Consider the following 57,325-nt stretch of genomic DNA (forward strand, 5'->3'; position numbering starts at 1 on the left):
CGATAACCTGAAAGCAGACGTTCATGAAACTCTGCACGAGGAAGACGGCGCATGAAACTGCTCAGAAACATTTGGTACGCGGCCGCATGGAGTCACGAAATCGACGAGTCGTTTGCGACACGCGAACTGCTCGGCGAACCGATGCTGCTTTACCGCAAACACGATGGAACGCCGGTCGCGATGATCGACCGTTGCCCCCACCGTTTCGCGCCGCTGTCGATGGGCAAGCGGGTCGGCGACAGCGTCGAGTGCGGCTATCACGGCCTGCGCTTCGACTGCAGCGGGGCATGCACACTCAACCCGCATGGTGACGGACGCATTCCGCAGGCCGCGCGGGTCCGGACCTTTCCGGTTGTCGATCTTCACGGGCTCGTGTGGCTATGGCCAGGCGATCCCGCGCGCGCCGATATCGGCCTTATTCCCGACTGCGCGCATCTGGTGTCGCCGCGCCTGAAAACGATCGGCGGCCAGATGATTCATCAGGCGCACTATGAGCTCGTCGTCGATAACCTGATGGACCTGTCGCATGTCAATTATGTGCATGCGCCGTATCAGCAGGTCGACGATTTCCTGCGCGCGAAGCACGACGTCGTGCAGACCGGCGCGACGCTCGAAAGCCGCCGCACGGTGCCCAGCACGCGCGCGCCGCAATCGTTCCGGCCATTCCTCGCAGACCCCGACACGCCCGTCGAATACTGGCTGAACATCCGCTGGCACGCGCCGGGCTGCTGCGTGCTTGAAACGGGCGTCGTGCCCATCGGCGAGCCGCGTGAAAATGGACTCGTGCGTATCGGCACGCATCTCGTCACGCCGATCACCGCGAGCAGCACGCGCTATGTGTACGCGAGCTCGCGCAACTATCGCCTGGACGATCCGCTCGCCGACGACGAAACCGCGCGCTGGCAGCAAATGGGCTTTCACGAGCAGGACAAGCCGATGATCAAAGCGGTTCAGTCGCGCATGGGCGATCGCGAGCTGTTCTCGATGCGCCCGATCCTCCTCGCTACCGATGGCCCCGCGGTCCGCGCGCGCCGTCTGCTCGCGGCGATGATCGAAGAGGAGGCGCGCCAGAGCGAACACGCTTGCGCGGCGCTCGTCTAGCCGACGCAAGAAAAAACCCACGACAGAAAGCGGCGCACGAATCGCCGCTTCACCGGAGACAGGAATGCCAGCCACCCCCGCACCGGGCGCCGCAGCGGCGTTGATCGACAGCCGCCCGCTCTCGCCTTATCAACGCCTGGTCCTCGTGCTGTGCGCATCGGTGATCTTTCTCGACGGACTCGACACGCAGTCGATCAGCGTTGCGACCAAGCTGATGGCCGTGTCGCTGAACGTGCCGCTCGCCAGCTTCGGCGCGGTGTTCTCGGTCCTGCAACTGGGCGGTCTGATCGGCACTTTCCTGTTCGGCTATCTCGCCGACCGCATCGGCCGACGGCCGCTCGTCATCGTGGCGGCGCTGCTCATCGGCCTCTTGACGCTGGGCACCGCGAGCGTCGAAACCTACACGCAGTTGATGATCGTGCGCTTTCTCGGCGGCGTCGGCCTCGGCGGCATCTTTCCGTGTGTGCTGGCGCTCGGCGCGGAGTACGTGCACAGCAAGTCGAAGGGTCTCGCGGTCGCGTTGCTCTTCGCGAACTACTCGCTCGGCGCGGCGCTCGGCGCGGTGCTCAACGGCTATGTGCTCGCGCATGCGGGCTGGCGTGCGGTGTACGTCGTCGGCGGCACGCTGTCGATCATCGTCGCGCTGGCGATCATCGTGTGGCTGCCGGAGTCGCCGCACTTCCTGGTTTCGCGCGGCCGCACGGAGAAACTGCGGCGCGTGTTCGCCAGGCTCTATCCCCGCGAGCATGTCGATATCGATTCGCTGCGCGTGCAGACGCCTTCCGACGCAGACGCGGCAACGCGCGGCGTGCCGGTGCGCGAAATCTTCAGCGGCGGGCGTCTTGGCATCACCTTGCTTCTGCTCGGCATCCTGGCGCTGAGCTACGCCACCATCAAGGTGATGACGGTCTGGCTCATGCCGCTGCTGCAAACGGCGGGCATCCCGGTCGTGAAGGCTTCGTGGGTGCTCGCAAGTCTGGATATCGGCTCGATGATCGGACTCGGGCTCGCCGGATACGTGGTGAGCCGCTTCGGGCCGACGCGTTCCCTGCTGCCCGCTCTGCTGCTGCTGGCGTTGACGACGATGCTCGTCAGCATGGAGATTTCGAAGCTTGCCGTGCTGCTGCCGAGCGGATTCGTGATCGGACTGACCGGCGGTATCGGGCAATCGGCGCCGCTCGCGCTCTTCGCGATCATCTATCCGACGCGCGTGCGTTCGACGGCGCTGGGACTCGGCGGCGCGGCCGGTCAGGTCGGCAAGATCGCTTCGCCGATGCTGGTCGCAACCGTGCTCTCGATGGGCTGGAAGCCCGACACGATCCTGCTCGCGGTCGCGGTGCTGCCGGCTATCGGCGTGCTGCTGATACTCGGTATGCGGCTGTCGAGGCACGCGAAGGTTTCCGGCGTCAGTCAGCGCGTGTCGACCTGATCCACTGATCCAACTGATCCACTGCTACCGGACGTCTTTTCCCATGAATGTTGTCGTCGCCCGTATCGCGGATATCGCTGCCGGCATCCGCGCCTTTGAACTCGCGTCTCTCGACGGTACGCCGTTGCCGGCATACGAACCCGGCGCGCACATCGACGTTCACTTGCCGACGGGCGCGATCCGTCAGTATTCGCTGTGCGGCGATCGCGACAGCGCCGGCGCGTACGTGATCGCGGTTCAGCAAGAAGCGGCGTCGCGCGGCGGATCGATCGCGATGCATGCGCTCAAGGCCGGCGATCTGCTGCGGGTCGAAGGTCCGCGCAACCACTTTCCGCTCGATGCGGCCGCCGCGCACTCGATCCTGTTCGCGGGCGGCATCGGGATCACGCCGCTGCTCGCGATGGCCGAGCATCTCGCGGCCGCGGGCGCGTCGTTCGAGTTGCACTATTGCGTCCGCGACCGCTCGCGTGCCGCGTTCATCGAGCGACTGGACGCGCCCGCCTTGCAAGGCCGCGCGTTTTTCCATGTCGATGCGAAAGAGGGCGGCCCGGCGCTTGACGTGAGTTGTGCGCTCGGCGCGCCGGAGCCAGGCAAGCATCTGTACGTGTGCGGTCCGGGCGGGTTCATGACCCACGTGCTCACGACCGCGCAGCGAGCCGGATGGGACGATGCGCATCTGCACCGGGAATATTTCAGCGCACCTCCCGCCGGTGCGTCCGATTCGGCTTCTCCGCGCGAGGCGTTCAGCGTGCGGCTCGCGAACAGCGGCCGCGTGATTCCGGTCGGTGCGTCGCAGACGGTCGTGGAGGCGCTCGCCGCGCACGGCGTTCACATCGAAACGTCGTGCGAGCAGGGGGTATGCGGCACATGTCTGACGCGTGTGATTGCGGGCGAGCCCGATCATCGCGACCTGTATCTGACGGATGCCGAGCGCGCGGAAAACGACCAGTTCCTGCCGTGTTGCTCGCGCTCGTGCACGCCGGAACTCGTGCTCGATCTGTAAGCGTGTTCGCGGCAAATCCGAATTGCGTGCCGTAAGCCATGTGAGTACGATGCCTGACCGATTTTCGCCGGAGCTATCCATCCACGATGCAATCGCTACCGTCGTTCAACCATCTGCGCAGCTTTCAGGTCATCGGCCATCACTTGAGTCTCGTGCATGCGGCGCGCGAGCTGCATCTGAGTCCTTCCACGCTCTCGTATCAACTCGGCATCCTCGAAGACCGGCTCGGCCTGCGGCTGTTTACGCGCACCGGCCGCGGCCTCGCGTTCACGGATGCCGGGCGCGAGCTGCACGGCGAAGTGGACCGATGTCTCCAGCAGTTGTGGAGCGCATGGCAACGCGTGGCCCTGCGCGGCGAATCCGCGCCGTTGATCGTGAATTCGCTGCCGACGTTCGCGATGCACTGGCTGCTGCCTCGCCTCGCCGCGGTGCAGGAGCAATTCGCCAATGTCGAGATTCGCGTGTCGATCTCGCCGGTCGATCTCGAACGCGATGCACTCGATTGCGCCATCGCCTACGGAGACGGCAACTGGCCCGGCGTGCGCTGCGATTTCCTGCGCGCCGAGTCGTTGATCACCGTGTGCTCGCCTTCGACGCTCGTCGCGAAAGGGCCGCTCGCGACGGTCTCCGATCTCGCGCGCCATACGCTGCTGTCGGCGAAAACGCGCCCCGACGACTGGGCGATCTGGGCGGAAGCCGCGCAAAGCGCCGCGCCTTCGGGCGAACGTCAATTGATTCTCGCGTCGCGCATCATGGTCATTCAGGCGGCGTGCGAAAGCCTCGGCGTGGCCGTAGTCGATCCGGCGATGGTTCGCGCGGAGTTGTCGTCGGGCCGGCTCGTGAAAGCGCTGCCGGAGGTCGCGCGCGGCGGAGGGGCGTACTACCTGGTCTATCCCGAGGACGAGGCATCGCTGGCAAGAGTCGAAGCCTTTCGTGCGTGGCTGCTCGCCGAATTCGCGAAGGAAGACACATCGGAGTAGGTAGCGTGGCGACATACCGCGTGACGGCCTCGACATCGCTGTCGCTGACTCCTCAAAACAGATGATGAATGCCAGCCAGCACCACGGTTTGCCGGTTCGATGACGACGGCCCGATGCCCAGCGTGCTCGCGACCGCGCCCGACGAAGCCTGCTCGACCATCACGTCGGCGTAGAGCTGCGTGAGCTTGGACAGCGAATAGACGTTGGCGATGGTCACCTGCGTCCAGCGCTGCCCGGCGAGCGTCGTGGTCCACGCGCCCGCGCCGATCATGTACGCGGGCGTAATCTGAACGTTCGCGCCGCCATCGATGGCGAGATAGTTCTCCGAGCGTCCGCGCGCCTCGATGCGCACCTGCGTCAGCAGCGCATGCAATTGCACACGACCGAGCTGATAACTTCCACCGATGCCCGCGTTTCTCACGTTCTCCGCGACGAATGTTCCGTTCACCGGCAGCGTGACGCCCTCGAAGCGCGTAAGTCCCAGGCCGTTCGCCAGATTGAACGTGCGATCGCGATACTCCGAATACGCCGCCGCGAGATTGAGCGGCCCGTACGCATATGTCGCGCCGAAGCTGAAGCTGCGTCCCGTGGTGCTGCTCGATTGGTTCGTGAAACCGTACATCGCGCCGATGGTCACGCCCGCGAATGTCCGGCTGCGAAACTTCACCGTGTTCGACAGTTCGACCGGCACCGTGTTGCCCAGTCCATCAATATTGCCGGGATGAAACGCGGAGAAATCGCCGAGCGTCTGCGCGGTCGAAAGCGGCCCGAGCATTTCGAAGTGGAAGTCCGTCTGACGCCCGAGCGTGATCGCGCCGATGCGACTCTCGCTCAAGCCCACATACGCCTGGCGGTTGAACAGCGTGCCCGCGCTCGACATCGCGCCCGTGATCGTCGAAAAACCGGATTCCAGCTTGAACACGGTCTTCAACCCGCCGCCGAGATCCTCGGTGCCGGTGAGACCCCATCGATCCGCCTGCAACGTGCCTTGCTGCGCGATGAACGCCCGACCGCCGCGCAGATTGCTCACATATCCGACGCCCGCATCCAGACTGCCGTACAACGTCACGCTGCTTTGCGCGTGGACATTCGCCGCGACGCTCAGCATCGCAAGGGCGAGCGCGGCCGGACTCTTGTTCATAAGGGTCTCGCTATCGGTTGAAAGGGGAAGCGCCGGCCGTTAGCCGGCGATGACATCAGGACTTCAGGACATCAGGGTTTGATACAGAATCGCCGCGCCCGATACGATGGCGAACGCCATCACCGAGACGCGCAGCACACGCGCGTTCAAACGCTGATGCACATGCTGGCTGATCCACGCGCCTGCGATCACCGGCGGCACGAGCAACAACGCCGACACGAACTTCGCGCCGGTGATCTGCCCGGTCGCGGAGAGCATGACGAGCGAGAGCGCCTCGCCGATCGCAAAGCACATCGCGATGGTCGAGCGCAACGCCGGCGCGCGATAGTGCTGAAAGACCATCGCGAGCGCGGGACCGCCGATGCCCGTCGCCGTTTCGGTGATGCCGGTCACCGCGCCCGCCGCCATCAACGCATTGCGGCCCGGCAGGAAGCTCGGCGCGCACAGCGTCGCGGCGGCGGCGGCGATCGTCGAGGCGCCGATGAACAGGTTCAGGTCGTGCGCCGAGATGCGCGAGATGATCCACACGCCCGCGACCGCGCCCGCCGTCCTGCCGACGGTGATCCACAGCGTGCCTTTCGAATCGAGCGAGGGACGCTCGCGCCACGCGAGATAGACGTTCAACGGCAGCATCAGAATGAGCAAAGACACGGGCAACAGGCCCGGCTCGATCAGCCCGATCACGGGCGCGCAGATCAGCGCGAAGCCGACGCCGACCGCGCCCTGAATGAACGCGGCAATCGCGACGGTGGCGGCGAGCACGGCAAATATGGTGAGACTCACGGCGAATTCACTCCACGGTAGGCAAGGGCATGCGGGTCAGCGGTTGCAGCGACGGCGCTACATGCACGCGTTGGATCGGCGCCTGCGCGACCACTTCGCGCGCGATGTCATCGACTTCTCTCAGGAACGCGCGCGCGTCCCAGTCGGTCGGCCAGCCTTGCCACAGACGCAGCTTGCCCGCGACGAACACCGCGTCGATCTGACTGCGATCCGCGAGCCGCACGAGCTCCCACGTGAGATCCCACGATGGCCGCATCTCGGGCACGTCGAGATCGACGAGCAGAAAGTCCGCCGCCTTGCCCGCCGCGATCTCGCCGATGCGCGCATTCAGCCGCAACGCATCCGCGCCGCCTTGCAACGCGCGATCGAGCCACAACTCGCCCGCGCCGCACGACGAATCGCCGGTCGCGAGACCGAAGGCGAAGCGCTGCGCGGTTTCGGCGGCATCGAGGAGACGGAACGCGTCGCTGCGCGTGCCGTCCGTGCCGAGACCGAAGCGGATGCCGAGCGCGGCCATCTGCAAGGCGGGCGCGACCGCGTTGCCTTTCCACGAACTCGCGACCGGGTTGTAGCTGACGGCCGCGCCGGTTCGCGCGAGCAGATTCAGTTCCGATGGCGTGACGAGCGTGGCATGCGCGATCAGCGTCTGCGGCCCGAGCGCGCCCGCGTAATGCAGATGCTCGATCGGCCGCATCTTGCGGCGCACGATCGAGCGCTCGACCGACGCGAGATGCTCGTTCGCATGCGTCTGGAACACGGCGTTGGCATCGGCGCACATCGCGGCGGCGGTTTGCAGCATGCCGTCGGAACCGGCTTCCGGCACCGAGATCGCGAGCGACGGATGCACGAGCGCATGCCCGTCCCAGCGCGCCAGATGCTGCTGCGCCCGCTCGACGATAGCGGCGCGTGCGCGGGCGTCGATATCGTCGGCGAGATCGTTGCAGATGAGGCCGAGCACGCAGCGCACGCCGGCTTCCTGCGTGGCCGTCGCGATGGCGGACGCATCGCCGCTCGCGCGCGTGCCCGCGTCGCAGACGGTCGTGAAGCCGCCGCGCAGCGCTTCGAGCGCGGCGAGCTTCGCCGACAGATACACGAGGTTTTCGTCGAGACAGTTTTCGAGCGGCACCCAGATCCGCCGGTAAATCTCCGACGGCTCGCCGAACGCGAGCGCCTTGCCGAACGATTGCGTCAGATGATGATGCGCGTCGATGAAGCCCGGCATCACGAGCTTGCCCGGCAACGCGAGCGGCGTGAGATGCGGATAGCGCGCGACGATGTCATCGGCGGGACCGACCGCGTCGAACTCGCCGTTCGCGATGACGACTGCATGATCGCGCTGCGGGCCGTCCGCGAGCAGAACGTATTCGGGCAGGAGCAGCAATTGATCGGCCTGAAGCGAGGCGGGCATAAGAGAAGTTTTCATCATTTTTTAGTGGCAGGAACGGTTGTCTTGGATGGCGGCTTCGAGCGGCGCGGCGGGGTCGGCTACGGGGCGTTCGCGCCAGTGCAGCTTCAGATGCTCGAACAGCACGTTGACGATGACGGCGGTCAGCGCGCCCATCGCGAGCCCGTTGCCGAGCACGATCTGAAGCGCCGCCGGAAAGCGGCTGTAGACGCCGGGCACGACGATCGGCAGAACGCCCATCGTGAGCGCGGCGGCGAGCGTGTACATGTTGGCGCGCGAGCGCAGATCGACCTGACGCAGCAGGTTGATGCCCATCACGCCGATGATCGAGAACACGATGAGCGCGGTGCCGCCGACGACCGGCGCGGGAATCGCGTTGGCGAGCCGGCCGAGCGGCGCGATGACGGCGATGACGACGAGCAGCGCGCCCGCCGCCGCGGTGACGAAGCGCGAGCGCACGCCCGTCGCCTGCACGATGCCGATGTTCTCGCTGCTCGTGATGATGAGCGAGGTGCCGAAGAGGCCGCCGAGCACGGACATCGCCGCATCGCCTCGAATGGTCTTCGGCACCTCGACTTGCGGGTCGATCGGCTTGCCGACCACTTCCGCGATCGCGACTGTCTGGCCGGTCGCTTCGGCCATCGAAATCACGCTGAAAATCAGCAGCGGCAGCGCGGCGACGATATCGAAATGCGGCATGCCGAACGGCAGCGGCGTCGGCAGCGTGAGGACCGCGCCGGACCATACATCGGCGAAGGTCATCGCACCGAGCGCCCACGCAAGCGCTGCGCCCGCGACGAGGCCGAGCAGCACGGCCAGTTGCCCGAGCATGCCCTTGAAAAGCTTCGCGAAGAGCACCGTGAACGCGACTGTTGCGAGCGCGAGCCCGATCCCGAGCGGGCTCGCGAACTCCGCCGTGCCCGGCTGGCCGACGATCACGACGCCGTAGATCCGGATCAGATTGATGGCGACAAGAATCAGCATCGTGCCGATCACGATGCGCGGAAAGAAGCGCAGGCAGCGCGCGAACACCGGCAGCAGCAGGAAGTAGCAGAGGCCGGTCAGGATCGTCGCGCCGGCGGCGGTGGCGAGATCGGTCTGCTGCGCGATCAGCACGAACAGCACGACCGGCGCGCCGCCCGGCACCATGATGAAGGGCAGGCGCGCGCCGAACTTGAGCGGCCCGAACGACTGCAACAACGTGCCCAGCCCGCACACGAGAAAGGTCGCGCTGATCAGATCGACGGTCAGCGCCGACGACAGCCCCAGCGCCTTCGCGACCAGAAACACGGCCGTGATCGGCGATGCCGCCACGACGAGCACATGCTGCAAGCCGAACAGGACGAGCTTCGCGAACGGCAGGCGCTCATCGACGGCGTGAATCGGTGGATGGTGGTTCATGACGGTTTGTCTCCTGTATGCCGCGCCGGGCGGCCGGTCATCCGGCGCGGATTTTTGGTTTCCCAAATCGATTTGGGATCGGGGCGATAAAAATGGGGCGGCGCCCCAAATCGATTTGCTATCGTAGAATGGTGCGTCATCGGGTTCCTGTCAAGCCGGAAAATCTATTGGTTCTTCCGGCGCAATAGACGCTGATTCATCCAATAAAACGCATGAGCGAGGAACGCAGGACCATGCAACGCATCCCGACGGGCAAGCCGCGGCCGACCATCTCCGACGTGGCGCGCGCCGCCGGCGTCTCGCCCACGACCGTCTCGCATGCGCTGAACGGCAAGGGCTACGTCGATCCGCAGACGCGCGAGCGCGTGAAGGAAGCGGCGCGCGCGCTCGGCTATCGACCGAGCGTGCGTGCGCAACGTCTGCGCACGGGCGAGGCGCACACCATCGCGCTGATTTCGTCGATGCCGTTCGAGATCGCGGGCGGCGCGTCGCGGCTCGGCTTTCTGATGGAAGTCGCGGCGGTCGCCGCGGCCGCGGCGCTCACGCGCGGGCTTGCCCTCGTGCTCGTGCCGCCGGTGATGGCGGGGCGGCTGCCGCTGGAGCAGCTCGATATCGACGGCGCGATCGTCATCGAGCCCACCGCCGACGACGCCAACGTCGCGTATCTGCAGGAGCGTGGCCTCGCTGTGGTGTGCCTCGGGCGTCAGCCGGGCAACGATGTCGCACCGTATGTCGACATTCATTCGTCGGCGACTACGGAACTGCTGCTGAATCATTTGCGCGAGCAGGGCAGCGCGAACATCGCGTTGCTGATCGGCGCGCAGCAGCGCAATTCGTATATCGAGGCGCGCGAGACTTACGCGCGCTTCTGCGCCGCGCACGGGATGACGCCGGTGATCGCGGTCGCGGACGAATCCGGCGGCGAGGAAGCCGGGCGCGACGCGTGCGCCGCGCTGCTCGCGCAGCATCCCGAGGTGGACGGCCTGTGCGCGCTCGTCGATGCCTTCGCGGTCGGCGCGGTGCAGGCCATCGCGCAATCGGACAAGCGCGTGCCGGACGACATCAAGGTCGTCACGCGTTACGACGGCACGCGCGCGCGCGCCTGCCGACCGCCGCTCACCGCCGTCGATCTGCATCTGGACGACATGGCCTCGCAGGCCGTCGATCTGCTGTTCGCGCATCTCGCGGGCAAGGGCGGCGCGCGCACGGTCGCGCCCGCGCTGCCCGAACTGGTGATACGTGAGTCGTCCCGAGCGTCATGAAGCCTTTTTGACCGTGATGCGTGCGAGGCGGTCATCGTACCGCTGAGAATAAACGGTCACTCATGCGACAATCGGAGCCTTCAGGAAATACAAGCAATAGGCTTTGGAGATACACATGACCACGCGAGCGGACGAGATTCTGACGGCGCTTGAGAGCGAAATTCTATCGGGCCGTCTCCCGCCCGGTTCGCGCCTGGAGGAAACCGAGCTCTCCGAGCGCTTCGAATGCTCGCGCACCCCGATTCGCGAAGCGCTGCGCCAACTCGCGTCTGAAGCGCTCATCACGATGCGCCCGCGCCAACCCGCGATGGTCGCCGCCTTGTCCGCGCGCAAGCTGCTCGAAATGTTTCAGGTCATGGCCGAGCTCGAAGGGTTGTGCGCGCGTCTGGCCGCCCGCCGCGCCACGCCGCAACAAATCGCGCGTTTGCGCGAAACGCAGGTCGAACTGCGCGGCACGCTCGACGCGGATCACGTCGATAGTTTCTACGAGATCAATCGCCGCTTTCACGAAATCGTCTACGAGGCGAGCCAGAACGACTTTCTTGCGGATCAGACTCGCGGTCTGCGCAATCGCGTGTCCATCTATCGAAAGATGGTCACGCAGAAGGTGCGTCGCCGTCTCGATACCGTCGACGAACACGAGCAGGTGATCGCCGCCATCGAGCGCGGCGACGGCGACGCGGCAGCCAAAGCGATGGCTGCGCATGTCAACCTGCTGGGCGAGCAAATGCTCGACTTCATCGCGCTGTTTCCCGAGCCTGCGGAAGTCGCCGAATAAGCAGCACAGCTCCCGAATCTTCTCAAAATCGCCGGGACGCCCGCCGGGACAAGCCGGCAGGCGTCGGCACGTCTGCGCACGCCCCGAATTTTTGAAAAAACCCTTGCAATGTATTTTGGAGCGGTAGTATCAGGATACAAGAACGCTGACAAGAAATACAGGATCGCAGCGTTTTCGTCTATTGATAACCGCGTCAAGAACAAGGAGCAGGTGATGAGCGAAACGCTGCACGCCGCGAACGATGTAGGGCAAGCGCAGAGAATCGAAGACCGCACGTACCGAAAAGTGACGCTGCGCCTCATTCCGTTTCTGATTCTTTGCTATGTCGCCGCGTATCTGGACCGGGTGAACATCGGCTTCGCGAAGCTGCAGATGCTGAGCGACCTGCAGTTCAGCGAGACCATTTACGGGCTCGGCGCGGGCGTGTTCTTCATCGGCTACTTCCTGTTTGAGGTGCCCAGCAATCTGATGATGCAGCGCGTCGGCGCGAAGGCATGGATCGCGCGGATCATGGTGACGTGGGCGCTGATTTCCGGTGCGTTTTTCTTTGTGCAGACGCCGACGCAGTTCTATGTGCTGCGCTTTCTGCTCGGCTCGGCCGAAGCGGGCTTCTACCCCGGCATCGTGCTGTATCTGATGCAGTGGTATCCCGCACACCGTCGTTCGCACGTGCTCGCGATCTTCATGATCGGCATTCCGCTCGCGGGCATCATCGGCGGACCGCTCTCGGGCTGGATTCTCGAGGCGTTTCACGGCTCGCACGGCCATCCGGGCTGGCGCTGGCTTTTTCTGATCGAGGCCGTTCCGTCGCTCGCGCTCGGCATCGCGGCGTTCTTCTACCTGCAAAACAAGCCGTCGGACGCGAAATGGCTGACGCGTGACGAAGCCGCGATCATCACAAACGCGCTCGATACGCCGACGAATCGCCACGCGCGCATCTCCGAAACGGTCGGTCAGGTGTTCCGCGACCCGCGCATGCTCCTGATGGCACTGATCTACTTCTGCGTGATCATGGGCCAATACGGCCTGACGTTCTGGATGCCGACGCTCATCAAGGCGTCCGGCGTGTCGGGCGCGCTGATGATCGGCGTGCTGTCCGCCATTCCGTTTATTTTTGGCGCGATCGCGATGGTTTCCTTTGGACGCAACTCGGACCGCACCGGCGAACGGCGCTGGCATCTGATCGTGCCGATGCTGATCGGCGCGCTCGGTTACGCCATCACAGCGGGCGCGGGCGCGAACGTGCCGCTTGCGCTCGTCGGCCTGTCTCTGGCGGCGGCGGGCGTGCTGACGCCGGGCCCGCTGTTCTGGGCGTTGCCGTCCGCGATTCTGGCGGGAACCGGCGCGGCGGCAGGCATCGCGGCGATCAATGCGTTCGCGGGTCTCGCAGGCTTCGTGAGCCCGTATCTGATCGGCTGGCTGCGCGATCTCACGCATACATCGGTGATCGCGATGTACGTGTCGGCGGGCGTCCTCGTTGTCGGCGCGGCCATGATTCTGCTCATTCCCGCAAAACTCGTGAACCGCTGATTCCGGTTTTCTCATCAAAAGAAAACGAGACGGCATGCCTGCGCGCATGCCGTTAGCGAGATGGTCAGCCTGACCAGATGCCCGATCGGCCCTGCGCTGATTGGGCTTTTCCCTTCCTGGAAACCGTCATTTCAAACGCTACGCTCATCGGCCTGATGAGACGCTGCACCGGCCGTCCGTACAAGCGGCTCGGTCTGGTTTGGCGCGCCATACATTTTTTTTGACCGGTTCGTTTGTTTGTATTTCATTGTGCTAGTCTATGTATTCACAAAACGATTTAACGGATACATTGGAGGCTGACAGATGGAACTGAACTTCAAAGGCAAATCGGCGCTGGTGACGGGCGCGTCCAAGGGAATCGGTTTGGCGACGGCGTGGGCGTTCGCCGCCGAGGGCATCGAGGAATTGCATCTGGCGGCGCGCTCCGCGGACGCGCTGCATCGCGCGCAAGACGAAATCGCGACCAAGCACGGCACGCGCGTGCATGTTCACGCGACGGATTTGTCCGTGACGCAAAACGCAATCGATCTGGCGCGCGCCTGCTCGAACGCCGACATCCTCGTGAACAATGCGGCTGATTCCAGCCCAGGCCCGCTCGACAAGATGACCGACGATCAATGGCGCGCGAGCCTGGACATGAAGATTTTTTCGTATGTCACGTTGACGCGCGAACTGTACGCGTCGATGAAGCGGCGCGGCAGCGGAGTCATCGTCAACGATATCGGCAATTCGGGCGAAAACTGGGACGCGAACTACATCATCGGATCGACGGGCAACGCCGCGATGATGGCCTTCACGCGCGCGATCGGCGGTTGGGCGCTCGATGACGGCATCCGCGTGGTCGGCGTCAATCCCGGACCGGTTGCGACAGATCGCATGGTCAAGCTGATGAAGCGCCGCGCGCTCGACTGGTACAACGACGAAAGCCGCTGGGAAGAGCTCTTCGACAAGTATCCCGGCAAGCGCGCGGCTCAAGCCGAAGAAGTCGCGGACCTGATCGTGTGGCTCGCGTCCGACCGCGCGAAATACATCACGGGCACGGTCGTCACCATCGACGGCGGCATTGCGTCGCGCCGCTCGATCATCTGAGGGGGACCACGACCATGCGCCGATTCGAAGAACGCAACGCCTATTTCGACCGCCTCTGCCACAGCGAAGGACTGATGTGGCTCGGTCAGAACACCAACCATTTCGAGCCGCATCCGGCCGTACGTCAGGCCGTGATCGACGCGCTCGACGGTGGCGAATATCACGCTTACGCGCCGCCGCTCGGCTTCGAGGAACTGCGGCAACTGATTCGCGATGACATCGGCTTGCCCGACGCGTCGGTGATGATCACCGACGGCGCCGTCGAAGCGCTGTACAACGTGTGCCGCAACGTCTGCGAAGCGGGCAAGGACTTCGTCACGACGAACCCGAGCTGGGCATGGCCGATGCAATTCGCCGAGCGCGCCGGTTCGCGCGTCATCGAGTTGCCGATCTATTCGGCCGGGCAGAACTACAAGCTCACGCCCGCGCAATTGCGCGCGGCGGTCAACGAGAACACGGGCGTCATCTATCTCGTCGACCCGAACAATCCGCTCGGCACCTGCCACACGGAAGACGAGATTCGCGAGTTCGCGGAGATCGCGCGATCGGTGGGCGCGTACTTCATTCACGATGCGACTTACTTCCAGTTCGCCGACAACTTCACGCCCGCGTTCCGTTTTTATCCGGAACGAACCATCGTCACATACAGCTTTTCGAAATGGCTCGGGCTGGCCGGCATGCGTCTGGGCGCCGTGATCGCGCATCCCGATCTGATCGAGCGATTCGCGTCCGCGCCGCCGAACAATCTTGGCAGCAACGTGTTGTCGCAGCGTGCGGCCATCGCCGGATTGCGCACAAAAGCGGAATGGTTTCCGGAAATTAATCGACGTCAGCGCCGCAATCAGGCGGCTGTCGTCGAAGCCGCGAAGCATGTCGAAGGCCTGAGTGTGCCGGTGTTTCCTTCGCAGGCGAACTTGCTGGTCGTCGAAACGATCAATGCGGGCATCACGCCCGAAGCGCTCGTCGAGGCGTTCCAGACCGAACGCGTGATGATCCGGCAGGGCGCGTATCACACGAAGCAATTCGGGCATCGCTTCGTCAAAGTGAGCCTGACGGTTCCCGAAGCCTGGGCGGATCGCTTCTGCGAACTGCTGCCGTCGATGGTCGAGCGCGCGCGTTCGATCAAGGAACCCGCCAACCAATTCTGATTTTCGACGAGACGAGACATGCCGTATTTGACGACATCGGATGATGTGCAGCTCTATTACGAAGAAGCGGGCGAAGGTACGCCCATTGTTTTCGTGCATGAATTCGGCGGCGATCTGCGCAGTTGGGAAGCGCAGATGCGCTACTTCAGCCGGCGCTATCGCTGCATTGCGTTTGCGGCGCGCGGTTACGCGCCGTCGGATGTACCCGACGACATCGAGCGCTATTCGCAAGCCATTGCCGCGCGCGATATTCGCGATGTGCTCGACGCATTGAAGATCGACCGCGCGCATATCGTCGGGTTGTCGATGGGCGGTTTCGCGACACTGCATTTCGGGCTCGATTTTCCGGAACGCGCGCGTTCGCTCGTCGTCGCGGGCGCGGGTTATGGCGCGGAAAAGGAGTTTGAAGACCATTTTCGGGAAGTGTCGCTCGAAGTCGCCAAACAATTCGAGACGCAAGGTTCGGAAAAATTCGCGAAGACCTATTCGCTCGCGGCATCGCGTATCGCGTTCCAGGTCAAAGATCCGCGCGGCTGGCTTGAATTCGCGACGATGCTCGGCGAACATTCCGCGCGCGGCTCCGCGATGACAATGCGCGGCGTGCAGGCGCGCCGTCCGTCGATCTACGACCTCGAAGCGCGTCTCGAGGCGATGACGGTGCCGATGCTCATCGTCGTTGGCGACGAAGACGATCACTGTCTGCAGCCGGGCATTTTCCTGAAGCGCACGGTGCCCGCGAGCGGACTTGTCGTGATGCCGAAGACGGGCCACACGCTCAATCTCGAAGAGCCCGCGATGTTCAATCAGCACGTCGCCGAGTTTCTCGCGATGGTCGAGCAAAACCGCTGGCTGCCGCGTGATCCGCGCGCGGTGCCTGCACAAATCATGAAGACGTCATGAGCGCGAGTACTTTCGTCGACGAAAAACGCCTTGCGCAACGGCTCGCCGCGATGGCGCGCATCGGTGCAACGGAGAAGGGCGGTGTGAATCGCCAGGCGCTCTCGAAGGAGGACGCAGCGGCGCAACGTCAACTCGTGCAGTGGGGCGAGGCGCTGGGACTGAAGCCTTCCGTCGATGCCATCGGAAATCTGTTCTTGCGGCTCGAAGGCACGGATGCAAGCGCGCCGCCCGTGCTGTCCGGCTCGCATCTCGACAGCCAGCCGACCGGCGGCAAGTTCGACGGCGTCTTCGGCGTGCTGGCCGCGTTCGAAGCGGTCGAGGCGATCGTCGCATCAGGCGTGAAGCCGCGCGCATCGATCGATGTCGTCGCGTGGATGAACGAAGAAGGATCGCGTTTCGCGCCGGGCATGATGGGTTCGGCGGTCTTCGCGGGCGCGCGCGAACTCGATGCGGTGCTCGCCGTCGTCGACAAACACGGCGTCAGCGTGAAGGACGCACTTCGCGACGTGCGCGAGACGTTGCGCGACGTGCCCGAGCGCGCGTTGGGCGAACGTGTGTCGGCGTATGTCGAGGCGCACATCGAGCAAGGTCCGCATCTCGAGAACGAAGGGCTCACGATCGGCGTCGTCACCGGCATTCAGGGCAAGCGCACGTTCGCGGTGCGCGTGGAGGGCGAAGCGGCGCACGCGGGCACATCGACGCGCGCGGAGCGCAAGGACGCGTTGCTTGCGGCCATCGCAATGGTGCAGGCGCTCGCCGATGCCTTGCACGACGCCGAAGATATCGTCAAGTTCACGATCGGCCGCTTCGATGTGAAGCCGAGCGCGCCGTCCGTCGTCGCGAGTTCGGTCGACTTTTCGATCGACTTGCGTCATCCGGATTCGAACGTGTTGCAGGCGCTCGGCGACAAGATCCAGCCGATCTGCGAGGCGCATGCGGGCGTGTGCGCGGTGCGTGTGACGGAGTTGTCGAAGGCGATGTCGCTGGATTTTCCGGAACCGATGCGCGCGCTCATCCGCGATGCCGCGTCGGGCCTGGATTTGCGGCATCGGGACATTCTGTCCACCGCGGGCCACGACGCACGTTACCTGCATTACGTGTGTCCGTCGGCGATGATCTTCGTGCCGTCGCATCTCGGTCTTACGCATTGCGAAACGGAGTACTCGTCGTCGTCCGATCTGACGGCGGGCGCGAGGTTGCTTGCGGATGTATTGAGCAAGCTCGCGGCCTAGGGTCGAGAGGTTCGTATTGCTTAAGTCGCGCGGGGCTTGCGTGGCATGCGAGGCCGTCGATGGGTCGCACACCCCGCCGTAATACGGCGGGCGGCTGCATAGGCTGCGAACTCGGAGAGTACCCAGACGACAACGATATGCGTGAGTCGGGCCTGCTCAGGCGAAGACGAAGTACTTCCGCACCGTCTCCACCACTTCCCAGGTTCCTTTCATGCCGGGTTCAATCACGAACACGTCACCTGCCTTCAGGTGCACCGACTTCTCGCCTTCCGGCGTGATGATGCAGTAGCCGTCGAGGAAGTGGCAGAACTCCCATTTCTCGTAGTTCACCTCGAACTTGCCCGGTGTGCAGATCCAGGTGCCCATGATCTTGCTGCCGTCCTTGGAGAGGTAAGCATTGAGGTTCACGGTGTGCGGATCGCCGCCGATGCGCTTCCACTTGGTGGCATCGAGGACCGGAGTCGGGCAGGTTTCGCGCAAAACGGTTATGAAATCGGACATGTCAGTTCCAAACGATTGAATATGGGTCCATCACCTTAGTTCAAGGGCGTTACTGGGGCTAGTACGCTTCCGACATCGACCCATCTATTTTCGACACTTCAGTTCCCATCGAGCGTCGCCATCGTCGATGGCCACGTAAGCGGCCACGCATCGCGGCGAGTCGCTGCCCGCGCCATCCCGGTAGCTAGTGGGAAATCCTAATCCGTCCGGGGATTTTGACTTATTGACATATGACGTCTCACCTAATATTTTGATGGTTATGCGCAACCCGACGGATCGATTGCGCAGCCCCTGAAATAGACGCATGCCAGCCAGGGACCATCCGCCGGCCTCCGCGCTCGAGGTCGGCGAAATTCTTATTCCGCCAGAGGTTTCAGATGAAATCCCCGCTCATGTTCAAACCCTTCGTCGTCGCGTGCGCTTTCGCGGCGGGTGCCTTGCTCGCTGCGCCGAGCGCCTTTGCTGACGACGTCAACATCGGTCTTGCTGCCGGCCTCACCGGATCCTCTTCGCACTACGGCGAAGACATCAAGCGCGGCGCCCAGCTTGCTATCGACGATGCGAACGCTAAAAAGCTGGTCATTGGCGGGAAGCCAGCGAACTTCGTGCTGTCGGTGGAAGACGACCAGGGCGATCCTCGGATCGGCGCTCAGGTGGCCCAAAAGTTGGTCGATGAGCACGTGGTGGGCGTCGTCGGACACTTCAATTCCGGCACCAGCATCCCGGCGTCGCGCATCTATCACGGTGCCGGAATTCCGATGGTGTCGCCCGCAGCAACCAACCCGACGCTGACCTCCCAAGGCTACGCGGACGTCTTCAGACTGATCAATTCCGATGCGCAGATGGGGCAACTCGCAGGGCGGTATGCGGTTGATTCCATGAAAGCCAAAAGCATCGCGGTCATGGACGACCGGACCGCGTTCGGACAGGGAATCGCCGACGAGTTCGTCAAAGGCGTGGACAAGTCGGGCGGCAAGATTGCGATGCGCGAATTCACGACTGACAAGGCGGTGGATTTTCGTGCGCAGCTGACTCACATCAAGTCGATCAACCCTGACGTCGTGTTCTGGGCAGGCCTCGATCAACAAGCCGCGACCATTGCGAAGCAGATGCGCGCCTTGGGTATCAAGGCTGTCCTTCTGGGCGGCGGCAGCTTCCAGAACGACACCTTCCTGCAAGTGGCAGGACCGCAGGCTTCGGATGGCGCGCTGTCGTGGGGATATGGTGCGCCGTTGACGGCGAGCGCGACCGGCAAGCAGTTCGAGGACAGAATGAAATCGAAGTATGGCCAAGGTGTCGTGGCGTTTGCGCCGAACGCCTACGATGCGACGTGGGTGCTGATCCGCGCGATGCAAAAAGCGAATTCGACGGATCCGAAGGTCTACGGCCCGCAAATCAAATCGGTATCGTTTCCGGGCATCACGGGCGACGTCTCGTTCCAGGCCAACGGCGACCTGAAAGCGCCGGGTGCGACGCTCTATAAGGTCGAACAGGGCAAATGGGTACCGGTCGCCCAGACCAATGGTGACAAGATCGAGCCGCTGAAGGCGAACTGAGCACGATCTGACCTTCCTTTCAGACAAGCGAACCGGATCTGTCGCCCGCCGCATCTCGCAGCGTTCGTGTTTCGCTTGCAAACAACATCAGCCTATGAAAGACGTAGTCGTCATCGGGGCAGGTCTTATCGGATGCTCCGCAGCGTTGAACCTCGCGAAGCGGGGGTTCCGAGCGCAGATCCTGGACAGTGCCGCGCCTGGATCGGGTTGTTCGTTCGGCAATGCAGGGATCATCGCCGTGGACCACGTGGCGCCACTGGCCAGTCCTCAAACCGTCGCGGGTATCCCGCGAATGCTTTTGCAGCAAAACAGTCCGCTGCGACTGAACACTCAAGGCATTCCCCGGATGACGCCGTGGATGTGGAAGTTCGTACGACAGGCTTCACCGGCCAACTATGCGCGCAACACGGTCTCGCTTGCGAGTCTCGTCACGGTCGCCAAAGCGGGGTGGCGACGTCTGCTGGAGTCCGGCGAGATTCCCAAAGAACTGTTTCGGGACATCGGCGCGCTGTACGTGTACGAGCAGCCCGAAGACAACAAGGCTCGTGAACAACTCATCGACGTGCTCGACCGCTTCGGCGTCGAGCATAGGGAGTTGAACGCCGACCAGGTACGAGCGAATTATCTTCCCTCGCTCAAGGCAAAGATCAGCCACGCCCGTTACATGCCTGGGATGGCATCCGTGACGAACCCGCAGCGCGTCGTTCAAAGCCTGTTTGGAGCGGCGCGATCGGCGGGTGTCGCGTTCAGACAGGCTCGGGTTGAAGGATTCTCGCTGGGACCGGACGGCCGAGTGACGGTGCATGCCGGCGCCGGAACGACGACCGTCGACAAAGTGCTGGTTGCTGCGGGCGCGCTGTCGGCGAAACTGATCGAACCGCTCGGAACCAGCATTCCCTTGACCAACGAGCGGGGTTATCACGTCGAGTTGAAGGAGCCCTCCGCCGATCAACTGAAGGTTCCCGTCAGCTTTGTGGAGGCCGGGTTCACCTGCAACCCGATGAGCACGGGAATCCGGCTGGCGGGCACGGTCGAATTTGGCGGCGGGGAAAAGCCCGATTGGCGAAGAGCCGACATGCTCGTGAGAGAGTTCACGCGGATGTTCTCTGGCGCAAGTCCGAAAGAGTCGAGTCGCTGGTTTGGTGATCGTCCGACGCTTCCTGATTACCTTCCGATGATCGATGAAATACCCGCCGCCAGAAACGTATTCGTAGCAACGGGGCATCAGCACCTGGGGCTGACATTGGCGCCCGTTACAGGCGAGCTTGTCGCACAAATGATAGCGGGTGCTCCCACGGCAGTGGACCTGAGTCCTTTCCGGGCCAACCGCTTTGCGTGAGAAACCATCCGATTGTCTGAAGGAGTAGAAAGAAGTGGAAAACGTCAAAGTATTGGATAGCGCCACGACGGCGCGCATTCTTGATTACCGCGCGCTCGTCGACGCGTTGGAGAGCGTAAGCCGTGAACTGGATCAGGGCCGCATCCACGTGCCGGTGCGTGTGAGCGTACCGCTGGGGAGGGACGGGCAGTTCTTGACGATGCCTGCGAGCGCAACCGACATCGCGATCCATAAACTCGTCAGCGTCAACTTCGATAACCTGCAGAAAGGGCTGCCGACGATTTTCAGTCTCGTGACGGTATGTGACGGTGAAACAGGCGAACCGCAGTTTATCCTTGACGGACAGGCGCTTACCGGGCGCCGTACCGCCGCGCTATCGATGCTGGGTGTCCGTCTTCTGCACCCGGCCACGCCACGATCATTCGTGATCGTCGGCACAGGTGTCCAGGCGCGTTATCACGCTGAAGCGATCGTTGCTCTGTACCCTGAGGCACGTCTGCACGTAAAGGGCACCGACTCCGCTTCGGAAGTCGCTTTCCGCGATGCACTCAAGCGCAACGGTATCGACGTATTTCCGACCGAGGGACACGTGCCCGCTGACACGGACACGGTTATCACGGTGACGACGAGTAAGAAGCCGGTCTACGATGAGGAACCGAGAGCCGATCGGCTTGTGATTGGCGCGGGATCGTCAACGCCTGACGCAGCCGAACTCGCGCCCCGAACAGTGCGTGGCAGTCTTGTCTTTGTCGATAATCTTCCTGGCACGCGTGCCGAAGCGGGCGACCTGCTTCAGGCCGACGTCGACTGGACGAAAGTGACCAGTCTCGGGTCGGTGGATACAACGCGCATTCCGAAGGGCACCCCGATTCTGATGAAGGCGGTAGGATGCGGCGCCTGGGACCTGGCTGCTTGCCGCGTTGCGCGTGACGCACTATCAAACGCTTAAGCACTGAACGGCTAGCCACAAACAAAAAGACCGTAGGGCTGTCCTCTCGGATGCGCTACGGTCTTTCGTTCTACTCGGTGCTGGGAGCCGCGAGTTATTCGGCGCGACTGCTCGTGAGATTGTGATACCGCTCCAGGCTTTCGTTCAAGTGTCGTCGCATGGCACGTCTCGCTGCAGTGACATCCCGTTGTTCGATCGCAGTGAGGATGTCGCCATGCTCGCGCTGGATGCGACGAATATACGTTCTCCGCTCTTTCGGATTGGCTTTGCCATGTTTCAGGCGCAGATCGATGATGATCTCCTGACCCATGGATCGAAGGATCGATGCGAAGTGCGGGTTTTCGGAGCAGGTTGCTACAGCGAGATGGAATTCGAAATCAGCCCGCGCGCATTCGGCATCATCGTCGGCGGAGACAATTTCCATCCGGGCATACACTTCCTTCAACGCGCGAAGGTGCGCGTCCGATCGACGCTGAGCCGCGTATGCGGCGCATTCGGTCTCGACACCCGTACGCAATTCGAGCACGTGCATCGAATTGTTAAGCGTGGTCGAGTCGATGAAGGCCGTTTCCCCACTATGACCGGGTGCCTCGGCGACAAACACCCCGACGCCGTGACGCGCAATCAAACGGCGTCCAAGCTTGAGAGAAGCGACGGCCTCGCGTATCACGGTCCGGCTGACGCCGAACTCGGTACAGAGTTCAGGCTCCGTCGGCAACTTCGAACCTGGAGGATAGTCGCCTCGATCGATCTTGTCGTTGAGTGCCTGAATCACCAGCTCAGTCAGACTGCGCCGTTTCCCACTACTTGCAGCGTTTTTCAGTAAGGTTTCAGCGTCCATCCCGAGTGCCTCACACCGGATAAGTGGATCTCCGCAATATCGGTTGCAGACAGCCGCGTCAGCCGGAAGTCAGACCTTATGTGTGTCTGACTTCCGCCGTATGACATATTACGACTTTATCACAGTGATGACTGGCGCGTGCTTCTCGATGGAAAAACCTCAATCAAGTCAGTGACATCCGTCAAGCGTAGATATAGCCGCCGCTGACGATGACGTTCTCACCCGTTGCATAGGTATTGCGCGCGCTTGCCATCATGACGACCCACTGACCAATCTCTTCCGGTTCGGCCGCGCGACCCAACGGGTTGGCTGCCGCGAGTTCGCCGAGGAAGCCTGCCTTCCTGGCCTTTTCGGTGGCAAAGCCCGCAGGGGCCACGGAATTCACCAGAATGCCGTCCTTCGCAACTTCATGAGCGAACGACTTGGTGAGACTCACGACCGCTGCCTTCGTGGCCGCATAGTGGGCGTTCTGCGGATGCGCCTTGAACGCATCGACCGACGTGATATTCACGATTCGCCCAGCGACATGGGCTTCGACCTTCGGACGGCTGCGCATGTGTTCAACGGCGGCAACCATCATGTGGTACGTGCCCTTGATGTTCACCGCGTTTTCCAGATCCCAATCGTCGTCGGAGATCTCCAGCAAGGGCTTGCGCGGATAGATCGCGGCGCTGTTGACCAGACAGTCGACGCGTCCCAGTTCCTTCACGGCGCTTTGAAACGCAGCCTTCGCGAGATCCGAGCGCGTGATGTCGCCTTCAACGCCGATCACGCGATGTCCTTCACGCTTGAGCGACTCAACCGTTTCCGACAGCAGCGGACCATTCTTGTCGATGAGCGCAATGCTCTCAGCGCCATCTGCAAGCATTAGCTTTGCGATGCTCAGTCCGAGGCCGGTTGCGCCTCCCACAATCACCACTCTCTGATTCTTCATCTGAGTCTCGAGAAAAAAGGGGGTTCGTCAAGATTTGACCGACACGATCTGTGAGCCACCGGGAGCCTGATCGGTCGGGAAAACTTCGAGCCGGGAGACGTCCACGGCTTCGGGAAGCCCGAGCGCCATCGAGATAAGCTCGGCAATATCCTCGGGCTGGATCGAGCGATACGCCTCGTAGAGCTTCTCGTTGGCGCCTTGCTCGCCTAGCGCGCTTCGGTAGAGGTTGGTCTGGACACGACCGGGCGCCAGTTCCGTCACGCGAACCTTGGTCCCCAGCAGGTCACAGCGCAACGAGTCGCAGAACATGCTGATCGCCGCCTTGGTTGCCCCATAAACCGCCGTGTTCGGGTGCGGGAATCGCCCGGCGCTCGATCCGATGAAGAACAGATGGCCGCGACCACGAGCGATCATGCCCGCCAGCGCCATCTGCGCCAGCCGAAGCGGGGCACGCAGGTTGATGTCGATCATGTTGTCGACATCGATCGGGCTGCTTTCATTGAATTTCGCGATGGCGGGCAACAGACCCGCGTTATTCACGACAACGTCGATCTCGGCGCGTTCGAAGACGTCGCGAAGCGGCGAAGGGTCACGCAAATCCAGTGCGATCGGCGTGATGTTGCCAACAGCCGCGAGCGAATCGAGGGCACTCGCGTCACGACCCACGGCATACACATGCAGACCGTCTTTCACGAGACGCGTCGCAATGGCTCGTCCGATTCCGCTGGACGCGCCCGTGACTACTGCGTTTCGATACCTGAGAGTGTTCATTTTTCGCAAAGAGGTTGCTTGCTACGGCAGACTAGATGACACCTTCTTCGAGGAAGGGCTTGTTCTCGACCACGCGCTGGTAGCCTAGAGGCGAAAGATCAAGCGCCCGGTACTGTCCATAGATGATCAGTTCGCTCAAGCCTCTGCCGACCGCGGGCGATTGCTGCAGACCGTGGCCGCTGAATCCGTTGGCGAACAGGAAGTTGTTCACTTCCGGGTGCGGGCCGACGATTGCGTTGTGGTCAAGCATGCAGAAGTCGTAGTGGCCTGCCCACGAGCTGACCACCTTGATCGCTTCGAACGCGGGGACGCGTTCGGCGAGCGCGGGCCAGATCACGTCCTCGAATTCGGAATGGACGACGTCGAAATCGTCCACGTCCGCCAGCGGATCCGGCTCCGGATAACAACCGGTCAGATAGTATTTCCCTTCGGGGCGGAAGAAGATGCCCGTCGTGTCGATGGTGAGCGGCACGATCCCTTCCAGCGGCGTGCGGCAATCGAATACGAAGAGACAGCGCTTTCTCGGTTCGACCGGAATGTCCAGACCGGCCTTGCGCGCCATCGCGGGGCCGCGCGTACCGGCCGCGTTGACCAGCACGCCGCAACCGATCTCCTCACCGCTCTTCAATACGATGCCGGTGATCTTCGAGCCTTCGCGACGGATGTCGACGACTTCATTCTCGATGTACTCGGCGCCGAGCGCGCGGGCTTTCTTGCGCATGCCTTGAAGGAGGCCGTAGCTGTCAAACCAGCCCTCGCCGGTCTGACCGTACACACCGTTGACGAGGCCGTCCGTATTCAGCCAAGGAAAGCGCGCAGCAAGCTTCTCAGGGTCGAGCAGAACGACGTCCGCGCCGTTCTCGCGCTGCGTTTCATAGTTGCGCTCGAACATCGGCGCGCCCTTGGCGTCACCCAGGTACAGATACCCGTTCTCCTTGAAACCGAGCTCGGGCGCATCGCCGTCAACCGCGACGAGCTCGTGGAAGTTTCGAATGAACTCGGTCCCGAACTGCGAGATCTTGATGTTCAGCGGATTCGAAAACTGATGCCGGATCGACGCGCTCGACAGGGCGGTCGCGGACTGCGCATAAGACCAGTCACGCTCCACGACGAGGATCGAACCCGTGAAGTCAGGGTTTTGCTTCAGGAAGTACGCGGTCGCACTTCCCACCACGGCGCCACCCACGATGACCACGTCATAGTGGGATTTCTGTGCTTGCTGTGCCATCTTGTTGCTTTCCAGGAAAGACGTTGGAGACGAGCCGATCAGTTCGTTTTCGGGTCTTCGAAGTGACCGTCTGCCGCGAACTTGCCGCCCTGGTACTTGACCGCCGGGTCGCGAGGATCGGGCAACGGCGTATTCGCATAGACTTCCGCCGCATAACCGTCGGCAGAGTCTTGCGGGTGATACCCGAGGTAACCGGCCGCCGTGTTGTCCCAGAAGTTGGCACTGTTCTTCGAATTTCCGTAGACGATCATGTGACCCACGCTCGGCGTTAGCAGGGAGCGCACGCACATGCGCGTGAAGTCGTCGTAGGAGAGCCACGTCGCCAGCATGCGGCGGTCGGTGGGCTTCGGAAAGCACGAGCCGATACGCAGGCAGACGGACTCGATGCCGAACTTGTCGAAGTAGTAGCGCGAGAGATTCTCGACGAACGTCTTGCTCACGCCGTAGAGGCTGTCCGGGCGTTGCGGCACGTTCGAATCGATGGTCTGCGTGCATTCGTAGAAGCCGATCGCATGCACCGAGCTTGCGTAGATCACGCGCTTCACGCCGGCCTGACGCGCGCCTTCGTAGATGTTGTAGCTTCCGACAATGTTCGAATCGAGGATCACCTGGAAGGTGTTCTCACGCGGCGCGCCACCCATATGGATGACCATATCCACGCCTTTGAGCATCTCGAACACGGCATCGCGGTCCGCGAGATCGCAGATGAAGTGCTTTTCGTTTTCACGTACTTCGCCGAGCGACTGTCGCCCGTTCAGACTGAGCGTCTCCGCGTAAGGACGGAGCGACTCCCGGAGCACGGAACCCAGGGCGCCACCGGCGCCGGTGATCAGGATGTTCTTGAATTGGGGCTTGATAACGTCGGTCATGCCTGCACTCCTTATTGTTGGGTCGATGCGGTCAGGGCGTCCAGACTGACACCGTAGTCCGCGCGCAGTTGCGCTTCGGAGATATATTCGTTGCGCACATCGCGAAGCAACGCCTCTTTCGAACGCTGTTCCGGTGCACCGACACCGCCTCCACCGGGCAGAGAAAGCGTGACGCGTTGATGTTCGCCAACCGCTTGCGTGCCTTTGCCGCGCATCTTCGTGCCGTCCGAGAGCGTCACTGCGCCTGCTTCGCCCGACTTGCCGCCAGACTGACCGCGGGCCGGGTGGTCGATACGGTCGAACATCGCGTTGAAGCGGAAGTGGTAGCCCGCGCGCGGTCCGATTTCGACGATCTGGCCCAGGCCGCCACGATGCTCTCCAGCGCCACCCGAACCCGAACGCATTTCCTTGCGCCAGACGACGATCGGCCCGACCTGTTCCGTGGCTTCGACCGACATCGCGTGGACGCCGCTCGGAAATGCCGTTGCCGACAGACCATCGAGTTCCGGACGCGCGCCCGTGCCACCGCTGTTGAACATGAGGATTTCGCTGCCCTTGAGACCAGAGCCTTCTTTAACGGGGCGCGCGCTGACGTGCAGATTCCAGAGCGCGCCCGAGCCTTCGGCGGGCGCGCGGTTCGGCACGACCTTGTGAAGCGCGCCCAGCACGAGATCAGGGACGAAGTGCCCGAGCACGTGACGCACCGCCACCGGACTCGGATGCTGCGCATTCAGGATGCAGCCTTCCGGCGCCTGAACTCGGAAGGGTTCCAGCGACGCCGCGTTGTTCGGCACCTCCGGCGCGATGATGCACTTCAGGCCATAGCACGCATACGCTTTTGCATACAGAAGCGGCACGTTGATGCCGAATGGGCTGGCAGGCGACGAGCCGGCGAAGTCCGCGAGCAGATGATCTTCCGCTACCGTCAGCGTGACGTTGAGTCTGACCGGCGTGTCATAGCCGTCCAGCGTCATTTCGTTCGTCTGCGTCTGCTTCGGCAGGGCGGCGATCCGTTCGAGCGTGGCCTCGCGGCTGCGTGCGAGGATGAACTCGCCGATGCCTTCGACGTCCTTCAGCTCGAATTCCTTGAGCATCTCGATGAGCCGCTTGTGTCCGGTCTCGTTACACGAGGCGAGTGCGTACAGATCGCCCACGACCTTGTCGGCTTCGCGCACGTTGTGGCGCAGGATGTTGACCAGATCACGATTCACTTCGCCGCGCTCGATGAACTTCATGATCGGCACGAACAAGCCTTCTTCGTACACTTCACGCGAGTCCGGACCGAAGCCGCGGCCGCCGATATCGACCACGTGCGCGGTGCTGGCGAAGTAGCCGATCAGTTCGCCGTTGTGAAACGACGGAGAGACGACGGTGAAGTCATGCAGGTGACCGGTGCCTTTCCACGGATCGTTGGTCAGATAGACATCGCCCTCGTACATGCGTTCGATGCCGATATCGTTCATGAAGTGCTCGACCGCTTCGGCCATCGTGTTGACGTGGCCCGGCGTGCCCGTTACGGCTTGCGCGAGCATGCGGCCGCGCTTGTCGAAGATGCCGGCGGACAGGTCGCCCGCTTCGCGCACGCTGGTGCTGAAGGCGGTGCGGATCAGGGCCATCGCCTGTTCTTCGACCACGGAGATCAGACGGTTCCACATGACCTGCATGTGGATGGTGTCGAGATTGCTGAGTGACATGGGCTTACTCCTGATGTGCAGTTGCAGCGTTCAGTTCTTTGGATACCGCGAGCAGACAGCCATCGGGCTGGACCGTCGCGTTGAACGACGAGGTCACGAGCGTCGAGGTTTCCGGCTCGACGATGATGGCCGGGCCGCTCACGCTCTCGCCGACCTTCAAGGAGCCGCGCTCGACGATCGCCGCTTCCACGAACTTGCTCAGGGCCGCGTCGAAAATCTTGCGGGTCTTTTGGACCTTCGCGGCGTCGCGTGACGTGACCATCTGAAGCCGTTCAACGGGCGGCAGCGGGGAACTCGCCTTGACGGCCCAACTGACGATCTCGATATCCAGACCGTCGATCGGACGACCGAAGAATTGCGTGTAGGACTTCGTGAACGATTCAGCGAAGTTGATTCGATCCTCTGCCGTGAAGCGGCGATGGGGAAGGGCCACCGGAATTTCCCAACCCTGTCCGACGTAGCGCATGAACGCCTTGATCTCGACGACAGGTTCCGCTTCACCCGAACCTTTGCGCGCGAAATGGATTGCCTCTTCGCTCAGGTGGTCAACGATCTTGTTGAGCGCATCGGCATCAAACTTCTCGAAGCGCATGCTGGCGCTTTGAACGCTTTCGTAGCCGAACGGGGCGCGCAGGAAGCCAATCGCCGAACCGACGCCCGCGCCGGGCGGCACGATGAACTTCTTGATGCCACTCTTTTCGCACAGGCGCGCCGCGTGCAGCGGACCGGCGCCGCCGAACGTGATCATCGTGTAGTCGCCGATGTCCTTGCCGCTCTCGACCGCGTGAACGCGCGCCGCGTTGCTCATGTTTTCGTCGACGACTTCCGCCACGCCGTAGGCCGTTTCCTCGGGGCTGAGGTTGATCGCGCCGCCGACTTCGGTAATCATCGCGTCCGCCGCATTCTTGCTGGACAAGGGAATCGACCCGCCAGCAAAGTTGGCGGGGTCCAAACGGCCCAACAGCAGGTCGGCGTCCGTTACGGTCGGCTGCGTGCCGCCGCGTTGATAGCACGCAGGACCGGGTTCGGAAGCAGCGCTGTGCGGGCCGACGCGAATCTGACGCATGACGTCCAGCGAGGCGATCGAGCCGCCGCCTGCGCCGATTTCGACCATCTCCACGACGGGGATCGAGATCGGCATGCCGCTGCCTTTCTTGAAGCGATACGTGCGCGCCACTTCGAACGTGTTCGCTGTCTTGGGCGTGAGGTCGTCGATCAGACAGATCTTGGCCGTGGTGCCGCCCATATCGAAGGAGAGCACGGTGTTCAGGTCATAGCGGGCTGCGATATGCGCCGCGAAAATCGCGCCACCTGCGGGACCCGACTCGACGAGACGCACCGGGAACTCCGACGCACTCTCGACCGACACGATGCCGCCGCCCGAGTGAATGATGAAGATGGGGCAGACCGCGCCCGCATCGCGCACCTTGCCGAGCAGCCGGTCCAGGTACGACTTCATGATCGGACGAACATACGCATTCGCACACACGGTATTGAAGCGCTCGAACTCGCGAATCTGCGGCGACACTTCGCTGGAGATCGATACGGAAACGTTCGGCAGGCGCTTCGCGATCGCGTCGCGCATCATGCGCTCGTGCTCGCCGTTCACATACGCGTGAATGAAGCCGACCGCGACGCTCTCGTAGTCACCCTTTTCGATGCGATCGACGACAGCCTCGATTTGCGGTTCGGTCGGGGCGAGCAGCACGCCACCTTGGGCATCGATGCGTTCGCTGAGCGTAAAGCGGTCCGCGCGTTCGATCAGCGGCGGCGGCAGCTTGATATTCAGATCGTATTGCTCGAAGCGGTTCTCCGTCCGCATCTCGATCGTGTCACGGAAGCCTTCGGTCGTGACGAAGGCCGTCTTTGCACCGCGACGCTCGATCAGGGCGTTCGTCGCGAGGGTCGTGCCGTGAATGATGACCCCGATGTCCTTCAGCGCGATACCAGCCTTGTCCGCAACGATGCCGATGCCTTTGATGATGGCGCGCTCGGGCGCCTCGTAATCCGTCAGCACCTTGGTGGAATAGAGCGCTCCACCAAGTTCCAGCGCGACGTCGGTAAAGGTCCCACCGATATCGACACCCACGCGTGCTTTATCGTGACTGGCCACCATGACTCTCCTTGTAAACCATGATATGCGCCGAGCACCGCTCAGCGCGTTTTCCCGATGACGAACAAATCGTTGGAGGGCGGGGGCATGCGGGGACGCCCGGCGCCTTTTCCACACCCTCCATTCTGCCTTTCGCCGCGTTTATTTTTTGCTCGTTGACATATGATGAGTGACGTCATAAAGTGATGTCAAGACAAACAAATTAAAAAGTTTGTTGGCCAGATTTTTATCCAGTCGATTGTCCATGTAAAGCACTGTTTTATAACGATAAACTAGAACGTTCTCCATCGAGGATTGAGCCGAAAAAGGCCGGGTATGAGTAACTACCCCGATTGGCGTAAATCTCTCAAAACTTTAATTTTCCCGTGCTTTTGGTCGAAGCCGGGGCGCAGCAGAGGCGGGCTATTGTCCGAACCGGGTGCGCTGTTTTGGACGTCTCGTCGGGTGGGCGAATCACGCCTGCCTGACTGGCTTAACTGCTCTCGCAGCGAGAGCGTCATGGAGTGCCAGTGGATATCTTTATTCAGCAGATCCTGAATGGCTTGGTGCTAGGCAGTGTCTACGCGATCATCGCCTTGGGGTACACGATGGTGTACGGCATCCTGGGGATCATCAATTTCGCGCACGGCGACGTGTTGATGGTCGGCGCTCTGGTCGCGCTATCGACCATCTCGGTGTTGCAGAACCACTTTCCCGGGCTGGGCAATGTCCTCACGCTCGCGATCGCACTGGTTGTCGCAGCGATCGTCTGTGCAATCGTGGGCTACACGATCGAACGCGTCGCGTACCGTCCGCTGCGCAAGGCCCCGCGTCTGGCGCCGCTGATTACGGCCATCGGCGTATCCATCCTGCTGCAGACCCTCGCGATGATGATCTGGTCGCGTAATCCGCTCGCGTTCCCGCAACTGCTCCCGACCGATCCCATCAACGTGATCGCGTCCACGGACACGACGCCTGGCGCGGTCATCTCGATGACAGAGATCGTGATCATCGTCGTCGCCTTCCTGGTGATGGCCGGTTTGCTGCTGCTCGTTCACAAGACCAAACTCGGCCGCGCGATGCGCGCTATCGCGGAGAACCCGGGCAACGCCGCGCTGATGGGCGTCAATCCCAACTTCGTGATCTCCGCGACGTTCATGATCGGATCGGCACTGGCTGCGCTCGCGGGCGTGATGATCGCGTCCGAATACGGCAATGCCCACTTCTATATGGGTTTCATCCCGGGGCTGAAGGCCTTCACGGCTGCCGTGCTGGGCGGTATCGGCAATCTCGCAGGTGCGATGGTGGGCGGCGTCCTTCTGGGGCTCATCGAGCAACTCGGAGCCGGTTACATCGGCACGCTGACCGGTGGCGTGTTCGGCAGCAACTATCAAGACGTCTTTGCATTCATCGTGCTGATCGCTGTCCTGGTGTTTCGACCGTCAGGCCTGCTCGGCGAACGCGTCGCCGACCGAGCTTAACAAGGGAGACAAAAGACATGACATCGATCCAACGCATCGAACCATCTGCCACGCTGGTACCCGAACGAGGCGCCACCCACCGGATAGCCATTGGCGTCGTGACGACGATTCTGGTTGCAAGCGCACCGATGCTCATCGGTGCAGTGGGCGGCAACTACTGGGTCCGCGTGCTCGACTTCGCGATGCTCTACGTGATGCTCGCGCTTGGTCTGAATGTGGTGGTGGGATTCGCCGGCTTACTGGATCTCGGTTACATCGCGTTCTATGCGGTCGGGGCGTACACGGCAGCGCTTCTGTCGTCTCCCCATCTGGCGAGCCAGTTCGAATGGATCGCCCATCTTGCACCGGGCGGCCTTCATGTGCCGTTTGTGATCATCGCACCGCTCGCAATGGCCTTGGCCGCATTGTTCGGGGTATTGCTCGGCGCGCCGACGCTGCGTCTTCGTGGCGACTACCTTGCGATCGTGACCCTGGGGTTTGGCGAGATCGTGCGGATTTTCATGAATAACCTCGACCGTCCGCTCAACATCACGAACGGGCCGAAAGGGATCAACGGCATCGATCCGGTTCATGTCGGCGGCTACAGCCTCGCGCAGACGCACAGCGTGTTTGGTTTCGAATTCCCCTCTGTGTATCTCTACTACTACGCGTTCGTGCTGTGCGCATTGCTCGTGATCTGGGTATGCACGCGATTGCAGCATTGCCGAATCGGTCGCGCATGGGCGGCGATCCGCGAGGACGAAATCGCCGCGAAAGCGATGGGGATCAACACGCGAAACGTCAAGCTTCTGGCCTTCGCGATGGGCGCTTCGTTCGGTGGACTGTCGGGCGCGATGTTCGGTGCGTTCCAGGGTTTCGTATCGCCTGAATCGTTCACGCTGCAGGAGTCGATCGTCGTGCTCGCGTGCGTGGTACTTGGCGGCATGGGACACATTCCGGGCGTCATCCTTGGCGCGGTCTTGCTCGCCGTACTGCCCGAGATTCTGCGCACGACGATGGGTCCGCTTCAACATGCCATCTTTGGACACGAGATCGTCGACACCGAAGTCATCCGGCAGCTTGTCTATGCGCTCGCAATGGTCCTGATCATGCTTTATCGCCAGGAGGGTCTGTGGCCTGCAGCGAAGCACGAAGACAAGATCGCAAGGGTAGCGAGGCGCAACGCAAAGAAGCTGGCTCAATCCTGATCGACGGAGCATTGAACATGAGTGAAAAGACGATTCGATTGTCCGTCAAGGGAGCCACTAAACGCTTTGGCGGATTGCAGGCGCTATCGGATGTGGGTCTGGAAATCGAAGCAGGCACGATCTACGGCTTGATCGGCCCGAACGGAGCCGGAAAAACGACCTTCTTCAACGTGATCACCGGCCTTTATACGCCGGACTCGGGCGTGTTCAAGCTGGACGGACACGACTACAAACCCACGGCGGTGTATCAGGTGGCTCAGGCGGGTATCGCGCGCACGTTCCAGAACATTCGTCTCTTCGGCGGCATGACCGCGCTGGAGAACGTGATGGTCGGCCGGCACGTTCGAACCCGGCACGGACTGCTCGGTGCAGTGTTTCAGACGCCGGCTGAGCGACGCGAAGAGCGCGAAATCAAGGACAGAGCGCTTGAGTTGCTCGACTACGTTGGCGTTCTCCAGTATGCGGATTACACGTCGCGCAATCTGTCATACGGTCATCAGCGACGGTTGGAAATCGCGCGCGCGCTCGCCACCGATCCGAAAGTGCTCGCGCTCGACGAGCCTGCGGCGGGAATGAACGCTACCGAGAAGGTCGAGCTCACCAAGCTGCTCGACAAGATCAGAAGCGATGGCAAGACGATTCTGTTGATCGAACACGACGTGAAGCTCGTCATGGGGCTGTGCAACCGCATGACCGTGTTGGACTACGGAAAGGTCATCGCCGAGGGGCTTCCGCAAGACGTCCAGAAGGATCCGAAAGTCATTGAAGCCTATCTTGGCGCAGGAGTGCACTAATGCCGACTTGCATGCTGAAAATCAAGGGCCTCCAGGTCAACTACGGCGGCATTCAGGCGGTGAAGGGCGTCGATCTCGAGATAGAGCAGGGCGAACTGGTCACACTGATCGGCGCGAACGGCGCAGGTAAAACCACGACGATGAAGGCCATTACCGGCCTCAAACCGTACTCGGCTGGCGACATCGAGTATATGGGCCAATCGATCAAAGGCGTACCGCCGCACGAGCTGTTGAAGCGGGGTCTTGCGATGGTGCCGGAAGGTCGAGGCATTTTTGCCCGCATGACGATCGTCGAGAACATGCAGATGGGCGCTTACCTGCGCAGCGACACAGAAGGCATCAAGTCCGACGTGGATCGTATGTTCGGCTTTTTTCCACGACTGAAAGAGCGGGCGACACAACTCGCCGGGACCTTGTCCGGTGGCGAACAGCAAATGCTGGCGATGGCACGGGCAATTATCAGCAAACCTAAATTGTTGTTGCTCGATGAGCCGTCGATGGGTCTGTCGCCCATCATGGTGGAGAAGATCTTCGAGGTAGTGCGGGAGATATCTTCGGAAGGCATCACCGTGATGCTCGTCGAGCAAAACGCTCGTCTGGCGCTTCAGGCGGCCAATCGAGGCTACGTGATGGATTCTGGCACCGTCACGATGGCTGGCGATGCAAAGCAGATGCTGGATGACCCGAAGGTGAGAGCAGCCTATCTGGGTGAATGAAGGGCGAATGACAAACAGGTGATGCAGAGGACAGCCATGAAGATATTGGTGCCAGTGAAACGCGTGGTGGACTACAACGTGAAGGTTCGGGTGAAATCGGATAACACGGGTGTCGACATCGCCAACGTGAAGATGTCGATGAATCCGTTCGACGAAATCGCGGTTGAAGAAGCCGTGCGTCTGAAGGAAGCGGGCGTTGCTACGGAAGTGATCGCAGTATCGTGCGGTGTAGCCCAGTGCCAGGAGACGTTGCGCACGGCGCTGGCGATTGGCGCGGATCGCGCTGTGTTGATCGAAAGCGATGCAGAGTTGCAGCCTTTGGCGGTGGCGAAATTGTTGAAGGCACTGGTCGATCAGGAAAAGCCCGAACTCGTGATTCTCGGCAAGCAAGCGATCGACGACGACTCGAATCAGACCGGTCAGATGCTTGCTGCATTGGCGGGTTTGCCGCAAGCGACGTTCGCATCGAAAGTCGTGATCGCCGATGGCAAAGCCTCGGTGTCGCGTGAAGTCGATGGCGGTGCGGAAACGCTATCGCTGAAACTGCCCGCTGTTGTCACGACCGATTTGCGGCTGAACGAGCCGCGCTATGTGACGCTACCGAACATCATGAAGGCAAAGAAGAAGCCGCTGACGACGGTTAAACCCGCCGATCTCGGCGTCGACGTCACGCCGCGTCTCAAGACGCTGAAAGTCACCGAGCCGCCGAAGCGCAGCGCCGGTATCACCGTGCCGGACGTGAAGACGCTGGTTGAAAAACTGAAAACCGAAGCGAAGGTGATCTGAGCATGACGATTCTCGTAATTGCGGAACACGATAGTGCGTCGATCAAGGCGGCGACGCTGAACACGGTTGCGGCGGCAGTGAAAATCGGCGGCGATATTGATGTACTGATCGCAGGCTCGAACGCGCAAGGCGCGGCCGATGCTGCGGCGAAAATATCGGGCGTGGCCAAAGTGCTGCTCGCCGACGCGCCCCACCTCGCCGATGGTCTCGCCGAAAACGTCGAAGGCACGGTGCTGAACATCGCGAAGAATTATTCGCACATTCTGGCTCCAGCGACGGCCTACGGTAAGAACATCGCGCCGCGCATTGCGGCGCATCTGGATGTCGCGCAGATCAGCGACATCACGGCGGTTGATAGCCCCGACACCTTCGAGCGCCCGATCTACGCAGGCAACGCGATCGCGATCGTGCAGTCGAGCGATCCGATCAAGGTCATCACGGTTCGCGCGACGGGTTTCGATCCGGTCGCGGCGGAGGGTGGCGCGGCTCAAATCGAAAAGATAGAACCCGCAGCCGATGCCGGTATCTCGCAGTTTGTGAGCCGCGAAGTCACGAAGCTCGATCGTCCGGAACTGACGAGCGCGAAGATCATCGTGTCGGGCGGTCGCGGTCTAGGCAACGGAGAAAACTATACGCGCGTGCTCGAACCGCTCGCCGACAAGCTTGGCGCGGCGCTCGGTGCGTCGCGCGCAGCGGTCGATGCGGGCTTCGTGCCCAATGACTTTCAAGTCGGCCAGACCGGCAAGATCGTCGCGCCGCAGGTGTATGTAGCGGTCGGCATTTCGGGCGCGATTCAACACCTCGCGGGCATGAAGGACAGCAAGGTGATCGTCGCGATCAACAAAGATCCCGAAGCACCGATCTTTGGTGTGGCTGACTACGGTCTCGTCGGCGACCTTTTTGAGGCCGTACCCGCACTCGTATCCGCTTTATAGACACGTCGTCGAGCCGAGGCCTTGACCCCTCGGCTCGCGTCTCTTCCATACGCAAACTCGCTCCTGCCCTCGTTGAACCTGAACACAACGGAGATTTTCAGAACATGATTTCCACGACCGACCCGCATATCAACCGGAAGCCCCGCAACATTTCGCAAGCGGAATGGGACACGCGTGTTCAACTTGCTGCAGCGTACCGCCTGGCTGCCAAGTTCGAACTGACCGATCTGATCTACACGCACATTTCCGCGCGCGTGCCCGGTACGAACGACCAGTTTCTCATCAACCCGCATGGCTGGTTCTTCGACGAAATCACCGCGTCGTCGCTGGTCAAGATCGACGTCAACGGAAACCCGATCGGCGACGACCGTTTCGAGGTCAACGCGGCGGGCTTCACCATCCACAGCGCGCTGCATCAGGCTCGGCACGACGTGGAATGCGTGGTCCATCTGCACACGACTTATGGTATGGCCGTGGCCGCGATGGAATGCGGGCTTCTGCCGCTGAATCAGATCAGCATGCAGTTCTATAACCGTGTCGCGTACCACGAGTATGAGGGTATCTCGTTGGAATTGGATGAGCGCGAGCGGATCGTGAAGTCGATCGGCAAGAAGGAATATCTGATCCTGCGCAACCACGGCCTGCTGACCACGGGGCGTTCGGTCGCGGAAGCGTTCACCCGGATGTACTACCTGAACAAGGCGTGTGAAATCCAGGTTGCGACGCTTTCGGCGGGCCAGAAGGTCACGATTCCTTCGCCGGAGGTCTGCGAGCACGCGGCCAAGCAGCACGACGACTACGCCTATCTCGACACGGTTCACCTCGATCGAGAGTGGACTGCCTTGCTTCGACTGCTCGATCGCGATGGCGGCGGGTATCGCGCTTGATCGCTTGCCGAGATTGGCCGAGGTAACACACCGGCAAGGAGCCTAAGCCGAAGGCGACGCGTCGTTCGTCAGAAGTTCGAACGCGTTGCCCATCCGTAGTTGGAGCCATGCCCGCTAGCAGAGCCACAATCATCCCCATGCTGACGTACACGTTTGTCTCTCCGCGCGGTGCGGCCCTGTTGAGGTTGCGGATTCCGTTTCCCCTCACATGGCGTTCTGAAAGAGGTTCTCTCCGCGTTCTAAAGTCCGACACTGAAAGGACGTTCGGACAGAGAGGATCATTCTTCGTGCCGACCGAGGAGCTGTTCGACAGCCACATTCTCCCGGATGCTCATGGTTCGGCTGCCGGACAACTCGTGATAGCGGCGGACTTTGATCATGCGGGTTTAGCGTGCGAGCCGGACTGGTCCTCGCTGCGCTCAGCCTACGCTCGCGGTTCAAGGGGATTCGGACTCGCGCTCGCGCAGAGTATGTTCAAGCATCCCTGGTACGAGTGGGACATACAAATCGTGGCGGCGCGGCTGGAGCTAACCTCGAAAGGCCTACAGACGGCACTTTTTCGCGATGCCTACAGTTATGAGGCGGCGCTGCGCAGATGCCGGCGATTGCACGGCATGCTCGAGCGCGGACATGCCGGGTGCTTTTTCACGAAAGTGATTGAGCCTGGGCCCGCGCGGCCAACCCTGCGATAGAGGCTCACCGCTCGACAGTCGCACCGATCGAAATATCCGCGACGCGCCGCTTCGCATTGATCGGGACTTTTACTATGCGGGTGATGCGAGCAACGATTTTTTTCTCGTTGACATATGACGTCTCACCTAATACTTTGATAGTGCTGCAAGTCGATTTGGGAATCAGCTGTGTCGACGCAGAGACAGCGCGTTACCGCCATCGTTTGTTATTCGGAGATCTAAGCATGCGTTTCGGTTCATTGAAGAGTATCTGTATGGCGGCCACGGCCGTTGCCACGATGTACACGTCGGCGGCGAGGGCGGACGATGTCGTGATCGGTTTCGCGGCACCGTTGACAGGCGGGTCTGCGCACTATGGCGTCGATCTGAGGCGAGGCGTGGAGCTGGCGATAGAAGACGCCAACGCGAAGAAGCTGGTGATCGGCGGAAAACCGGCACACTTCGCGCTGGACGCGGAAGACGATCAGGGCGACCCGCGGATGGGCTCGCAAGTCGCGCAGAAGCTGGTGGACTCGAAGGTGGCGGGGATTGTCGGCCACTTCAATTCGGGAACCAGCATTCCCGCCTCGCGTATCTACTACAACGCCGGCATTCCGATGGTGTCGCCGACGGCGACCAATCCCACGTTGACCTCACAGGGCTTCAAGACGGTCTTCCGTGTGACCAACTCAGACGCGCAGATGGGGCAACTCGCAGGGCAGTCGGCAGTGCAGACGCTCAAGGGAAAGCGCATTGCCGTGCTCGACGATCGGACCGCATTCGGCCAGGGCATGGCCGATGAATTCGTCAAAGGCGTGCAGGCGGCCGGAGGCAAGATTGCCGATCGTGAATACACGACCGACAAGGCGGTCGATTTCAAGGCGCAGCTCACCACCATCAAGTCATTCAACCCTGATGTGATTTTCTGGGGCGGCCTCGATCAGCAGGCGGGCATGTTGATGAAGCAGATGAGACAGCTTGGAATCAAGGCGACGCTTCTTGGCGGAGGGAGTTTCGAAAACGACACGTTTCTCAAGGTCGCAGGGGAAAGCGCCGAAGGCGCTGTGTCGTGGGACTACGGCGTGCCCATCTCCAAGTTGAAGGCAGGCAAGGAGTTCGACAACCGAATGAAGGCGAAATACAACGAAGGCGTGGTTGCGTATGCGCCTTCGGCCTATGACGCGACTTGGGTTCTCATCCATGCAATGCAAAAGGCGAATTCGACCGATCCCAGGGTGTACGGCCCGCTGGTGAAAAATGTCTCCTTTGAAGGCATCTCCGGCAACATCGCCTTCACGGCCAACGGCGACATGAAGGACCCCGCGGCGACGTTCTACAAGGTCGTCGGTGGGAAGTGGGTGCCGCAGGCGATCGCGGTGGGAGACAAGGTCGAGGCCATCTCAAACTAAGATGCAAACGTAGATCGTTGTTAACCTTTTAACACGAGCTCTATCCAGGAGGGCGTTACCGCGATTGCGGTCGGTTGGGCCGGTCCGAGGGACCGGCTCTTTTTTTATTCGCGGGAGCGTCAGGAGCACGGGCTGGTCGAATCACAGTGTCACGGCCATATCAAGATGTCGTAGCGTCGGCGAAATACAGATGTCGTACTTGTTCTGACGTCCACTCAACGCGCGACCGGCTCATCGATGTCGATATCGAGCAGCGCCGCGCTGATCGACTTGCCGTGCGCATCGAGCGCGAGCGAACGCGTGACGCCGCCGCCGAGCGCAAGTCCAAGCACGAAGTTGAATGCGCCGAGCAGTGGCAACTCGTAGCGCACGACTTCGCCTTTCGCAACATCGGCGAGATGCGCCTTCACGCGCTCGGGCAACAGTTGTGCGCGCAGATGCGCGTAGTGTTGCGCGTCGAAGCAGATCACCGAGACGTTGAGCGTATTGCCCTTGTCGCCGGTACGGCCGTGCGCCAGCTCACGCAGTTTCATCGTTGGCCCTCCACGAATTCGAAAACGGGATTCACATGCTCGCGCTCCAGCAGCACGGATTGAACGGCGATGACTTCACGTGTGGCTTTGGTCACGCCGCCGCCGCCCGCCGGGCCGTTGGTGTAGAGCGTTTCGACTTCGTTGCCGATGCGCGCCGCTTCTTTCGCGTCCGATGTTCGCCCCGCCACGCGCACGCGGACTTCGAAAGGCTCGTCGTGGCGGGCTGCGAGCGCATCGCCATAGAGCGCATTCACGCCGATCAGGTCGAAGCGCAACTCGCTCGTATCGACGCCGGTGATCGCGAGACGATCACGCACGATGTCGAGCGCCAGCCGCGCGCGCGCCACGGCGCCCGGGCCGCCGTAGGAAATCTGGCCTTCGCCGATATAACCATCGACATAGGCCACCGATGTTTTCAGCGTGGCGGTGCGCGCGTGGCCGCATCCGCCGGTCACGCGCACGCGATCCTTTGCCTGTTGTGCGATTCGAACCTGCGTGAAATCCGCGACGACATCCGGCTGGAAGTAGCGCGCGGGATCGTGGATTTCATAGAGCAACTGTTCCTTGCAGGTGGCTTCGGTGACGCAGCCGCCCGCATGCGGCACCTTCGTCACGACGACCGCGCCGTCCGCGCTGACTTCGCCGATCGGAAAGCCGAGCCGCGCGAGATCATCGACGTTCTTGCGGCCTGGATCGGCGAAATAGCCGCCCGTGACCTGGCCCGCGCATTCGAGCAGATGGCCGACGACGGTCGCCTGTCCGAGCGTGTTCCAGTCGTCCATGCGCCAGCCGAATGCGTGGATCAGCGGCGCGGTGAACAGCGACGGATCCGCGACGCGTCCCGTCAGCACGATATCCGCGCCCGCCGCGAGCGCGGCGACGATCGGCGCCGCGCCGAGATACGCATTCGCCGAAACGATGCGATCCGCGTAGGCGCTGACTTCATCGCCGGTTTCCTCGAAGCGCAGATTCGAGCGCAGGACGGTATCGAGCACATCGTCGCCGGTGACGGCGGCGATCTTCAATCCGTGCAGGCCGAGTTCGCGCGCGATCTTCGCCGTCTTCAACGCCGCCGCGCGCGGATTCGCCGCGCCCATGTTCGAGATGATCCGCACGCCGTTCTTCGCTGCCACCGGCAGCACGGCGCGTAGGCGCGCTTCGAGCAGCGGATCGTAGCCCGCGTCGGGATCGTTGCGGCGCGCCTGCTGCGCGATGGCGATGGTGCGTTCGGCCAGACACTCGAACACGAGATAGTCGAGCGCGCCGTGCTCCGCGAGCTCGACGGCGGGCTCGATGCGATCGCCCGAATACCCCGCGCCCGCGCCGATTCTGATGATGTCTTTCATGATGATGCTCGCCCTTTACAACGGAAACACGCCGAGCACGACGCACGCGATCGTCATGACGATCGACGCGCCGAACAGCAGCGGAAACGTGAACTTCTGATGATCCGCGAGATCGATGCCGCACAAGCCGACGACGAGAAACGTCGCGGGCGTGAGCGGGCTCACGGGAAAGCCGGTCGTCATCTGGCCGAGCAGCGCGGCCTGCCCGACATGCACGGCCGGCACACCGAGTTGCGACGCCACTTCGGCGACCACCGGCAACACGCCGAAATAGAACGAATCGGGATCGAAAAGCATGGAAAGCGGCATCGACAGCAGGCCGAGCGCGACGGGAATATGCCCCGCAAAAGCGGGTGGCACGAAGCCGACCGCCGCCTGCGCCATCGCCTTCAGCATGCCGCTGCCCTGCATGATGCCGGTGAACACGCCCGCCGCCAGCAGAATGCCCGCCATCATCAGCGCGGCGCGCGCGTGGGCGTCGATGCGCTTTCGCTGCATATCGACGTTCGGGTAATTCACCATCAGCGCGATGCACAGGCCGACCATGAACATGATCGCGGGCGGAATCTTCTCGCCCATCACGACCATCGTGCCGAGCACGACGATCGTCAGAACGATGTTGAACCAGAAATTCTTCGGGCGGCGCAGCGCGGCTTCCTCGGGCGTGAGCTTGCGTTCGGGCATCGGAATCGCGCCGTTTACGCTCGAATAGCCGAGGCGCTTCTCCTCGCGCCGGCCGAGCCACCACGCCATGCCGAACACAAACACGAGGCCGATCACCTGCACCGGAATCAGCGGATTGAACAGCGCGGAAATCGGCAGATGCAGCGACGCGGAGGCGCGGATCATCGGCCCAGTCCATGGCAGGAAGTTGATGCCCGCCGCCATCGACACGGCCGCCGCGAGCACGCGCTTGTCCATCTTCAGGCGGTCGTAGAGCGGCAGCATCGCGGGAATCGTGACGAGGAAGCAGACCGCGCCGGATCCGTCGAGGTGGATGAGCAGCGCGAGCAGCGTCGTGCCCATCACGATGCGCGTCGGTTTCGTGCCGACCGCGCGCAGGATGCGATCGATGATCGGGTCGAGTGTGCCGGCGTCGGTGATGGTGCCGAAATAGAGAATCGCGAACACGAACATACCGACGACGGGCGCGAGACTCTTGAGGCCGTCGATGACGAACTTGCTGGTCTGCAGCCCGAAGCCGCCGATCAGCGAGGCCGCGATAGGCACGATGATGAGCGCGACGAGCGGAGACATGCGCTTCGAAAGAATCGCCCCGAGCAGGACGACGATGGTGGCTAAGCCGAGCAACGGCAGCATGAACTTGTCTCCGAATCTTGTTTTTTGATGTCGCCCAGAGTAAGTTCGAAGCAGCGATAACACAATTGAAATGATTTGATCGCAGCTATCACGAACCATAATGGATTTGAACCTACGCGATATTCGGGCGCTGATCGCCGTGGCCGAGGCGGGCAGCTTCACGCGCGCCGCAGAACGGCTGCACCTGTCGCAGCCCGCGCTCACGGTGCAGATTCGCAGGCTGGAGGAGGTGCTCGGCGCGCGTCTGTTCGATCGCAACAGCCGCAATGTGGCGCTGACGCCGACCGGCCGCGAGTTGCTGCCGCTCTTGCGCAAATCGTTGCGCGACATGGAGAACGTGCTGCGCGATGCGCGCGCCCTCGGTGAAGGCGAAAGCGGCACGATCCGCATCGCATGTCTGCCCACTTTCGCGGCGAGCGTGCTGCCCGAACTCATCATCGACATGAAGCGCGAAGCGCCGCGCGTCGTGTTCCGGATCCGCGATGCCGTGGCGAGCACTGTCAACGCGCTCGTCCGGAACGAGGAAGCGGATATCGGGCTCACGGGCGGCGAAGTGCACGACCCCATGCTCGAGGTGCTGCATGCGGGCGTCGACCGGCTCGTCGCCGTGTACCCGGAGGCGCATCCGCTCGCGAAGAAGCGCCGCATCGGTCCGGGCGATCTGGCCGGGTTGCCGCTCGTGCTCACCGCACCGGGAACGAGCGTGCGGGCAGTCGTCGACGCGGCGCTCGGCATGTCGGGCGGGCCGCTCGATATCGCGTGCGAACCCACTTACATGATGACCGCCGTTGCGATGGTGCGCGCCGGTCTCGGCGTGACCATCCTGCCCGAGACTGCTCGCGAAGTGCGTGCCGAACCGGGGCTCGTCGTGAAGGAAATCGACCATCCCGCGTTCGTGCGGTCGATTGCGATCGTGAAGAAAAGAGGCAGAACGCTGCCGGCGATCACCGGCAAGTTCGTGCAACGGATGCGTCAGAGCATCGACGATCGTTGAGTGTGGAACGGGTGAGTCATCGATTTGATCGTCGCGGTCGAGTCAGCGTCGCTCGTTTTCGTCACCGCGGTGGTGTATGCGCGCATTCCGTTTGGAACCAGTAGTCGACGATGCGCTGCGCGCGCTGCAGGTCCTCTGGATAGTAGGGATCGTCCCAAAAGGGTGATGGATCGTATCCCGCTTTTCGAAGCGCACCCAACTCGACCTGGTGCTCGGCCATCGTGGGGCTCTTGTTCGTCTTCAATGCGGCCAGGTCGCGACACTCGACGTCGGTGAGATGCCTTCCTGGAGGGGGAGGCATGCCGCCGACCACGCACCCCGAGATCAGGCACGCAAGGGCGAGAAGAAGCGACAGCCTTTTAGCAGTTCTGTCCACCATAGCGGTTTCCAGTTAATTGCCACGGCCTAGTTCGCTGTCTGGGACAATGCGTGGCAGCGCAGCCTTGACCGGCGACGGAAAGTCATTGTCGCCCAGATCAGACCTGTGCGTCATCGCGACCATATACGCTGCCTGCGATGCTCCTTCTATTCTCAGCCCGTCGCAGATGTGGCGGCCGTCGCCATCGGGCAGTTCTACGTCGGCCAGGATCACATCGAAGAGCAGACTTCCCGCCCGTGCACGTGCGGCCTTACAGTCATATGCACGGGATCAAGCATAGAAGATGCCAACGTGCGCGTGACGAGCGATGTCTATCCGCCCGCGTACTCGCTCACGTCTAACGGTCAATGATCACTTGGCGCGCAACTCGATCATGCTCGACGTGCGCGCCGACTCGACGACCGCAAGCGTGGCTTCAAGCGTGCGCGCGGCATCGCGTGCATCGACGATAGGCGTCGTCGCGCCTCTCGCCACATCGACGAAATGACGCAACTGGTTCGCGTACGTGTTCTCCTCGGCGAGATCGATGTGCGTGTCGTGAATCGGCCGATGCCGCCCCTTCTCATCTTCGTATGACCACATCGTCAGGTCGGGCAGCGTGAGCGCGCCGTCGGTGCCCGCGAAGAAATGCGTGGGCACCGGCCGATAGTCGAACAACTGGCGATCTTCGCCTGCGGCCGTATCCCAGCTCCACGGCGTGGCGGTCGTATCGGACAAGCTGATATTCGCGAGCGCACCGTTCGCGAGGCGCAGCGTGCACGCAGCGGAATCTTCGACGTCATGCGCGCGAATCGTGTTCGACGACAGCGCCTGCACCGACACGATCTCGCCGGAGAGATGGCGCAACAAGTCGATCTCGTGAATCAGATTGATGAGGATCGGCCCGCCGCCCGCTTGCTTGCGCCACGGCACATCGAAATACGCATCGGGCTTGTACAGCAGACACATGATGTTCGCGAGGACAAGCCTGCCGATGCGCCCGCTCGCGATCGTCTCTTTCGCCTTGCGCACCGCCGGGTTGTGCCGCCGATGATGACCGACGAGCACCGCGACGCCCGCTTGCTTCGATGCATCGGCGAGCGCATGCGCCGACTCGAGATCGTCCGCGACGGGCTTTTCCATCAGCACGGGTACACGCCGTTCGATGCACGCGAGACCGACTTCCAGATGCGTGTGATTGGGCGTGCATACGACGGCTGCATCGACGTGTTCCTTGTCGAGCAACGCGCGATAGTCGCTATATAAAGGCACCGACAGCGACGCCGCATAACCGCTCGCATCCGGCGAAGGATCGGCGAGTGCAACGAGTCTGCACGCGTCGTTGTTGCGAATCTCCTGCACATGACGCTTGCCGATGACCCCCGCGCCAATCACTGCGATATTCAATGGTTCCATCTATTGAGCCTCGTTGGTTTTCCAGTGACGCTGCAAGAACGGCACGAGTTCGTTCAGCACTTCATCGTGCGATTCTTCCGGCTGCAAATGACCTCCGCCGATGCCACGCCCGCTCACCTCGTCGGCCCACGCGCGCCATATGTCGAGCGGCGTACGCGCCTGTCCCTTGCGTTCCTCGATGCTCCACAGCACATGCACCGGGCACGCGAGCCTGTTACCTGCCGCGCGATCATCTGCATCATGTTGAGCGTCTTCGTGTGCGGCCGCGCGATAGTCCTCGCACATCGCATGCCGCACCGCGGGGTCACGAAATGCACGGCGATAAGCATCGAGCGCATCAGCGTCGATACGTTCCAGGCCGCCCGCCATCTTAGCCAGTGCACGTTCGATGAATGCATCGGGATCGGCGGCAAGCATGCGCTCCGGCAGATCGGCCGGTTGCGCGAGCATGAACCAGTGGAACGCGTTCATCGCAAATGCCTTGTCGACGGCTTCGAACGCGTCGATGGTCGGCACCACGGTCAGCGACGCGTACGCAGTCACGCGCGACGGATGATCGAGCGCGAGGCGATAGCCCGCGCGCGCGCCTCTGTCATGACCGACGATGGCGAAGCGCTCATGACCCAACGCCTGCATCATGTCGACGAGCGCATGCGCGACACGACGCTTCGTCCAGCGCGGCGCGCTCGCAAGCGTTCTGCTCTCGCCATAACCTGGCAAATCCGGCGCGACGATGGTGTACGACCGCGCGAGCACCGGCGCGATGTAACGCCACACGACATGCGTTTGCGGATAACCGTGCAGCAACAAGACGGGTGGCCCCATGCCGCCTGTGACGCCTTTGAAATGCACATCGCCGGCGATGACGTCGAGCGTATTGAAGTGATCGAAACCACGGAACATTCATCGCCTCCTCAAGCTTGTATCGACGCGCCGTTCCAGTCGAACGATGCGGGCAATCCGAAAAACGACGCCGCGATCGGCATGCCGTAGTTCATCATGTTTCTGCCGTGATGCGTCTTCAGTCCTTTCGCCTGCGCCGCGCGCAGAAGCGCGGTGTCGCGCGGTTCCATGATGACATCGGCAACGGTTGCATGCGGCGGCAACGCATCGACAGAAAATGGCAATGCGTCATGCGCATGCAGACCGATCGGCGACGCGTTGATCGCGATATCGATGTTGCGCATATCCGGCGTGCCGCATTCGATGCGCGCATCGCTTTCCTTCGCGATGGCATTCGCAAGTTCGTGCGCGCGTGCATCGTCGATATCGAATAGCGTGAGGCTCGCAACCTTCTCCAGCGCCACCGACCAGCCGATGCTGCGCCCCACGCCGCCGCATCCATGCATATAGACATGCGCGCCTTCGAGCACCACGCCGTCGGCATGCAAGCCCGCGACGAAACCCGCGCCGTCGACGTTGTCGCCTTCCCATGTATTGTCGGTGCGGCGGCGCAGAAGATTGATCGATCCGATGCGGCGCGCCCGTTCGGTCAGCGCGTCCGCGTGCTTCATTGCGACGACCTTATGCGGCATCGTGAAGATGATGCCATCCGTGTTGTCGATATGCTTGACGCCCTGCAATGCGGTATCGAAAGACTCGCTGCGCACATCGGCGGGAAGCATCAGCGCGTTCACGCCATGACGCTTCATCAGCGTGCTCCATACGACCGGTGCGCGCACGTGCGAAATCGGCGAGCCGAAGATGTAGATGAGACGGGTGAGGGCGTTTGCGGGCGCGTCGAGTCTGAGACGCTCCGCTTCGAGTTCGTCATATGCATTCATGCAGTGTTCTCCTTATGCGCAATGCCTTGTCCTTCCAATGTTTCTTCACGCAACGATCGCTCGCGCATGGCTTCGTTACGCAGTCGCTCGTATTCATGCTTGCCGACCGGAATCGCATCGCGTTTGCCGAGATCGCTCATATGAATCCGATACGTCTCGCGCGCCGAGTAGGTCGCAATCGACGCGAGCACAGTGATACCGAATGTGATGCCGCCGACCGTTAGCCAGATATGCGTCGAACCTGGCGGCGCGACGGCCGTGAACAACGCGGGCAGCAGCGCGGAGATCGCCACCCCGACATTCTGCGCGATGGCCATTGAACTCACGCGCATGCGAATCGGGAACAGTTCCGGATAGAAGCTCGGATACACGGCGTTCTGTCCTTGATAGACGATGCCCCACATCAGTATGGACAGAATGATGGCGAGCGTGACGTTGTGCAGGCTGATCGCATAGAGATACGCGAATGAAAGCAGCCCCGATCCGAGCGACGCAACGATGATCGGCAGCCTTCTGCCGACGCGATCCGACAGCGCGCCCCACAGCGGAATGACGAGCATCGCGGTGACGTTGCCGAGCACCGGAATCCACAGATACCAGCTTTTGCTGAAGCCGATGCCATACGCCTGCTGCACGGCATACGCGCCACCGAAGATCGTTGCGACGACGGGAATCACATTCATGATCGACATGCACATGACGCGCAGCATGTCGTCCCAGCAGTGCGTGAACGCGAGCTTGACAGGCGAGCGCGCCGGGCCGCCCGATTCATCGGCTTGCGCGAATGCGGGCGTTTCACGCACTTTGCGCCGGATAAAGTAGCCCGCGACGAGCACGAACGCGCTCATCAGGAACGGCACGCGCCAGCCCCATGCATTGAAGGCGGCGTCGCTCATGAAGTGACTGAGCGGCAGAAACACGGCTGCCGCCAGCAATTGGCCCGCCGTCACGCCCTGCATGCCGAAGCTGCCGAAATAGCCGCGCCGTCCGAATGGCGCATGTTCGAGAATCATCGAGCTTGCACCCGATATCTCGCCCGCGACCGCGAAGCCTTGAATCAGGCGCAACACGACGAGCATCGCGGGCGCCCAGAATCCGACCTGCTCATACGTCGGCAGAAACGCCACGGCCATCGTCGAAAAGCCCATGAGGAACATGCAGACGAGCAGCACGGATTTTCGGCCGTGCGTGTCGCCCCAATGACCGAGCACGATCGCGCCGATGGGTCGCGCGACATAACCGATGCCGTACGTCGCGAGCGATGCGGCGATCGCCACTTTCGCATCGCCCCGCGGAAAGAAGATTTGCGGAAAGATCAGCGCCGCGGCTTGCGCATAGATGAAGAAGTCGTAGTACTCGAGCGCCGAGCCTATCCAGCCGCTCATCGCGGCGAGCTTTGACTGATGCGGCCCGTGTGCTTCATGACCCGTTGTTTGCGACATGGAAGTCTCCAGGGAAACGTTGAAAAAGTTCCTATCTGTGTTTTCGTTCCATGTTAGAAACTTGCGACTTTCGATGTCAACGCGTTTTCACGCACAATTTCCATATGGAAACAAACTAGGGATTGTCCGTAGAAAGCCTAAACACCGCTTGACGACTGAATGCCAGTTCACTCACCATGTGAACCACTTTACATATGAGAACATGAGGTCAGACGATGAACGAAGCACTGATGGAACGGCTCGCGATCCGCGAAGCGGTTGAAAACTGGGCGGTCTGGCGCGATGCGGGCGACTGGGAACGCTTCGCCACGCTCTGGCATCCGCAAGGCGTGATGATGGCCACCTGGTTTCAGGGCACGGGCCCGGAGTTCATCCGCGTGACGCGCGAAGGATGGGCGCGCGGCGTGAGCATTCTGCATTTTCTCGGCGGCACGTCGATCGACGTGCAGGGCACGCGCGCCATCGCCCAGACGAAGATGACCATCTCGCAGCGCGGCGATGTGGACGGTCATCGTTGCGACGTCGTCTGCACCGGACGCTTCTACGACTTCTACGAGAAAGTGAACGGTGAATGGCTCTTGCGCTTGCGTCAGCCGATCTATGAAAAGGACCGCGTGGACCCGGTCGAAACGGGCGTCAGGCTGAACCTCGATCCCGAGATTCTTGGACGCTTTCCCGAGGGTTATCGTCATCTCGCGTATATCCAGACGAAGATCGGCTATCAGGTCAAGCGCGATATGCCGGGCTTGACGGGGCCGGTCGTCGAGGCGCTCTACGCGCGCGGGCGAACGTGGCTCGAAACGGGACAGCTGTGATGACTCGCGAAGTCCATGCGTTCGTCTACTCGGCGTTGCCGAGCCGCGTGATCTTCGGCGCGGGGCGTCGCGCGGATGTGGCCGCCGAACTCGCGCGGCTCGGTTGTGCGCGTCCCTTGATCGTTACGACGCACGATCAGCGCATGCTTGGCGAAGCGCTCGCACATCCATTTCGTGATGCAACCCTCTTCTCCGATGCAACGATGCACACGCCCTGGGACGTCACGCAACGCGCTCTGCACGAAACCGCACGTGCCCGCGCGGATTGTGTGGTCGCGATAGGCGGCGGATCGTCGATCGGTTTGTCTAAAGCGATCGCGTTACAAACAGACTTACCCCAGATCGTGCTGCCGACGACTTACGCCGGGTCCGAGGTCACGCCGATCATCGGCGAAACACGCGACGGTGAAAAGCGCACGCAACGCACGCCGAAGGTGCTGCCCGAAGTCGTGATATACGACGTCGAACTCACGTTGAGTTTGCCGCTCGCGATGAGCGTCGCGAGCGGGCTCAATGCCATTGCGCATGCAGTCGAAGCGCTTTACGCGGAAGACCGCAACCCGATCACATCGATGATGGCGGAAGACGCCATTGCGTCGCTGGCGAAGGCGTTGCCTAACATTGCGCATACGTCCGATTCCATCGATGCAAGACGGCTCGCGCAATATGGCGCATGGCTTGGGGGAACGTGCCTCGGCATGGTCGGCATGGGACTGCATCACAAAATCTGTCACGTACTCGGTGGCACTTTCGATTTGCCGCACGCGCAAACGCATGCCGTGATGCTCGCACATGTCGTTGCCTATAACGCGGCCGCTGCACCGCACGCCATGACATCGATCGCGCGTGCCTTGCATACGAAGGACGCATGGAGCGGTTTGCACGATCTTGCGAAATCGCTCGGCGCGCCGCTTTCGCTCGAGGCGCTCGGCATGCCTGAAGCGGGCATCGATCACGCGCTCGAACTCGTCATGCGCAACGCGTATTCGAACCCACGCGCACCCGAGGCGCGCGCGCTGCGTATCATGCTCGAGCGTGCATGGAAAGGCGAGCCACCCGCGACGGCCGATTGAGGAAACATCATGCGAAACTTCAACGAAGACAACATCACGCAGGCGGTGCTCGAACGTCTGAGCCATTGCGCCGATGCGCGCACGCGTCAAATCAGCGAAGCACTCGTGCGTCATCTGCATGCGTTCGTCAAAGAGATCGAGCCGAGCGAAGCGGAATGGACGAGCGCTATCACGTTTCTCACGCGCACCGGGCAAATGTGCTCCGACACGCGGCAAGAGTTCATTCTGCTTTCGGATACGCTCGGCGTTTCCATGCTCGTCGATGCAATCAATCATCGCTTTGCGGGCAACGCGACGGAAACGACCGTGCTCGGGCCGTTCTATGTCGAAGAAGCGCAAGATCTTCCGCTCGGCGCGTACATCTCGCATGCGTCGGATGGCCCGCCAATGATCGTCGAAGGCAGCGTCTTCGATACGCGCGGCGAACCGGTCGCGAATGCGCTCATCGAAACATGGCACGCGGACGACCACGGTTTTTACGACGTTCAACGGGCCACTGGAAAGGGCGCACTCGACATGCGCGCGCGTTTTCACGCCGATGACGCGGGCCACTTTTGGTATCGCTCCATCGTGCCGGTTCCGTATCCGGTTCCGAACGATGGTCCCGTCGGCAAGATGCTCGATGCGCAAGGCCGTCATCCGTATCGGCCCGCGCATGTGCATTTCAAGGTGAGCGCGCCGGACTTCGAAACAATCGTGACGCACGTGTTTCTAGAGGGCGACGCGTATCTCGACTCGGATGTCGTGTTCGGCGTAAAAGATGCGTTGATCGCGAAGCTGGAAACGGTCGAAGGCGCAACAAGTCTGGCCGGCCACCCAGTTACGCCCGGCACTGCGCGGCTTGCGTATCGATTCGTGCTGCCCGACAGCCGCTGATTCCCCTGGAGCGAACCATGCACAAGCTGTCCTTGCATCACCTCACCATGCTCGACGCGCATCCGCTTCAGCTCGTCGATGCCGCGCACGCAGGCGGCTTCGACTATTACGGCCTGCGCGTTGTCGCGCCGACGGCGGCAGATAGCATCGTCGATGTCGCGCATGACCCCGCACTGATCCGCGAACTCGCCGCGCGCATGGACGCGACCGGCGTACGCCTGCTCGATATCGAAGCGATCTGGCTGCAGGAGAGCACGCGCATCGACGCGTTGTTGCCGGCGCTGGAAGCGGGTCATCGTCTCGGGGCGAAGCATGTGCTCGCCGTCGGTTACGACGATGACCGCGCGCGGCTCATCGACAACTTCTGCGCGCTGTGCGAAGCGGCCGCACGCTTCGACATGACCGTGGGCCTCGAACTCATCACGTACTGCGCAATCGGCACGTTAAGCGACGCGCTCGCCACGATTCACGCGAGCGCTCAGCCGAACGCGCGCATCCTGATCGATGCATTGCAGTTTTTCCGATCCGGTGCGAGCGTGGATGACATCGATGGCATCGCGCCTCGACTCATCGAGTACATTCAGATTTGCGACGGACCGCGCGCGTCGCCGGTATCGGTTGCGGAGCGGCGCATCGAGGCACGCACCGCGCGTCTTTTGCCCGGCGACGGTGAGCTTCCGCTTCACGCGATGCTCGCCAAGTTGCCGTCCGATCTGACGCTCGCCGTGGAAGCGCCGACACTCGCATTGCGCGGCTTGCCCTTCGATGAGCAAGCGCGCAATGTCATGGAGAAGATGAAGCGCTTCCTCGAATAACGCGCTTATTCCGCGAGATATTGGCGCTGAATGCGCGCGGCCGACGCCTTCAGAATCGCGACCGAACGCTCGCCCACTTCCGCGGAAAAGCGCACGGCGGGGATCGCGAGATTCAGCGAGCCGAGCGGAAAGCCGGTCGATGACAAGATGGGCACGCCGATGCCGACGATGCCCGGCGTGTACTCTTCCATCGACTGGGCGAAGCCGTTCTTGCGCACGTCATCGAGTTCGGCGAGCAGCGCTTTTTTCGTCGCGATGGTGTGCTTCGTGAAGCGCTCGAACGACACGGCGCGCAGGTATTCGTTGCGCATCACGTCGGGTAAAAACGCGAGAACGGCCTTCCCGCCCGAGACCGCGTACAGCGGCGCGAGATCGCCGAGCCGCATATGCGACTGCAAACGCTGCTGACTCAGGACCGTCGCGACGACTTCGACCTCTTCGCCCTTCAGTTGATTCAGCGCGCAAGACTCCGCTGTTTGCTGCGTGATATCCGTAAGAACAGGCTCCGCGCACGCGATCAGATTGCGCATCTGATTCGACTGTTGCGCGAGCTTGAGAATTGCGTCCCCAAGCCGATAGCCCTTGGTTTCAGGCACGAAACGCAAATACCCGCGATCGTTGAGATTGCGAATGAGCTTCGTGAGACTGCTCTTCGGTATATCGAGCGCCTCCGCGATTTCCGCGTGCGACATCTCGCGGCCCCACCGTGCGAGCAACTCGAAAAGGTCGAGTACCCGATCCGCCGATTTGACCGTACCGCCCGCATCGACTTCTTCACGCGCCATTTCATGCTCCTCGTTCATATAGAGGAACAGTTTATCCCGTGAATTCATGCTGTCAAGGGTCGAAAGGTTGCAATTCATTCCCATGTAGAAACTCGATCAATGCTTCGTTGCTGCATCGACGAACGCGGCGAGATCGCGATTGAAACGCTCAGGCGCTTCGATGAACGGCGCTTGTCCAGACGTCGGATAGAGCTAGAGCTTGCTCTGCGCGTTCGCATCTAGCCAGAACGGGCGCTTACGCTTATGAATGGCGCGCCGCCGCTTCCAGAAACGCAATCAGCAACGGATGCGGCGCGCCATCACGCGACGACAGTTCGGGATGCCCCTGCATGCCCGCAAAGAACGGATGCTTATCGGCCTCGATGGCTTCGGCGATCGAGCCGCTCTCGTCGTGCGCGCTGACGGTCACGCCGAGTGTCGCGAGCGGTGCTTCGAGCGCCGGATTGAGTCTGTAGCGATGATTACAGAGAATGCTCGCCTGCGTGCCGAGCATGGCCGCGATACGCGATCCCGGCACTAGGCCTATCGGCCGCAAGCCGGATCGATGCAACAACACGCCATCCTCGCCAACATGAATCGGCTCGAAGCTTGCGACGCGCGCATCGGGCTGCGCTTCCATCAAGCCAATGTCGTCGCTCTTCAACGCGAGCCGCGCGATGGCCGTCGCCATTGACTGCATGCCGAGAGACAAACCCACGACCGGAATCGACGTCAGCCAGCCGAAACGCGCGGCCTCGATCTGTCCCGCCACGTGCCCCATATTCGCGCCGCTCGGCAAAAGAATGCCGTGTGCATCGGCGAGCAAAGTTTCTGCGTTGTCGCGATCGATGTCCTGCGCCGCGATGAAGCGCACGTCGAGGTCGAAGCCGAGCACATCGGCGGCGTCACCCGAGGGCGGCGAGCGTCGCGGGGTATTGCTGATGCTGGTCGCAGTCACGGCCTATCAGCGCAATCGTCATGGACGGCTCACTCGCGCGCGATGCAGCTTCTTCCGTGGATCGCCATCTTCCATAGCGATCCCGATGCGCTTGCAAAACCACGCCCGAACCATCTTCGACGAGCTGTGCGCTATCGGCTTGATGAACGACGCGCAACATCTCCACGTCTTCGGCGCATTGCGTAGGAAACGCATCGAACGATTGCACGAGGAGCACGATATCGCGCGTGCGCGCCAACGCGAAAATTTCATCGCATGGTTCGGCAGTGTCGGGCAGACCTGTGCGCGTGCGCCAGATCAGACCGCTCGCGAGTAACCGTCCATCCGCTGTAACGTGCTGATGCGCATCGGGAAACCGCTGTTCGTCGAAATGCACGCCTGTGCAGCGGAGCTCGGCATTCAAAGTCTGGGCGAACAACGCGGGAAGGGCGCCGAATTGCGCCGGCTCGGGGGTAGCATCTTCGATGAGATAGAGCATGGAAGGCCCTCCGATAAAGAGAAAAACCCGCGACGTGGCACACGTGTCGCGAGCATGGCGTCTGATGCTTAGGCGCTTCAGACCGCGGTGACAGCGAGCACCAAGGCCGCACACGCGGTCTCGATGCGCCGGCACGCGTCGCGCAGCGTGGGCATCGGAACAGCATACGCGATCCGCACATGGTTCTCCACGCCGAACGCGCTGCAGTGCACCGCGCCGACATATGCCTCTCTAGCAGATAATTGGCGAAGCATCAGGGAATTCCGGCGCACAATCCCATAGAACGAACGCTGGCAATCGGGGCGACGTCTTCGATCGAACTGACTTGTTCTGGTCGATGGCAGTACGGAAGTCAGGCGCATGCCGGCGCGCACCGTGCCGGCCTGACCGCGACGCGCAAGCTTTCCCTTCCAGGAGCTGATCGTGACCGAACTTCTAAAGGTCATCGTATGGCCCGTGACTATCGTCTTCCTCGTCTTCAAGCTGCGTGACCCGCTCATTGCGCTGATCACGGCGATTGGCCAACGCGCCACCCGATTCAAGATCTTGCAGTTCGAAATCGAGCTGGGCGCGCTGGTGCCTGCTAGTCCGTCGCTCGCGATGTCCGCGGAGGCATTGCAGCAGGCTGTTGTCCAGGAGAGCGGAACGACGTTCATCGTACAGGGCATCACGAAGTCAGCCGCGGCTGACTATGTGCTCGTTGCGTTAGGCAACGACGATCAGCATGCCTGGCTCAGCTCTCGTTTGTTCCTTCTTTCTGTCCTGATCGACCGAAATCGAGTCGTGCGCTGCATCGTGTTTACAGGTGAACACGGCGGCTTCATCGGCGCGGCGTCGCCCCGCGACGTGCGTGCAGCGCTCGGGGCCAGATTTCCGGAGTACGAACGTGCACTGCTCGCTGCGTATGGAATGGCCTCGACGCTTCCTCTGGACGAGCTCCGCAACGGCGATCTGAGCGAGGCTGCTCTCACCAGGATCGCCACCGGCTTTTTGTCGAACAGCGGAATCACGCAGAACAATGAGCCGGCGTCGCCTCATTCGGGGTGGCTGTATCTCGATCGCTCTGCGAAACCGGGAGCGCCGTCGACATGGGAGCTGGCGGAGCACATTACCGCCGGCGGTTTGCGAACGCTGCTCGGAGACCGGCTCGGCAAGGGGCGCGTGGTCGGCGCGGCAGGGACCGTCCCGGATCCTGATTCAGCGCGCGCAATCATCAATCAGCCCGGCGTTTTCGTGGCGCTCGTAAGCAGCTCGGGCGAGTTCAGGGAACTCTGCGATAGAACCGCCATTGCTGACAGGCTTAGCCGGAGCGCAGCGCACGCGGCTTCATGAGCATCCGGCTTTGGTACGTGCGTTATGAGGCAAGCTCCACCAGCCGCAGCACGTCGATGCGTTCACCGCGCGAGATGAGTTCGTCCAGGATGCCGGCCTCCGCCGGATTGCTGAGTACGTCGGACTCCTTGATGATCGAAAGCAGTCGGTCGAGTTTCGTTACGTCGGCTCAGCGGGATCATGCAACCCGCACCGGCCCCGCCGCTCAAGTCAGGCTCAGCAGCGCGGTCTGCAGGCGCTGCGTCGAAAGCAGCACGCGCCGGTCGGCGTAGCTCACCTGCAGCGGCGCCTGGCCCGATCCCGCGGCGCCGGCGGCATCCTGTGCGGGCAGCAACACGGTCGCAAGCACCACCCACGGATCGCTGACGCATTCCGGGCAGGGCGGGGCCGGCATCGTCAACAGCCTGCGCAGCAGTTCGGGCGGAGACTTGAGCAGCGTGTCGCGCCAGGCCTCGTCGTCCTTGTGGGCCGCGACGTGTGAATCCGGCAGCGTCCACAGCACCTTGATCTCGAACGCATCGCGAATGCGCGAGTACTCGCACGACGTCTCGTCGCAGCCACAGCCCGCAGGATGAACCTTGACGGGCCGCGAATGGCACTCGGCATAGCGCACCGCGATGTAGGCCTTGCGCTCGCGCGAACCGGTGCCCGGCATCTCGCCCACGGGCGGGCAGGGCCAGCGCACGATGCAGGGTTCGGGTATCGCACCTAGCTTGAGATCGACGCTCACGCACCGGTCGATCGAGATATCGTCGCCCTGCGGGTCCACCACGTAGCCTGGACACACGCGCACGGTCCAGTCCTGCGCCTTGTCCACGGGCTCGACCGTGCAGCCGCACACCACGCCCCATCCATGCAGATAGCGGTTGTGCCGGCGCAGTTTTTCGCGGAAGTACGCCTGCTCGGTGCGCATGTCGTCGGCGGTGAGCAACTGGCGGCTGAAGTAGCGCAGCCGCTCGAGCGGATCGGTGGTGCAGTCGCAGGGTAGTTCGGACATGGCGGTCTCCTCTAGCGGATGATGAATGCGATGCGGAAATCTCCGCCGGGCGTTCCGTCTCCCGAGATTGCGCCGCTGCCGGCGGGCGGCGTGTCGCCGTCGAGGGCAACGTCGCCCGTGTCGGCGATCGCGTGACGGCTGGCCCCGGCATCGTCCGTTCCGAAGATCGCGAGCTGGTATCGGCCCTTCTGCCAGCCGAAGCCGCCGCCGCTGCCGCGCACGTAGGGTGAATCGCGGAACAGGTCGAAGCGGATCGTTCGCGAGTCTTCGAGCACGAGCGTGCCGGGCACGTACTCCATGTGATTGAGCGGCTCGTCCGGCAGCACCATCACGTTGTGCCGCTTGAAGTTGGGGTCGTTCAGGCCGTGCGTGCTCGGGATGTGCACGTCCCGTGCGAAGTCCTCGGTGAAGCGGATGCGGATCGCGTTCGGGCGCAGCGAGATCTTGATGCGCACGTCCTCCATCGGCGAGTCCACCTTGCCGACCTCGGTCTGAACGCCGTTCGGATCGGTCGACAGGAAGGTCACGCTTTGCACGCGCAGCAGCTCGCGCTGGGGCGGGGGTGGCGGCGGTTCATGGCCGTTGCAGCACGCGTCGACGCGCTCCGCCAGGCAGAGGATCAGGTCGAGCAGCACCGCGTTGCTGTAGACGCGCGGCCGCACGAGACAGCTTTCGATGCCGGCGATGCGTTCGTCGCGCACGAGGCCGATGGCGAGCGGCACGCACGCGCTGCCTTCGGCCGGGTCGCACGTCTTGTCGAACAGGCTGCACAACGCGTGGCGCCGGCTCCTGCCCGCCGCGTCGATCTCCTCCTGGGTGACGCCGAGGGTCGCGAGCAATGCGCCGACTGCGACCACGTCGTCGGCGGCGGGGCCTCGGGACACGGGCACCGAGTCCGGCGGCGCGGCACCGTCCGGTCGGTCGGGAACGGGTCGATCGGAATCTGGCTCGCGCGGCTCCTGCGGCTTCTCAGCGCCCCTGGCCCAGGCGAGGCACCAGTCGGGATCGCCCTGCAACGGCGGAATGCCCGGCGTCACCTTCAGGCAGAAGGTCTCGACGACGGTGTCCGGCGCGCAATGGCTCTGCGTTTCGCAGTCGGTCACGAGCACGGGCTGCTGGTCCGCCTGGCACTCGCGGTAGCACAGCCACAGCGTGAACACCTGGAGCCGCGCATCGCCATGCGCCGGGTCGCTGCCGGCGGG

General features: G+C 62.1%; 53 protein-coding genes (1 of these 53 running past the window's edge). 28 read left to right on the forward strand and 25 right to left on the reverse strand.

Features of this window, described 5'->3' with window-relative positions; genetic code table 11:
• Positions 1-51 precede the first annotated feature (51 nt).
• The 4 genes from AWB70_RS17705 (at position 52) to AWB70_RS17720 (ending at position 4,513) form a co-directional block, all read left to right on the forward strand.
• Complete coding sequence (locus AWB70_RS17705; RefSeq protein ID WP_053570455.1) at positions 52-1,101, forward strand: Rieske 2Fe-2S domain-containing protein; 1,050 nt, start codon at positions 52-54, stop codon at positions 1,099-1,101.
• 64 nt (positions 1,102-1,165) lie between these two features.
• The gene (locus AWB70_RS17710; protein WP_053570454.1) at positions 1,166-2,530 is read left to right on the forward strand and encodes an MFS transporter; all 1,365 of its coding nucleotides are present in this window, start codon (positions 1,166-1,168) and stop codon (positions 2,528-2,530) included.
• A 43-nt stretch (positions 2,531-2,573) separates the two neighbouring features.
• A complete protein-coding gene (locus AWB70_RS17715) occupies positions 2,574-3,533 on the forward strand; it encodes a PDR/VanB family oxidoreductase (protein ID WP_053570453.1) in 960 nt (319 codons plus the stop codon).
• Positions 3,534-3,619: 86 nt separating this feature from the next.
• On the forward strand, positions 3,620-4,513 hold the full coding sequence (locus tag AWB70_RS17720) for a LysR substrate-binding domain-containing protein (protein ID WP_053570452.1): 894 nt from the start codon (positions 3,620-3,622) through the stop codon (positions 4,511-4,513).
• 52 nt (positions 4,514-4,565) lie between these two features.
• Here the strand turns inward: AWB70_RS17720 and AWB70_RS17725 are convergent, their stop codons facing one another.
• From AWB70_RS17725 to AWB70_RS17740, 4 genes are all read right to left on the reverse strand, one after another.
• A complete protein-coding gene (locus AWB70_RS17725; protein ID WP_053570451.1) occupies positions 4,566-5,654 on the reverse strand; it encodes a porin in 1,089 nt (362 codons plus the stop codon).
• A 63-nt stretch (positions 5,655-5,717) separates the two neighbouring features.
• Positions 5,718-6,437, reverse strand: coding sequence for a sulfite exporter TauE/SafE family protein (locus tag AWB70_RS17730; RefSeq protein WP_045456991.1), 720 nt, complete (start codon positions 6,435-6,437; stop codon positions 5,718-5,720).
• Between the two features lie 7 nt (positions 6,438-6,444).
• Entirely contained in the window at positions 6,445-7,863 is a 1,419-nt protein-coding gene (locus AWB70_RS17735) for an amidohydrolase family protein (RefSeq protein ID WP_200826423.1), read from the reverse strand.
• 3 nt (positions 7,864-7,866) lie between these two features.
• Positions 7,867-9,243, reverse strand: a complete 1,377-nt coding sequence (locus tag AWB70_RS17740) for a uracil-xanthine permease family protein (protein ID WP_053570449.1) — start codon at positions 9,241-9,243, stop codon at positions 7,867-7,869.
• 233 nt (positions 9,244-9,476) lie between these two features.
• Here AWB70_RS17740 and AWB70_RS17745 point away from each other — a divergent pair, with 233 nt between their 5' ends.
• The 7 genes from AWB70_RS17745 (at position 9,477) to AWB70_RS17775 (ending at position 17,182) form a co-directional block, all read left to right on the forward strand.
• Positions 9,477-10,505: a LacI family DNA-binding transcriptional regulator gene (locus AWB70_RS17745; RefSeq protein ID WP_053570448.1), complete on the forward strand. Its 1,029-nt coding sequence runs from the start codon at positions 9,477-9,479 to the stop codon at positions 10,503-10,505.
• A gap of 115 nt (positions 10,506-10,620) precedes the next feature.
• The gene (locus tag AWB70_RS17750; RefSeq protein ID WP_045456993.1) at positions 10,621-11,283 is read left to right on the forward strand and encodes a GntR family transcriptional regulator; all 663 of its coding nucleotides are present in this window, start codon (positions 10,621-10,623) and stop codon (positions 11,281-11,283) included.
• A gap of 213 nt (positions 11,284-11,496) precedes the next feature.
• A complete protein-coding gene (locus tag AWB70_RS17755; protein WP_053570447.1) occupies positions 11,497-12,813 on the forward strand; it encodes an MFS transporter in 1,317 nt (438 codons plus the stop codon).
• A 303-nt stretch (positions 12,814-13,116) separates the two neighbouring features.
• Positions 13,117-13,902, forward strand: a complete 786-nt coding sequence (locus AWB70_RS17760) for a short-chain dehydrogenase/reductase (RefSeq protein WP_053570446.1) — start codon at positions 13,117-13,119, stop codon at positions 13,900-13,902.
• A 14-nt stretch (positions 13,903-13,916) separates the two neighbouring features.
• Positions 13,917-15,050 carry a pyridoxal phosphate-dependent aminotransferase gene (locus tag AWB70_RS17765; protein ID WP_053570445.1) on the forward strand — a complete coding sequence of 378 codons (1,134 nt, stop codon included), beginning with the start codon at positions 13,917-13,919 and terminating at the stop codon, positions 15,048-15,050.
• An 18-nt stretch (positions 15,051-15,068) separates the two neighbouring features.
• Positions 15,069-15,950: an alpha/beta fold hydrolase gene (locus AWB70_RS17770; RefSeq protein WP_053570444.1), complete on the forward strand. Its 882-nt coding sequence runs from the start codon at positions 15,069-15,071 to the stop codon at positions 15,948-15,950.
• Positions 15,947-17,182, forward strand: a complete 1,236-nt coding sequence (locus AWB70_RS17775) for a hydantoinase/carbamoylase family amidase (RefSeq protein ID WP_053570443.1) — start codon at positions 15,947-15,949, stop codon at positions 17,180-17,182. Before AWB70_RS17770 ends, AWB70_RS17775 begins: the two co-directional genes overlap by 4 nt.
• Before the next feature lie 156 nt (positions 17,183-17,338).
• Here the strand turns inward: AWB70_RS17775 and AWB70_RS17780 are convergent, their stop codons facing one another.
• Positions 17,339-17,683 carry a cupin domain-containing protein gene (locus tag AWB70_RS17780; RefSeq protein ID WP_045457010.1) on the reverse strand — a complete coding sequence of 115 codons (345 nt, stop codon included), beginning with the start codon at positions 17,681-17,683 and terminating at the stop codon, positions 17,339-17,341.
• 377 nt (positions 17,684-18,060) lie between these two features.
• Between AWB70_RS17780 and AWB70_RS17785 the strand changes: the two genes are divergently transcribed.
• The 3 genes from AWB70_RS17785 to lhpI all read left to right on the forward strand — a co-directional run bounded on the left by AWB70_RS17785 (position 18,061) and on the right by lhpI (position 21,527).
• Positions 18,061-19,239 carry a branched-chain amino acid ABC transporter substrate-binding protein gene (locus AWB70_RS17785; RefSeq protein WP_053570442.1) on the forward strand — a complete coding sequence of 393 codons (1,179 nt, stop codon included), beginning with the start codon at positions 18,061-18,063 and terminating at the stop codon, positions 19,237-19,239.
• 94 nt (positions 19,240-19,333) lie between these two features.
• On the forward strand, positions 19,334-20,578 hold the full coding sequence (locus AWB70_RS17790) for an NAD(P)/FAD-dependent oxidoreductase (RefSeq protein ID WP_053570441.1): 1,245 nt from the start codon (positions 19,334-19,336) through the stop codon (positions 20,576-20,578).
• A 34-nt stretch (positions 20,579-20,612) separates the two neighbouring features.
• A complete protein-coding gene (lhpI, locus tag AWB70_RS17795) occupies positions 20,613-21,527 on the forward strand; it encodes a bifunctional Delta(1)-pyrroline-2-carboxylate/Delta(1)-piperideine-2-carboxylate reductase (RefSeq protein WP_053570440.1) in 915 nt (304 codons plus the stop codon).
• A gap of 94 nt (positions 21,528-21,621) precedes the next feature.
• On the opposite strand, the gene AWB70_RS17800 is transcribed toward lhpI, so the two are convergent.
• From AWB70_RS17800 to AWB70_RS17830, 7 genes are all read right to left on the reverse strand, one after another.
• Positions 21,622-22,368 carry a FadR/GntR family transcriptional regulator gene (locus AWB70_RS17800; RefSeq protein ID WP_053570439.1) on the reverse strand — a complete coding sequence of 249 codons (747 nt, stop codon included), beginning with the start codon at positions 22,366-22,368 and terminating at the stop codon, positions 21,622-21,624.
• A gap of 181 nt (positions 22,369-22,549) precedes the next feature.
• Positions 22,550-23,302, reverse strand: a complete 753-nt coding sequence (locus tag AWB70_RS17805; RefSeq protein ID WP_045457020.1) for an SDR family NAD(P)-dependent oxidoreductase — start codon at positions 23,300-23,302, stop codon at positions 22,550-22,552.
• 27 nt (positions 23,303-23,329) lie between these two features.
• Positions 23,330-24,073, reverse strand: a complete 744-nt coding sequence (locus AWB70_RS17810) for an SDR family oxidoreductase (RefSeq protein WP_053570438.1) — start codon at positions 24,071-24,073, stop codon at positions 23,330-23,332.
• Positions 24,074-24,104: 31 nt separating this feature from the next.
• Entirely contained in the window at positions 24,105-25,301 is a 1,197-nt protein-coding gene (locus AWB70_RS17815; RefSeq protein WP_053570437.1) for an NAD(P)/FAD-dependent oxidoreductase, read from the reverse strand.
• A 38-nt stretch (positions 25,302-25,339) separates the two neighbouring features.
• Positions 25,340-26,170 carry an NAD-dependent epimerase/dehydratase family protein gene (locus tag AWB70_RS17820; protein ID WP_053570436.1) on the reverse strand — a complete coding sequence of 277 codons (831 nt, stop codon included), beginning with the start codon at positions 26,168-26,170 and terminating at the stop codon, positions 25,340-25,342.
• 11 nt (positions 26,171-26,181) lie between these two features.
• Positions 26,182-27,864, reverse strand: coding sequence for a hydantoinase B/oxoprolinase family protein (locus AWB70_RS17825; protein WP_053570435.1), 1,683 nt, complete (start codon positions 27,862-27,864; stop codon positions 26,182-26,184).
• A gap of 4 nt (positions 27,865-27,868) precedes the next feature.
• Positions 27,869-29,980 (reverse strand): hydantoinase/oxoprolinase family protein, encoded by a 2,112-nt coding sequence (locus AWB70_RS17830; protein WP_053570434.1) that lies wholly within the window; start codon positions 29,978-29,980, stop codon positions 27,869-27,871.
• Between the two features lie 506 nt (positions 29,981-30,486).
• Between AWB70_RS17830 and AWB70_RS17835 the strand changes: the two genes are divergently transcribed.
• The 8 genes from AWB70_RS17835 (at position 30,487) to AWB70_RS17875 (ending at position 38,822) form a co-directional block, all read left to right on the forward strand.
• Entirely contained in the window at positions 30,487-31,437 is a 951-nt protein-coding gene (locus AWB70_RS17835) for a branched-chain amino acid ABC transporter permease (RefSeq protein ID WP_045457037.1), read from the forward strand.
• Positions 31,438-31,454: 17 nt separating this feature from the next.
• On the forward strand, positions 31,455-32,624 hold the full coding sequence (locus AWB70_RS17840) for an ABC transporter permease subunit (protein WP_053570433.1): 1,170 nt from the start codon (positions 31,455-31,457) through the stop codon (positions 32,622-32,624).
• A 17-nt stretch (positions 32,625-32,641) separates the two neighbouring features.
• Positions 32,642-33,418, forward strand: a complete 777-nt coding sequence (locus AWB70_RS17845) for an ABC transporter ATP-binding protein (RefSeq protein WP_053570432.1) — start codon at positions 32,642-32,644, stop codon at positions 33,416-33,418.
• Positions 33,418-34,134 (forward strand): ABC transporter ATP-binding protein, encoded by a 717-nt coding sequence (locus AWB70_RS17850; protein ID WP_053570431.1) that lies wholly within the window; start codon positions 33,418-33,420, stop codon positions 34,132-34,134. The genes AWB70_RS17845 and AWB70_RS17850 overlap by 1 nt, the downstream gene beginning before the upstream one ends.
• Positions 34,135-34,170: 36 nt before the next feature.
• Entirely contained in the window at positions 34,171-34,920 is a 750-nt protein-coding gene (locus AWB70_RS17855; RefSeq protein WP_053570430.1) for an electron transfer flavoprotein subunit beta/FixA family protein, read from the forward strand.
• A gap of 2 nt (positions 34,921-34,922) precedes the next feature.
• Positions 34,923-35,855 carry an electron transfer flavoprotein subunit alpha/FixB family protein gene (locus AWB70_RS17860; RefSeq protein WP_053570429.1) on the forward strand — a complete coding sequence of 311 codons (933 nt, stop codon included), beginning with the start codon at positions 34,923-34,925 and terminating at the stop codon, positions 35,853-35,855.
• A gap of 104 nt (positions 35,856-35,959) precedes the next feature.
• On the forward strand, positions 35,960-36,742 hold the full coding sequence (locus tag AWB70_RS17865; RefSeq protein ID WP_045457052.1) for a class II aldolase/adducin family protein: 783 nt from the start codon (positions 35,960-35,962) through the stop codon (positions 36,740-36,742).
• A gap of 916 nt (positions 36,743-37,658) precedes the next feature.
• A complete protein-coding gene (locus tag AWB70_RS17875; protein WP_053570427.1) occupies positions 37,659-38,822 on the forward strand; it encodes a branched-chain amino acid ABC transporter substrate-binding protein in 1,164 nt (387 codons plus the stop codon).
• Positions 38,823-39,037: 215 nt separating this feature from the next.
• Here the strand turns inward: AWB70_RS17875 and AWB70_RS17880 are convergent, their stop codons facing one another.
• The 3 genes from AWB70_RS17880 to AWB70_RS17890 are packed head-to-tail and all read right to left on the reverse strand — an operon-like array spanning position 39,038 to position 42,021.
• On the reverse strand, positions 39,038-39,355 hold the full coding sequence (locus AWB70_RS17880; RefSeq protein ID WP_053570426.1) for an AtuA-related protein: 318 nt from the start codon (positions 39,353-39,355) through the stop codon (positions 39,038-39,040).
• Positions 39,352-40,701 carry an acyclic terpene utilization AtuA family protein gene (locus AWB70_RS17885; protein ID WP_053570425.1) on the reverse strand — a complete coding sequence of 450 codons (1,350 nt, stop codon included), beginning with the start codon at positions 40,699-40,701 and terminating at the stop codon, positions 39,352-39,354. Before AWB70_RS17885 ends, AWB70_RS17880 begins: the two co-directional genes overlap by 4 nt.
• 15 nt (positions 40,702-40,716) lie before the next feature.
• Entirely contained in the window at positions 40,717-42,021 is a 1,305-nt protein-coding gene (locus AWB70_RS17890; RefSeq protein ID WP_053570424.1) for a CitMHS family transporter, read from the reverse strand.
• Between the two features lie 100 nt (positions 42,022-42,121).
• Here AWB70_RS17890 and AWB70_RS17895 point away from each other — a divergent pair, with 100 nt between their 5' ends.
• Positions 42,122-43,015, forward strand: coding sequence for a LysR family transcriptional regulator (locus tag AWB70_RS17895; protein WP_053570423.1), 894 nt, complete (start codon positions 42,122-42,124; stop codon positions 43,013-43,015).
• Positions 43,016-43,076: 61 nt separating this feature from the next.
• Here the strand turns inward: AWB70_RS17895 and AWB70_RS17900 are convergent, their stop codons facing one another.
• The 5 genes from AWB70_RS17900 to AWB70_RS17925 form a co-directional block, all read right to left on the reverse strand.
• Entirely contained in the window at positions 43,077-43,394 is a 318-nt protein-coding gene (locus AWB70_RS17900; RefSeq protein WP_053570422.1) for a DUF4148 domain-containing protein, read from the reverse strand.
• 351 nt (positions 43,395-43,745) lie between these two features.
• Positions 43,746-44,789, reverse strand: a complete 1,044-nt coding sequence (locus AWB70_RS17910) for a Gfo/Idh/MocA family protein (RefSeq protein ID WP_053570421.1) — start codon at positions 44,787-44,789, stop codon at positions 43,746-43,748.
• Positions 44,790-45,692, reverse strand: a complete 903-nt coding sequence (locus AWB70_RS17915) for an alpha/beta fold hydrolase (RefSeq protein WP_053570420.1) — start codon at positions 45,690-45,692, stop codon at positions 44,790-44,792.
• 11 nt (positions 45,693-45,703) lie between these two features.
• Positions 45,704-46,573: a shikimate dehydrogenase family protein gene (locus tag AWB70_RS17920; protein WP_053570419.1), complete on the reverse strand. Its 870-nt coding sequence runs from the start codon at positions 46,571-46,573 to the stop codon at positions 45,704-45,706.
• Positions 46,570-48,015 (reverse strand): MFS transporter, encoded by a 1,446-nt coding sequence (locus AWB70_RS17925; RefSeq protein WP_053570418.1) that lies wholly within the window; start codon positions 48,013-48,015, stop codon positions 46,570-46,572. The genes AWB70_RS17920 and AWB70_RS17925 overlap by 4 nt, the downstream gene beginning before the upstream one ends.
• 215 nt (positions 48,016-48,230) lie before the next feature.
• Here AWB70_RS17925 and AWB70_RS17930 point away from each other — a divergent pair, with 215 nt between their 5' ends.
• The 4 genes from AWB70_RS17930 to AWB70_RS17945 are packed head-to-tail and all read left to right on the forward strand — an operon-like array spanning position 48,231 to position 51,594.
• Positions 48,231-48,830 (forward strand): nuclear transport factor 2 family protein, encoded by a 600-nt coding sequence (locus AWB70_RS17930; RefSeq protein ID WP_053570417.1) that lies wholly within the window; start codon positions 48,231-48,233, stop codon positions 48,828-48,830.
• Positions 48,830-49,903, forward strand: a complete 1,074-nt coding sequence (locus AWB70_RS17935) for a maleylacetate reductase (RefSeq protein ID WP_053570416.1) — start codon at positions 48,830-48,832, stop codon at positions 49,901-49,903. Before AWB70_RS17930 ends, AWB70_RS17935 begins: the two co-directional genes overlap by 1 nt.
• 9 nt (positions 49,904-49,912) lie before the next feature.
• Positions 49,913-50,779, forward strand: a complete 867-nt coding sequence (locus AWB70_RS17940; RefSeq protein ID WP_053570415.1) for a dioxygenase family protein — start codon at positions 49,913-49,915, stop codon at positions 50,777-50,779.
• Between the two features lie 17 nt (positions 50,780-50,796).
• Positions 50,797-51,594: a sugar phosphate isomerase/epimerase family protein gene (locus tag AWB70_RS17945; protein WP_053570414.1), complete on the forward strand. Its 798-nt coding sequence runs from the start codon at positions 50,797-50,799 to the stop codon at positions 51,592-51,594.
• Between the two features lie 5 nt (positions 51,595-51,599).
• Here the strand turns inward: AWB70_RS17945 and AWB70_RS17950 are convergent, their stop codons facing one another.
• The 3 genes from AWB70_RS17950 to AWB70_RS17960 all read right to left on the reverse strand — a co-directional run bounded on the left by AWB70_RS17950 (position 51,600) and on the right by AWB70_RS17960 (position 53,794).
• The gene (locus AWB70_RS17950; RefSeq protein ID WP_235024280.1) at positions 51,600-52,427 is read right to left on the reverse strand and encodes an IclR family transcriptional regulator; all 828 of its coding nucleotides are present in this window, start codon (positions 52,425-52,427) and stop codon (positions 51,600-51,602) included.
• Between the two features lie 193 nt (positions 52,428-52,620).
• On the reverse strand, positions 52,621-53,316 hold the full coding sequence (locus AWB70_RS17955; RefSeq protein WP_082378142.1) for a glutamine amidotransferase-related protein: 696 nt from the start codon (positions 53,314-53,316) through the stop codon (positions 52,621-52,623).
• Positions 53,264-53,794: a hypothetical protein gene (locus AWB70_RS17960; RefSeq protein WP_053570411.1), complete on the reverse strand. Its 531-nt coding sequence runs from the start codon at positions 53,792-53,794 to the stop codon at positions 53,264-53,266. Before AWB70_RS17960 ends, AWB70_RS17955 begins: the two co-directional genes overlap by 53 nt.
• Before the next feature lie 423 nt (positions 53,795-54,217).
• Between AWB70_RS17960 and AWB70_RS17965 the strand changes: the two genes are divergently transcribed.
• Positions 54,218-55,126: a hypothetical protein gene (locus AWB70_RS17965; protein WP_053570410.1), complete on the forward strand. Its 909-nt coding sequence runs from the start codon at positions 54,218-54,220 to the stop codon at positions 55,124-55,126.
• 205 nt (positions 55,127-55,331) lie between these two features.
• Here the strand turns inward: AWB70_RS17965 and AWB70_RS17970 are convergent, their stop codons facing one another.
• Together AWB70_RS17970 and AWB70_RS17975 are read right to left on the reverse strand one after the other, a co-directional pair.
• The gene (locus AWB70_RS17970; RefSeq protein ID WP_053570409.1) at positions 55,332-56,123 is read right to left on the reverse strand and encodes a hypothetical protein; all 792 of its coding nucleotides are present in this window, start codon (positions 56,121-56,123) and stop codon (positions 55,332-55,334) included.
• A gap of 11 nt (positions 56,124-56,134) precedes the next feature.
• Positions 56,135-57,325, reverse strand: partial view of a hypothetical protein gene (locus AWB70_RS17975; protein ID WP_053570408.1) — the 3' portion only. Its footprint extends 318 nt past the window's final position; only the last 1,191 of its 1,509 coding nucleotides appear in the window; its start codon lies beyond the right edge, outside the window — the gene reads right to left on this strand; it ends in the stop codon at positions 56,135-56,137.

The sequence above is a fragment of the Caballeronia cordobensis genome, from assembly GCF_001544575.2.
GTDB classification, from domain to species: domain Bacteria; phylum Pseudomonadota; class Gammaproteobacteria; order Burkholderiales; family Burkholderiaceae; genus Caballeronia; species Caballeronia cordobensis.

Coding starts and splice junctions, on each gene's coding strand:
- AWB70_RS17720 (WP_053570452.1), top strand. CDS start 3,620: ATGCAATCGCTACCGTCGTTCAACCATCTGCGCAGCTTTCAGGTCATC.
- AWB70_RS17750 (WP_045456993.1), top strand. CDS start 10,621: ATGACCACGCGAGCGGACGAGATTCTGACGGCGCTTGAGAGCGAAATT.
- AWB70_RS17735 (WP_200826423.1), bottom strand. CDS start 7,863: ATGATGAAAACTTCTCTTATGCCCGCCTCGCTTCAGGCCGATCAATTG.
- AWB70_RS17875 (WP_053570427.1), top strand. CDS start 37,659: ATGCGTTTCGGTTCATTGAAGAGTATCTGTATGGCGGCCACGGCCGTT.
- AWB70_RS17810 (WP_053570438.1), bottom strand. CDS start 24,073: ATGAACACTCTCAGGTATCGAAACGCAGTAGTCACGGGCGCGTCCAGC.
- AWB70_RS17850 (WP_053570431.1), top strand. CDS start 33,418: ATGCCGACTTGCATGCTGAAAATCAAGGGCCTCCAGGTCAACTACGGC.
- AWB70_RS17925 (WP_053570418.1), bottom strand. CDS start 48,015: ATGTCGCAAACAACGGGTCATGAAGCACACGGGCCGCATCAGTCAAAG.
- AWB70_RS17885 (WP_053570425.1), bottom strand. CDS start 40,701: ATGAAAGACATCATCAGAATCGGCGCGGGCGCGGGGTATTCGGGCGAT.
- AWB70_RS17710 (WP_053570454.1), top strand. CDS start 1,166: ATGCCAGCCACCCCCGCACCGGGCGCCGCAGCGGCGTTGATCGACAGC.
- AWB70_RS17950 (WP_235024280.1), bottom strand. CDS start 52,427: ATGAATTCACGGGATAAACTGTTCCTCTATATGAACGAGGAGCATGAA.
- AWB70_RS17745 (WP_053570448.1), top strand. CDS start 9,477: ATGCAACGCATCCCGACGGGCAAGCCGCGGCCGACCATCTCCGACGTG.
- AWB70_RS17845 (WP_053570432.1), top strand. CDS start 32,642: ATGAGTGAAAAGACGATTCGATTGTCCGTCAAGGGAGCCACTAAACGC.
- AWB70_RS17855 (WP_053570430.1), top strand. CDS start 34,171: ATGAAGATATTGGTGCCAGTGAAACGCGTGGTGGACTACAACGTGAAG.
- AWB70_RS17830 (WP_053570434.1), bottom strand. CDS start 29,980: ATGGTGGCCAGTCACGATAAAGCACGCGTGGGTGTCGATATCGGTGGG.
- AWB70_RS17740 (WP_053570449.1), bottom strand. CDS start 9,243: ATGAACCACCATCCACCGATTCACGCCGTCGATGAGCGCCTGCCGTTC.
- AWB70_RS17725 (WP_053570451.1), bottom strand. CDS start 5,654: ATGAACAAGAGTCCGGCCGCGCTCGCCCTTGCGATGCTGAGCGTCGCG.
- AWB70_RS17800 (WP_053570439.1), bottom strand. CDS start 22,368: ATGGACGCTGAAACCTTACTGAAAAACGCTGCAAGTAGTGGGAAACGG.
- AWB70_RS17970 (WP_053570409.1), bottom strand. CDS start 56,123: ATGTCCGAACTACCCTGCGACTGCACCACCGATCCGCTCGAGCGGCTG.
- AWB70_RS17920 (WP_053570419.1), bottom strand. CDS start 46,573: ATGAATGCATATGACGAACTCGAAGCGGAGCGTCTCAGACTCGACGCG.
- AWB70_RS17705 (WP_053570455.1), top strand. CDS start 52: ATGAAACTGCTCAGAAACATTTGGTACGCGGCCGCATGGAGTCACGAA.
- AWB70_RS17840 (WP_053570433.1), top strand. CDS start 31,455: ATGACATCGATCCAACGCATCGAACCATCTGCCACGCTGGTACCCGAA.
- AWB70_RS17910 (WP_053570421.1), bottom strand. CDS start 44,789: ATGGAACCATTGAATATCGCAGTGATTGGCGCGGGGGTCATCGGCAAG.
- AWB70_RS17865 (WP_045457052.1), top strand. CDS start 35,960: ATGATTTCCACGACCGACCCGCATATCAACCGGAAGCCCCGCAACATT.
- AWB70_RS17765 (WP_053570445.1), top strand. CDS start 13,917: ATGCGCCGATTCGAAGAACGCAACGCCTATTTCGACCGCCTCTGCCAC.
- AWB70_RS17780 (WP_045457010.1), bottom strand. CDS start 17,683: ATGTCCGATTTCATAACCGTTTTGCGCGAAACCTGCCCGACTCCGGTC.
- AWB70_RS17820 (WP_053570436.1), bottom strand. CDS start 26,170: ATGACCGACGTTATCAAGCCCCAATTCAAGAACATCCTGATCACCGGC.
- AWB70_RS17715 (WP_053570453.1), top strand. CDS start 2,574: ATGAATGTTGTCGTCGCCCGTATCGCGGATATCGCTGCCGGCATCCGC.
- AWB70_RS17805 (WP_045457020.1), bottom strand. CDS start 23,302: ATGAAGAATCAGAGAGTGGTGATTGTGGGAGGCGCAACCGGCCTCGGA.
- AWB70_RS17930 (WP_053570417.1), top strand. CDS start 48,231: ATGAACGAAGCACTGATGGAACGGCTCGCGATCCGCGAAGCGGTTGAA.
- AWB70_RS17815 (WP_053570437.1), bottom strand. CDS start 25,301: ATGGCACAGCAAGCACAGAAATCCCACTATGACGTGGTCATCGTGGGT.
- AWB70_RS17935 (WP_053570416.1), top strand. CDS start 48,830: ATGACTCGCGAAGTCCATGCGTTCGTCTACTCGGCGTTGCCGAGCCGC.
- AWB70_RS17890 (WP_053570424.1), bottom strand. CDS start 42,021: ATGCTGCCGTTGCTCGGCTTAGCCACCATCGTCGTCCTGCTCGGGGCG.
- AWB70_RS17770 (WP_053570444.1), top strand. CDS start 15,069: ATGCCGTATTTGACGACATCGGATGATGTGCAGCTCTATTACGAAGAA.
- AWB70_RS17790 (WP_053570441.1), top strand. CDS start 19,334: ATGAAAGACGTAGTCGTCATCGGGGCAGGTCTTATCGGATGCTCCGCA.
- AWB70_RS17755 (WP_053570447.1), top strand. CDS start 11,497: ATGAGCGAAACGCTGCACGCCGCGAACGATGTAGGGCAAGCGCAGAGA.
- AWB70_RS17860 (WP_053570429.1), top strand. CDS start 34,923: ATGACGATTCTCGTAATTGCGGAACACGATAGTGCGTCGATCAAGGCG.
- AWB70_RS17785 (WP_053570442.1), top strand. CDS start 18,061: ATGAAATCCCCGCTCATGTTCAAACCCTTCGTCGTCGCGTGCGCTTTC.
- AWB70_RS17960 (WP_053570411.1), bottom strand. CDS start 53,794: ATGCTCTATCTCATCGAAGATGCTACCCCCGAGCCGGCGCAATTCGGC.
- AWB70_RS17825 (WP_053570435.1), bottom strand. CDS start 27,864: ATGTCACTCAGCAATCTCGACACCATCCACATGCAGGTCATGTGGAAC.
- AWB70_RS17900 (WP_053570422.1), bottom strand. CDS start 43,394: ATGGTGGACAGAACTGCTAAAAGGCTGTCGCTTCTTCTCGCCCTTGCG.
- AWB70_RS17775 (WP_053570443.1), top strand. CDS start 15,947: ATGAGCGCGAGTACTTTCGTCGACGAAAAACGCCTTGCGCAACGGCTC.
- AWB70_RS17940 (WP_053570415.1), top strand. CDS start 49,913: ATGCGAAACTTCAACGAAGACAACATCACGCAGGCGGTGCTCGAACGT.
- AWB70_RS17895 (WP_053570423.1), top strand. CDS start 42,122: ATGGATTTGAACCTACGCGATATTCGGGCGCTGATCGCCGTGGCCGAG.
- AWB70_RS17880 (WP_053570426.1), bottom strand. CDS start 39,355: ATGAAACTGCGTGAGCTGGCGCACGGCCGTACCGGCGACAAGGGCAAT.
- AWB70_RS17760 (WP_053570446.1), top strand. CDS start 13,117: ATGGAACTGAACTTCAAAGGCAAATCGGCGCTGGTGACGGGCGCGTCC.
- AWB70_RS17915 (WP_053570420.1), bottom strand. CDS start 45,692: ATGTTCCGTGGTTTCGATCACTTCAATACGCTCGACGTCATCGCCGGC.
- AWB70_RS17945 (WP_053570414.1), top strand. CDS start 50,797: ATGCACAAGCTGTCCTTGCATCACCTCACCATGCTCGACGCGCATCCG.